We start from the raw sequence: 45,269 nt of genomic DNA, 5'->3' as shown, positions 1-45,269 counted from the left end.
AATAGACGGAAACGCTTTGGTCTAAGAATGAATTTAATTGCTGGAATGGTGAATTGGATGCTCTTAAATTAACTTTCGCAAGAGATCTAATAGTTACTCAGTTTAATTTTACAGGTATTTTTAAGCTCCAAATGTATTTTTCATATAATTCAACAATTTAAAAAATATTTACTCTACAAAATTCTTTATTTAATTGTTTATTGAAATAGTAGAATTAACTTATAGAGGGCTTTTGATAAAAATCTGCATCACTACTTGTGAGTGACTGTTTGGATATATTCCGTTATTGAACAAAATAGTCATTATTAAGTTTTATTTATACAAATCATCATTAAAGCAAAAAAATTAGCTGGGAATTCAAAGGATTGTCACATTTCTTTCATATCATGACATGGTTCAATTATGAACATATTATAATGAAAGGAGTTTAAAATGAATAAGTTAATTTTATCATCCCTACTTTTAGGTTTGTCTGTTCCAGCGCTCGCTGACTTTAATTGTAACGGTGTAATTAAGAATAAAACCATTGATGACAATGTAAAAGTGACACAACCATGTACGCTTGATCAAGTTACAGTCAAAGGCAATGTAATGCTCTATTCAAATGCGCAAGCAACTATTTTAAATAGCACGATTGACGGTAACCTCGAATCTAAAGGAAATTTTGGTCAAGTGACGGCTAAAAACAATAGCATTGACGGCAATATTCAACTTGAAAAAGGTAAAACGATCCAACTGCACAATAACCGTGTAGATGGCAATATTGAACTTAAAGAAAATCGTTCAAGCATTCAGGTTACTGCAAATCAGGTCGATGGTAATTTAAAATGTGAGTCAAATAGCCAAACTCCAAAAGGCGGACAAAACCGCGTTAAGGGGGACAAAGAAGGACAATGTCGTAGCTTGTAATCATTTATTCGATCAGCATCAACTTAAAGATTCATGAACTGAGCTTTAAATTCGAATTTAAAGAAAGCCACCTTAAGGTGGCTTTTTTTTACGCAGTTAAGAAATAACCTGCAATTAAAAATAGGATTTGAAGACTGGCCACAAAAGCGAATAGCTTCCAGCCTTTTTGCCTCAACTCGTGTTTGTTCAGTATCATCATTGTTTTGGTCATATCGTCACCTCATACCTGAGTTAAAAACGAACCGCATTAAATTCTTACTTATTATGGTTAGCTATATGTCCAATAAACACACTTGTCCTAACCTCTATATAAAAGCAAAAACCAAACCAAGTCCAGTGGGAGAAAGATTTTGAAACCAAATCTATAAAAACAAAAAACCACCAAAATGGTGGCTGAATAAGCTCATGTTAGCGAATCTAAATTTATTTTTCCATAAGGTAAATTTAAGATACTATTTAACAATGCTTTTTATTAATAAATTTATTCATTATTTTCTTTTAAGCTCCACGTTGAAAATAAAAAAACTGACATTGTTCCAGCTAAATTGACTGCCAATTCAGCATGACGCGATGCAGGCTTAAAATTCTTTTTGCCCTGACCATGTGCATCCCCTACTTTGTTTCTCAATGATCCTAAGCCTCCAATCACTGAACTACATCCTCCAAGAATCTGTTTAAAAGTTTGTTCTGTGTGTTGAGAAGGTGCTAAATTTAATTCTTTACTGACTAATCTATATAGTTGATTAATATCAGGCGCATTTCCGTAGTCAATTTGATGTTCATCAAGAATATATTTACAAGTCGACTCTAAAAGTGTCCTTGCTAATGTAATAGCACCATCAGGATCAGTTACTCTCCGCTCTAATGCTTTCTGCCATATTTGATGAATATAATCAGAACTTAATTCGTTAATTCTCAACTCCACTACTTGATCTAAGGGAGAAGTATTTCTACTTTCTAAAACATTCAATAACTCTTTAAATTCTGAATAAATATAATTCTCACGTTCCACATAAGATTTAAAATCCCATTTAATTCTCGCTTCAAACTCATCTAAGGTATTTGTATCTTTAACAATAAATGGAATATATCCATAAAGGTTTTTTATCAGCAATTCTTTTCTAAGCTCTTGAAATGCCTCTGAGGTACCTTTTTCATAACTATCTGTAGCCCTAGCTATTAGCAATTCACGCAAGTGTAATACTTTTTAAATTAGACCAGACATTTGAGAACTCTTTATTTTTTTTCAACTCAATTCTACATCTTCAAAACAATAATTTACCTATGAAAAAGCCACCTTATGGTGGCTTTTTCAATCTATTGATTTAATCAACCAATAAACTTACGAGCATTACGGAACATACGTAACCATGCACCATCTTGATCCCAATCTTCAGGTTTCCAAGAGTGCTGAATCGCACGGAAGTTACGCTCTGGATGAGGCATCATAATCGTTGCACGACCATCAGTTGAAGTCACACCTGTAATTGCTTCAGGTGAGCCGTTCGGGTTCAATGGGTAATGTTGAGTTGGATTACCTTGGCTATCAACATAACGTAAAGTCACTTGATTACCCGCATTCAATGCAGCAATAGAGCTGTCCGCTGCAACAACGCGACCTTCACCATGCGCCACAGCAATTGGTAAAATCGAACCTTCCATACCTTCTAACAGTACAGATTTAGATTTTTCAACACAAACGTTTACAGCTCGCGCTTCAAACATTTCTGATACGTTACGATGGAAACGTGGCCAGTTTTCAGCACCTGGAATGAGTGGAGCCAATTGAGACAACATTTGGCAACCGTTACAGATACCGAGTGAGAATGTTTCTTGACGGTTAAAGAATTTCTCAAATTGATCACGAAGTTTAGGATTGAACAATACTGACTTCGCCCAACCACCACCAGCGCCTAAAACGTCACCGTAAGAGAAACCACCACATGCCACTAAACCTTCAAATTCATCAAGGCTTACACGACCAGCGAGTAGGTCACTCATATGGACATCAATCGTATTGAAACCAACTTTGTCGAATGCAGCTGCCATCTCCACATGACCATTTACACCCTGCTCACGCAAGATTGCCATATTCGGACGACGTGTATTGATATACGGTGCTTCAATTTCTTCATTCAAATCGAATGTCGCTTTTGCAATAAGACCTTTATGATCTTTATTCGCAATTAGACTATATTCTTGATCTGCAGTTTCCACGTTGTCACGTAAACGTTGAATCTGATGTGACACTTCAGTCCACGCTTGTTGCAGTTCAACACGATCTAGCGTTAAACCATTGATCGTTAGCGTATCAGTAGTATTCACTGTACCAACGACACTGATCGCATCTTTTAAGCTTGATGCTGAAACTTCAGTCTGTAGTGCATCCCAATCAGCTTTAGCAATTTGTAATACTGCACCAATTTCTTCAGCAAATAAGCTTGCTACAGATTGATCTTCTAAAGCCACACCCAAACGTGAAGCGAACATCATCTCTGCAACAGTTGCGATTAAACCACCATCACCGATATCATGGTAAGCTTTAATTAAGCCACGGTTGTTCCAATCTTGCACCAATGCAAAGAATGCTTTGAAGTCATCGAAGCTATCTACATCTGGTGTAACCGAACCAATTGCTTTATACACTTGCGCAAGGATCGAACCACCAAGACGGAATTGACCTTTAGACAAATCAATACGTACAAGTACTGAATCTAAGTTTTTCAATTCTGGTGTTAATGTCTTACGCACATCAGTCACTGGTGCAAATGCTGTGATCACACCTGACATTGGAGAAGTTACAGACTTATCTTCACCTTCGTCATTCCAAGTCGTACGCATCGATAAAGAATCTTTACCTACAGGAATTGCGATGCCAAGCGCAGGACACATTTCCATACCGATGGCTTTTACACCTTCAAATAATGCTTGGTCTTCGCCTACTTGACCTGCTGCAGCCATCCAATTCGCAGACAATTTAATGTCGCTGATTTTCTCGATTTTTGCAGACATGATGTTGGTGATTGACTCAGCCACTGCTAAACGTGCAGATGCCGCAGGATTTAACAATGCTACAGGTGGACGTTCACCCATTGCCATTGCTTCGCCTGTGTAGCCCACTAAACTTGTTGTTGTTACCGCAGCATCTGCTACAGGCACTTGCCATGGACCAACCATTTGGTCACGTGCAACCATACCTGTAATTGAACGGTCACCAATGGTAATTAAGAATGATTTAGACGCAACTGTTGGGTTCTTAATCACACGGTAAATCGCATCTTTAAGATCAGTCACTTGTGCAGCATCAAAGTCATCACCGTGACGTTCTATACAGTCATACGCGCGGCTCATACGTGGCGTACCACCTAAGATCACTTGCATTGGTACATCAACTGGGTTGTTACCAAACAATGGATCTTCAACCGTTAAATGACGCGCTTCAGTCGCTTCACCTAATACGGCAAACGGACAACGTTCACGCGCACAGATTGATTCAAATAATTCTAATGAAGATGGACGGATCGCCAATACATAACGCTCTTGCGCTTCATTTGACCAAATTTCCATTGGCGCCATACCTGGCTCCAATGATGGTACTTTACGAAGATCAAGTTTTGCACCTAATTCGTGGTCATTTACCAGTTCAGGCATCGCATTTGAAATACCACCTGCACCCACGTCATGTACAGACACGATTGGGTTGTGGTCTTCCATACGCCAGCAGGTATCAATTACTTCTTGGCAACGACGTTCCATTTCTGGGTTTTCACGTTGTACAGAAGCAAAGTCTAAGTTCTCGCCCATTGTACCGCTATCTACAGAAGATGCCGCACCCCCCCCAAGACCGATGAGCATTGCAGGACCACCAAGCACGATCAATAAATCGCCCGGTTGGATCGCATCTTTTTCAACATGGTCAGGACGGATGTTACCGTAACCACCAGCAATCATAATTGGCTTATGGAAACCTTTTACATCTCCATTTACATTTTGCTCGAATGTACGGAAGTAACCATTTAACGCAGGACGACCAAATTCGTTGTTAAAGGCAGCACCACCCAATGGACCTTCAATCATAATTTGAAGTGGAGATGCCATACGAGATGGTTTACCGTAGTTTTCTTCCCATGGCTGTTCGAAGCCTGGAATATTCAAGTTAGATGTAGTGAAACCTGTTAAGCCTGCTTTTGGCTTACCACCACGACCTGTTGCACCTTCATCACGGATTTCACCGCCCGAACCTGTTGCCGCACCTGCAAATGGTGCAATCGCTGTAGGATGATTGTGGGTTTCCACTTTCATTAAGATGTGGGCAGCTTGGCTCTTATATTTATAAACATAATGACCGTTTTCATCTTTTTTCGGATAAAAACGTTGCGTATCAAAACCAACAATCACTGAAGCATTGTCTTTATATGCTGACAATACATCTGTAGGTGATTCTTTATAGGTATTTTTAATCATTTGGAACAATGACAATGGTTGGACTTCACCATCAATTGTCCATTCTGAACCAAAGATTTTATGACGACAATGCTCAGAGTTCGCTTGTGCAAACATCATGAGTTCAATGTCATGCGGATTGCGACCTAACTTGATAAATGCATCAGTCAAGTAATCAATTTCTTCATCCGATAAAGCAAAACCAAATTCAGAGTTTGCTTTAACGAGCGCTTCTTTACCTAGACCTAGAATATCAATCGAGTTCAGCGGTTTTGGCTCAGTTTCAGTGAATAAAGCAGCAGCATCGTCAATTTGATTGAAAACACTTTCTGTCATTCGGTCATGCAGAATTTGCTTAATTTCATTTGAAACGTCTTTTACACCCTTCAAAGTAAACAAAACACCGCGTTCAAGACGATGAACCGGTGTGTTGCAGTTCGCGAAAATATCGGTCGCTTTTGAAGACCACGGCGAAATTGTGCCTACGCGTGGAGTGACTAAGATTTGAATCTCATCTGTGGCTGCTTGGCGTAATTCAAATGACGCACCATCATTTAGAAGCTGTAAAGCGGATTGCTGTTGTTGCTCGTTGAGCGCTTGGTCGAATAAATAAACCCATTGACTTTCTATTGATTGAACCGAACTAATTGACTGTAAACGAGTTAATAGTTGCGTTTGCTTAAAAGAAGAGTGTGCTGGTGCACCGGCCACGATAAACATGCTGATTTTGGCTCCACGGGATGGTCTTTTGAACCATGCCACAATGTGACTTGAAGAGAGCGCATATTCTACTGTGTATTGCAAAATTCAGCTAGATAGCAAAACTGCTTTAAGACATATTTTCGATCGAGTTTACGAATAAATCTTTTTTATTCAGTAAAAAAAATTGAATTGCACCCTATGATGCAATTCAAATGAGATACGCCTAAATAATTCTTCAGTCATCTCAACTATTGAGTGTTGGTGACTTTTAACAGATGTTGAATCGCCTCTAGAGCCATAATCATAGATTTTGGATCAACTAAATCCTTGGTATCACAAGCTTGGTGATAACATGGCGCAAAATCTAAAATTATCTCCCCCTCTTTTGCACCTGGACGTTCTTGTTCATTAAATAAAATGATCGATGTGACCGGCACTTTTCCTAGAAATGGTGATGTGTCGCTTGCTGTTAAAGTGGTGATGTCTTCTTTGATCGTTAAGTTCTTTGCTTTAAAGAATGATTTTAAATGTTCTTCAAGCGCAGTATCTTCTGGATGACTAGGTAAAGACTTTAAGCCATCAATCATTGGTTTATAGTCAGATTCAGATAATCCAGCAGACTTAAATTGGGCTTCTAAATCTTTTAATGAAGATTTATCTACATCAGCAACCAAAATATTCGGATTTTTTGTACCGACCATATCAACATTGATATAAGCCTTTATTCCCTTCAGCTGTTCAGGTGTCATTTTAGCAACAAAATCTTGCGAACCTCCGATACCATCTTCTTCAGAATCCCAAAATGCAAGGTAAATTGTATTTTGAGGATGATTTTCAGATTTTGAATAATGTTGTAATAGCTCTAATAGAACGGCTACACCTGTACCATTATCATTGATCCCAGGCCCTGTGGTCACAGAATCATAATGCGCACCGATTATCGTAGCTAAATCAGGATTTTTACCTTTGATTTCGATAATAATATTCTGACCTACAATCTTATTGCGATTTTCAAACGGCAACATCTGAGCGTGCAAACCAGCTTTTTTTGCCTCTTCAATAATATAGGTTGCAGTTGTCTTACCACCATCCGTTCCAACTGCGCGATTACCGCCATGAGCTGATGCAATATCTTCTAAGGCACTAAGATGACTCATGAGACGTTGTTCGATCAAATTCGAAGTATTGATTTGCGTGGTTACTTGTTGATTTTGATTTGGTGTATGTGAGCAAGCACTCAACATAAAAATACTGGTCATTAATGCTGTTAAACAAAGTATTTTTTTCATTGTCATCTGGATATCAGTTTATTAAGAATTCCATTTTAGGGAATAACCTTATTTCATCCACAGATTTTTGTAATAAAAAAAGAGCCCGAAGACTCTTTTTATTTATGTTTCTAAATTTTTAATTAACCAAATCGACCCGTAATATATGCCTCAGTCAATTGATGATCAGGTTGAGTAAATACTTTTTCTGTCGAATTCACTTCAATCAAATCACCTAAATGGAAATAGGCAGTACGGTCTGATACACGTGCAGCTTGTTGCATTGAGTGCGTAACAATTGCAATAGTATATTGTGTTGAAAGCTCAGCGATTAACTCTTCAACTTTAGCCGTAGCAATTGGGTCAAGTGCTGAACAAGGTTCGTCCATTAAAATCACTTCTGGCGAAACTGCAATAGTTCGAGCAATACATAGACGTTGCTGTTGACCGCCTGATAAACCAGTTCCAGGCTGATTCAAACGATCCTTAACTTCATCCCACAAACCCGCTTTACGTAAACTATTTTCAACGATCTCTTCTAAATCATATTTGTCACGTGCTAAACCATGGAGTTTAGGTCCGTATGCAACGTTTTCAAAAATTGATTTTGGGAATGGGTTTGGCTTTTGGAACACCATACCCACTTGCGCACGAAGTAGTACTACGTCGAGATTAGGATCATAAATGTCTTGATTATCCAACATGACTTTACCCGTTACCCGACAACTATCTATCGTGTCGTTCATACGATTTAAAGTACGTAGGAATGTTGACTTACCACATCCAGATGGACCAATAAAAGCAATCACTTCATTTTGGTAAATATTAAGATCAATGCCTTTAATCGCTTCAGATTCACCATAATAAACATGAACATCAGTTGTACTCAGTTTTACAACATCCGATTTTGCTTCTTTTTTATTTTCGCTTTGCGTGTCAAATTGTGAAACAAACGAAGTTGACGTTTTTTGATTTGCATCTTGAGATGTAAATTGTGTTTGATCTGAATTCACTGATTGATCCTTTTTTAAGGAATTTTGAGTTACTTGCGAAGTTACTGTATTCATATTTTGCTCCGACTACCAACGGACTTCAAATTTCTTACGTAACCAGATCGCTAAACTATTTAAGCTAATCATCATCGCAAGGAGAACAATAATGGCTGCAGCAGTACGACCTTCAAAGAAGTTACGAAGTTCATTACCCTGCCACAAGAAAATCTGTACAGGCAGCGCTGTAGATTGATCGAATGGGCTTGCTGGAACACTGGCTACAAAAGCACTCATACCAATCAACAACAACGGCGCAGTCTCACCCAATGCTTGAGCCACACCAATAATCGCACCTGTTAAAATACCTGGTAATGCCAAAGGCAGGACGTGATGAAAAACAGTTTGCAGTCTTGATGCACCCAATCCCAATGCAGCTTGGCGAATCGAAGGTGGAACGGCTTTTAAAGAAGCTCGTGTCGTAATAATCACCGTTGGCAACGTCATTAAACTTAACACAAGACCACCTACCAAAGGGGCAGATAATGGTAAATGCATCCAACCAATAAAAATTGCAGCACCAAGCAAACCGAATACAATCGATGGAACAGCAGCCAAATTATTGATGTTGACTTCTACAATATCTGTAATCCAGTTCTTTGGTGCGAACTCTTCAAGATAGATCGCAGATGCAACACCGATTGGAATCGAAATAAAGATTACAATCAACATCATGAACAATGAGCCCATGAATGCACCAGCTAAACCAGATGTCGCTGGTGAACTACGAGAGTCAGGACTCGTGAAAATATTCGTGTTAAATGAATTTTCGATAACACCTTTAGCCTTGAGTTCATCGGCAATTTGACGAATCTCAGGACTAAGTTGTTGCTGTTCATCTGGCAAAGAACGATCAATATTACCTGCAAGCCACACATCAATATTTGCATCAGCAAGGACTTTTACATCCACTGTTTTACCAACCAAGCTTGGATCATTCATCACCATATCACGGATACGATATGCTTCAGAGCTCGTATAGATATAGCTTAAATCATCACGTTGGGCTTCAAGTTGAGGGTCTTGTTTGATCATGGCATTGATGATCAATGCATCCCAATCCACCATGCCAACTTCAGTCTGCCACTCAATAAAGCGTTCTTCATACTGAGCTGGATTCTCACCTTCAGCCAGTACAGGCTTTGGACCAACTTCAACAATTTTTGGATCGAAATAGATTGGCAAATTCATGCTACTTTGCCAAAAAGCAGGCAAGCCTTTCGCTAAAATACTACCGAATAGCAATACTACGAAGAATAAGCCAGCAATCACTGCTGAAAAACCGAAGAAACGGAACGTCTTTTCTTTACGATGACGTTTAGCTAAAGAATTCTGAATAGTCTTCTTACGCTTTTCTCTAAGCTGCTCAGCTGTTGCTGAATCAACTGTCTCGAGAGTATTAGGATTAGAAGTACTCATTAGTCGTATTGCTCACGGTATTTACGCACGATGTAAAGTGCAACAATGTTCAAACCTAAAGTAATCACAAACAATGTAAGTCCTAGTGCGAAAGCGACTAATGCTTGCGGACTTGCAAAGTCAGTATCACCTGTTAATTGATTAACAATCGTAATCGTTACGGTCGAAACAGCTTCTAATGGATTTGCGTGTAAAAGAGGACTGTTACCAGCTGCTAGAACTACGATCATAGTTTCGCCAATTGCACGGGAAGCAGCCAATAAAAATGCACCAATAATGCCAGGCAACGCTGCTGGAATGACCACTTTACGAATCGTTTCAGATTTGGTCGCCCCTAATCCTAAAGATCCATCACGTAATGCTCGAGGCACTTGAGTAATAATGTCATCAGATAAAGAAGACACAAAAGGAATGATCATGATTCCCATGACAAAACCTGCAGTGAGCGCACTCGTTGCGTTGATATCAATACCAACCATTGCCCCTACAGTTTTAATAAATGGGCCAATAATCATGAGTGCAAATACACCATAAACGATCGTTGGAATACCAGCTAAAACTTCAATGGTCGGTTTTGCCCAAGAACGGAAGCGAGGAGAAGCATATTCAGCCAAATAAATCGCGATCATTAAACCTACTGGTACAGCAACCAATAGTGCGATCCCACTGACCATGAGCGTACCCCACAACAATGGAAGTAAACCATAGCTTCCTTCTGCACTTCCCGAAGTACTGAAACCCGGGTTCCACTCTGTTCCAAAGAAGAAATCAAAAGGATTAACAAAGCTGAAGAAGCGCATCGCTTCTCCAAACATCGACATTACAATTCCAAGTGTTGTAAGAATTGCGACACCAGAACATAAAGCTAAGCCAACATTGATGACTTTCTCGACCTGATTACGCGCTCTAAAATCTTGGCTAATTCTTTTTTTTGCCCATACTAACCCTGCCAATGCAGCGCAAATGACAACTGCTAATTTTGCAAAAGAGCCAATAGTTGAAAATTTACTCAGTTGCTCTGCAGCTGCAACTTCATAGGACGTTGCTGTATCACTGACACCAAATCCGGATGCAATCGCTTGAACACGGTCAACAACTACGTTTAGGCTTGCTGGATCTAGACTTGCTTTAATATCCTGTGGCAAATGATTAAGCACCACCTGCTCCAAGATCGTTGGCTCAACCAAGTTCCAAACAATCAAAATTAAAAATGCAGGGATACCACACCACAACGCAACTAATGCCCCATAGTAACCAGGACGTGAATGCAAAGCGGCAGAGTTATTTCCCTGACCTGCTAAGTTACGGCTTTTGCGTAATCCGATTTGATAGGCAATGGCGATGATCGCCAGTAACACACCTATAAGTAGCAGATTCATGTATTCTCCACTGTCTTTTCAATTTTCATGGTTTGAAAAAACTTTTTTCAATGAAAAAACCAATGGCAGGATAATTCCTGCCATTAGTTTGTCGTTTGATTACTTAACAGCTTTACCTGCTTTAAAGTTTGCCAAAATTGATGCGCGTTCTTTGTCAGAGAGTGAAATTAAGCCCGCTTTTTCTAACTTAGAACCTTTACCTGAAACACGCTTGTTTAAGAAATACTCAGTAAACTGTGGTAAACCTTTGATTGATTTCAAGTGTTCACCTTTTACATAGAAGAATAATGGGCGTGATACAGGGTAAGAACCATTTAAAATCGTGTTTTCAGACGGTGCCACATTGTTCACAGTTGCAACGCGTAAACGGTCACGGTTTTGATCATAGAAACCTAAACCAAACACACCAACAGCACTTGGAGAAGTTTTTAAGCGTGCAAGTGTTTCTGTATAGTCACCCGCAATTTCCACAACACGACCATCTTTACGGAACGTTGTGCAAGCTTTCTTTTTGGCATCTTTATCTAAAGCTTTAATAGCAGCATACGATTCACAACCAGCGTCCACCATTTTCTCCTGGAAGACTTCACGTGTACCATGATTCGAAGCTGGGATTACAAGCGTGATTGGCTCATTTGGTAATGATTTATCAATTTGATTCCAACGTGTATATGGGTTTTTTACCATTTTACCGTTTGAAGGCAATTCAGCTGCCAAAGCTGCAAATACATGTTGTGGACGTAATTTATAAGCTGCTTTGTTAGCATTTGAAGCAAATACGATACCGTCGTAACCGATTTTAATTTCTAATACTTGGTTAACGCCATTTTTCTTACATTCAGCCAATTCGCTCGATTTAATTGCACGAGATGAGTTAGCAATATCGATCGTATTGTCGCCAACACCATTACAAAATTGTTTTAAACCACCCGACGAACCGCCTGAACCAACTACTGGTGTTTTAAATTGAGGGAAGTTATTACCGAATTCTTCAGCCACAATACTTGCATATGGCAATACTGTAGAAGAACCCGCAATTTGAATTGTGTCACGTGCTGCATTTGCGGTTGTTGCTACAGCTGCCCCAGAAAGTGCTAATGCAATTGCAATATTTGTAAAGCGCATCATGTTATCTCTCAATTTATGCAAATTTGGAGTACGCTACTTTTTATTGAAGTATTGTACTTATTTCGATACATGCATTTTGATTTGATAATATGACAATAAGGTTACAGCTTTATTACGATTTTATTATTTTTATTACACCAACCTGCTTATTTATTTTTTAATTATATTTCAACGATTTATAATAATTACGGTTAAATACTGATATTTTTATTACCTACTTATTCTTTAATAATTATCCCCCTAATTCTGCATAAAGATTTCTTCAATCATGATCTAAAAATATGTCAAAGTTATGAATTTTGAATATCAAAAAAGCGCTCAATTGAGCGCTTTTTTTCAAAAACAATCTATTAATCGATTGGTGGCGTATATGTACCATCAGCAATTGAAGCTTTGATGCGATCAGACTCAGCCAGTACAAGCGCAAGCAAGTTCTTCACATTGTCTAAAGTTGCCACTGGACTTAAAGTTGTCATTTTCAATGATTGAACCTGACCGACTTTAGTCACACCAATATTCGCTTCACCACGTGCAAACAATTCATCCGCAACGTTTTGGTTCAGTGTATCGAGTAATTCTGTTGGGTAACCTTCAGGAATTACACGGAATAAGACTGATGCAAATTGTGGCTCAACCAATAACTCTAAACCATCTGTTGCTTTAATATAATCTGCAACATCACGCGTTAAAGTAACACCATGATCAATCATAGAGCCGTAAAGCTCTTCACCGAGTGCTTCAATCGTCATCCACAATTTCAACGCATCAAAACGACGTGTAGTTTGTAGAGATTTAGAAACAAGGTTTGGTACGCCATGCTCTTCATCATAAGCAGAGTTTAAGTATTCCGCTTCATAATGCATAAAGCAATAGTTCGCTTCATCTTTAAGTAAGAATGCACCACAAGAAATCGTTTGGAAGTAATGCTTATGGAAATCAAGTGTGATTGAATCAGAAAGCTCGATACCATCTAACAAATCACGGTGATTATTAGATAGGATTAAAGCACCGCCCCATGCTGCATCGATATGCATCCACGCGCCGTACTTGTTGGTGATTTCACGGACTTTCTTTAAAGGATCAATTGCACCCGCATCGGTAGTACCTGCAGTTGCAACCACACATGCCACAATTTTGCCTTCATTTTGAAGGTGTGCCATGGTTTTCTCTAGTGCATCCATGTCCATACGCGCATTTTCGTCAACAGGCACAGTCACTACAGATTGGAAGCCCATTCCCATCATCGCCATGTTCTTTTGCACAGAGAAGTGAGCATTTTCAGAACAAATGACTTTAACGTTACGCATCGCTTCCGCAGGTACGCCATCACGCTGAACAGACCACGGATTGCCGTTTTCGTCTTTCCAGTTTTTCGCGATACATGCATCACGTGCAAGCAATACACCCATCAAGTTTGACTGCGTACCGCCAGAGGTGAACACACCTGCTTGACCTGCACCATAACCAACTTTTTGACGAAGCCAATCGATCAACTGAACTTCCATCAATGAACCTGCAGGGCTTTGATCCCATGAGTCCATCGATTGGTTAGTTGCGTTAATGAGTACTTCTGCGATTTGGCTAGTCACCATAGTAGGACAATGCAAATGCGCCAAAGAATGAGGATGATGTACTTTTAAGCTCTTATTAAGGAATAGCTCAACCATACGCTCTAATGACTTTTCCACACCCAATCCTTCTTTAGAAGGATTAAATGCAATTGCACTGCGAAGCTCTTTAATGCTACCGCCTGTGTACATTTTGTCATTTTGTAACCAAGCTGCTACTGCTTGAGTTGCCTGATCCATTGCTGACGTATAGTCAGCAATGGATGCAGCATCATTACAGAGCAAAGCTTTACGGTGTTCTGCAAAATCTACCATGAATTAAGCGCCTCGTACCGCAACTAATGCTTCAGAAATTGCTTTCTTAAAGCGCACAATTACTTCTTCACATTCAGCTTGGTTAATAATTAATGGGCAAAGTAGACGAATCACTGTACCGTTACGTCCACCCTTTTCTAACAACAATTTGTTGTTGAAACACGCTGCTTGGATTGCAGCAGCCAATTGACCATCTGCAGGAAGTGAACCCATATGGTCAGCAGGTTTACGCTCATCAACGATTTCGATACCGATCATTAAACCGCGGCCACGTACATTACCGATACATGGGAATTCTGCAGCTAATTTCTTCAATTCAGCTTGAAGGAAATCACCGCGCTCTTGTGCATTTTGCGCAAGATTTTGTTCTTTAATCGTTTTGATCGTAGCAAGACCAGTACCCATAGCCAATTGGTTACCACGGAAAGTACCCGTGTGACCTGCAGGCTGCCAAGCATCAAACTTACGCTTAATACCAAGTACTGCAAGTGGTAAGCTTCCACCTACTGCTTTCGACATCACTACAACATCAGGTTCGATACCCGCATGTTCAAAGGCAAACATTTTTCCTGAACGCGCGAAACCAGCTTGTACTTCATCAAGAATTAAAACGATATTGTGCTTTTCAGTCACTTCACGAATTTTTTTCAACCATTTCACAGGTGCTGTAACCACACCGCCCTCACCTTGAATCGCTTCAAGGATAACTGCAGCAGGCTTAGTCACACCGCTTTCAACATCTTCGATGAAATTTTCAAAAAAATAAGTAAGCGCGTCAACACCCGCTTCACCACCTAAACCTAGTGGGCAACGGTATTCATGTGGATACGGCATGAATTGAACGCCTGGCATTAAACCATTAACAGCGTTTTTAGCAGACAAATTACCTGTCATTGCTAATGAGCCGTGAGTCATACCATGGTAGCCACCAGAGAAGCTGATCACAGTGCCACGGCCAGTATATGTTTTTGCAAGTTTAATTGCTGCTTCTGTACCATCTGCACCAGATGGACCACAGAACTGTAGGCAGTACTCTTCTTTACCACCCGGTAATTCAGCAAGTAAAGCTTCAGTAAAAGCATCTTTTAAAGGTGTCGTTAAATCCAAAGTATGTAATGGAAGACCACTCGCTAAAGTGTCTTGAATACTTTGAATGACCGCAGGATGATTATGGCCCAAAGCCAATGTTCCTGCCCCAGCTAAACAATCGAGGTACTCTGTACCTTCAACATCAGTAACCCAGCAACCTTGAGCTTTTGCTATCGCTAACGGCAATTTACGTGGATAGCTACGAACATTAGATTCCATCTGACTTTGGCGAGTCAAATAGTATTCGTTAGTAGAATTAGGTGCAGGATTTACAGAAGAAACGCTCATATCGAATTACCATCTCTGATATGGGTTAATAGAAATAAGTCGGGTGACTTGCGGTCCTTTGACTCGGTGCTTTATAGAGTTCTAGTTAGCCTATTGTGTAGAGTTATAACTAGAGGGCGCGATGATAACGAATTTTGAAATAAAATAAATAGATTTCTATCGTTTTCACCAGCAGATTCTAAAATATTAATGTGACAAATTGATAACTTGTATAGATTTCAAACTGTACCACTTCTATTTTAGATAAGTTTGAACTTGAGCTAAAGTAAAACAGTCCAAATTATGCAAAAAATGTTCAATTTTTTTTGCTGATTTGAACTGACTTTTTCAGTATTCCTAAATTCGAGCTTGGGCTAAAGCATAGTTTTGTAACATTATGAATCTTATATATTCATGTAGTTGTACGTGTGTGATTAAAACCACTTTTTTTCACTCATTTTTTTAAGAATAGTTTCAAGAGTTCTCGATTAAAATACATCAGCAACCCCATCATCACAACGACAATCCCCCACAAGGCTTCATTATGAATAATTTCATTATTTAAGGATGCCCCCAAAACTAGGGCGATGACTGGCGTCATGACATTACTCAAAGACACTGTCGACGCTGCTAAGCGGCGGATTAACCAAAAATAGCACAGCATCGCAACAATTGATGACATGATCATTGTAAACAAAAAACCCACCATCGCTTGCGTACTTGGTAGCACAGTTGGGATTTGTTGCCAAATGAATGGAATGATTAAGAGTGATCCTAAAGCTGAAAAGATTAATGAACCTGTCGCCTGACTCATGGGGCTTAAAGGTGCATTAATTTCTTTGACCCAAAAAATCGAACTGATATACGACACCATACTGATCAGCATCAGAACCACACCCCAAGGATTGACTCGCTCATCTGCAGATTCTGCAAAAACAAATGTGAGACCCAATACGGCAATGACCATTCCACTCCATTGTAAAATAGACAACTTATGTGTTTTTAGGATGAGATGTCCAATGAGACCTGCAATTAATGGCGAAAATCCGAAGATCAGTGCCATTAAGCCTGACGTTAAATAATTTGCTGCTAAGTAGATAAATAACTGCGCACCTATTAAATTTAGGCTACCAGCCACATAACTTTTCAGCGATACATGATCAAACGGGAGTGGATCACGCATCATTTTGAGCAACGCCAAAGCAATTATAGATGCACCAAAGTATCGAATGATGAGCACCCACATTGGATGAATTTCTGCAACACTCCATACAATGGCAAGTGGTGTTGCAGCCCATATCAATACCAATAAGGCATATATACTCGCAACAACCATTATATTCGAGGAACTAGAATTCATAATTTGCTCAAAATTAAATCAATATTTTCTTAGGCACATAAAAAACAGACCTAAGTTACCCTAGGTCTGTTGCACAATCTCACCAAGTTTACTTCACAAGTTTACGAAGGTCTTGGCTAAGATCTAAATATTTATCTGCTTCAAATGCAGCTTGTTTGCTAATCAATTTTTTAAGATGACGCATTTCTTTAGCCGCATTTACCGTAATACCACCAACAATAATACCGTCAGTCACACCGAACAATACAAATGAAGATTCTGCACGTAGCTCAGGATTGATTTCACCACGTACTAACCACTCAGCTGCTGCCATATCACCTACGAATTGGTAGTTAATGTCCAACTGATCTGTCCAGAACCATGCTGGATTAGGAGTAGGATGTTCTACACCCATCACATGGCGTGCAAAGATACCTGCTTGAAGATTGGCATTTTCCCAAGTCTCAACACGACGGTGGTTACCACAGTCACGAAGTTGAGTTGCCACATCACCTGCCGCATAAATATCAGCATTCGAGGTTTGGCAATTTTCGTTTACTTTGATCGCGAGATCAACGTCAAGACCAGCATCAACTGCCAACTGTGCATTTGGCACAATACCGATACCGTAAACCACAGCATCCGCACGAAGTTCTTCGCCATCAGCTAAAGTCACCACAATTTCTTCGCCATCAAGCTTGCAATCTGCAATTGAAGTTGAAAGACGAACATCCACACCTGCCAATTTTTGCTGTTCAAGCAAGAATTCACTCAAGATGCGTGGCGATGAACGCCCCATCACCATTGGTCCCATTTCAATGACAGTGACTTCACATTCTTTGAAACGTGCAGATGATGCAAGCTCAAGACCGATTACACCACCACCAATCAGGATGATACGTTGACCTTTTTGTAACACTGGTACAAGGGCTTGTGAATCTTCAAGATTACGCAGCGTGTAAACATGTTTGCCAAGTGCATCGAAGTTTGGAAGACGACGTGCTGCACCGCCAGTTGCAATCAGCAATTTGTCATAAGCAACAACATCACCATTTTGAAGTTCGACAGTTTTGGCTTCAGCGTTGATTTTCACGACACCATTACCGCGAATTGCTGTCACACCAAGATCTGCTAATTTTTCTTCAGATAAAATTTCAATCTTGGTTTCTTCAGGTTTTAAAATCACGTCTTTAGACAGTGGTGGACGCTCATAAGGAAGATGCGTTTCATCACCAATTAATGTGATTTTACCTTCATATTTGTTTGCACGAAGCTCAAGGATCGCACTTGCGCCTGCTTGACCCGCACCAACGATGACGATGTTGTTTACATTGCTCATGGGATTAACCTTTTAATTCCGCAGATACGATACCGAAGCCCGCAATCCACTCACTAATATCTTCATAGCAGTGAGTTGTCATTTCATACTCACCAACTTCGCTCAGTGCAGCAAATGCTGCCATCCAGCAACGCACTTCTTGACCACCACGACCACCTTCGACACGAATTTCTGCCTCAGTCATCGCTTCCATTGCAGCAAAATCTGCTTGTTTAAATTTCTCAAGCAATGCGATATCCCACTCAGGGCTCAGCGGTACTGCAACTGATGTATCTCCAGCAGCAAGTTTCTGACCAACTGCAATAATTTTCGCTTGACGCGCATTACGTGCTTCTTCAGTTGGATTACGGCCAGCAATTAAAAACTCTTCAACTTCTGGTGGCACTGAACCCATTTGAGGTGTTGGTGGATCATGAGACAAACCACCTGTACCCAATACAAGTACACGCTCATTTTCAAGATTAAGTGACTTTATATATTGTCCAACCGCACGACCTAAAGCAATAGTACGCTTTGTGGTTGGCATTGGAGCGGCAGCGCCATTAATAAATATTGGAATCGTTTTATAACGATCAAGTTTTCCATCACAAAGGAAGTGTAATGGTTGAGTCACACCATGGTCAGCCTGCATACGATATGAGTATGCAACATCAACACCCTCATCTAGAACTTGACGCACAAGCGCCAAAGCCTTGTCTTCAGGAACATCGATTTTATTGTCAATTTTACCGTAATCCCAGTCACCAGCAGCCGTAGCACGGATACCGACACAGAAACTTGGCATAAGGTCGTAGAAAAAACCGTTAAAATGGTCTGGACCAAAAGTAATGATCAGTGTTGGATCGTAAGCTTTTACTTCAGCAGATAATTGTTCAAAAGCAGCACGTACTTTTTGCTCTTTTGACTGATCTTGAGGTGAAGCAAATTCCATTAAAGGACTGTGCGAAGCACAAATAAGTTTAACGGCCATGAGAGACTCCTTAAAAGGAAGGCAGCCTTAGAACAGGCTGCCGATAAGTCCATTTTTTAGACTAGATTTTATTCGTCAAAGAAACCAGCACGTGGTTGACGTAGACCACGAATACCCAAACCACATTCTGCATTGATCAGAACACCAGTTAAAGGTCGGTTATTTTGACGAGATGCCAAGAGCACATAAGAACCTGTCATTTCTTCAGGCTCAGGTAAGAAGTTCAACGGCATACCACGCGCGATTTTCTCAGGATCACGCGCATCTAAAAGACCTAGATTTTCTTGGCCTAATGATGCAGCACCTTTAATGTTTACATTCATACCTGACGGCGCAACAGCATTCACACGAACTTTGGGTGCAAGCTCGTACGCCAATTCCTTCATGATGCCTACGCCAGCATGCTTAGATGCTGTGTAAACTGGACCACCACCCGCAGAATATAATGCTGAGTTAGATAGTGTGAAGATTATCGAACCTTCAGATTTTACTAACTCATCAAGTGCAGCTTTAGCACCTAGAATTAATGCTTTCGTATTAATTCCCATGATTTCGTCAAACGCTTTATCAAGTTGCTCACCTGAAGTATTGACGATATCTGCGTAGTGATCCCAGATTCCTGCATTACCAATAAAGCAATCAAGCTTACCAAAACGCTCAACAGTTGCTTTTACAGCACGGACATTGTCTTCATAGTTGGCAACATCACCAGCGATTGCAACAATTTGATCACCAAAGCGTTCTTTTAAAGCATCGACTTTAGATTGTGAACGTTGTAACACACCAACGTGTGCACCTTCTTCAAGGAAGCGTTCAACTAAAGCCCAACCTAAACCAGAACCACCACCTGTGATCAGTGCAACTTCGCCTTTAAGCCAACCCATGATTACTCTCCTGCCATCTCAACGTATAACGCACCATCTTCAACAATCACTGGGAAAGTTTGAATTGGATCTGTCGCTGGTAAACATAATGCTTGACCGGTTTTTAAACAGAAGCGAGCTGAATGCAATGGGCATTCGACAGTGCCATCGTCTTCAAGATAACCTTCTGACATTGAAGCATTACCATGAGAACAACGGTCATTCATTGCGAAGAACTCACCACCATTGTTAAACACTGCAAGCGCATCGATACCGTTAACGCCGCAATCTACTTTCAACGCTTCGCCTTCGTCTAATTCGTCAACTTGGCAAACAAAAATCTTATTCATTAGAAGAATACACTCAGGTTGTGAGAGTTATAGGTAACTTGATCAAGCGTGATCTTACGGTTGAAAATTTGGAAGCCTAAGCCACCTTCAACTTTACGGATCTTGTCATGACGTTTACCACAGTAAATCGTGACATCTTTCTCTTTTTGTGTACGGTACAAAAGATATGTAACGTATACATCGTATTCGCCTTCAACTTCAGTAGCTTCTACGATCACGTTACTCACCATATGAGTTGTACGTGATGGAGGCTCTTCAGCCCACGCCATACCTGTTTCAAGACGAGCAACACGACGCTCTAAAAGATCTTTCGTATCATTGAACACCCAAGTTGTAGGTGGTTCAATTGAACGACGACGGTCACGCGTTTGAGCATTTGGTGTTGTACGTAGCGTGTAAGAAATATCTTCAGCTAACGTATCTAACCAGTCGCGAAATTTCCAATCGTCAAGCAATTTCGCTTCACGATAGAGGAATTGGCTAATTTGATGGTGAAGTTCTAAACTCACTTGACTCATTTCATAAGCTCCTTCTCATATTCGTCAGCTGCTTTCTCAACATCTTCCCATTTTTCATGGATTAGCAAGTCTGCCCAACGACGGTACATGCCGCGTGCCGCAGTTTCTGAGAAAATGTAGTTAGTGATACCAGGGATACCATCTTCACGAATTTTCTCGTTGCCAAGACCCATTTCCATAATGAGTTTGTTTTGACGCGCTTTGTAACCACGTAAGACTTTTTGAATTTCGATCCAGTTTTCAGAGTCATCTTGCTCTAAGAAACCAGCTGGACCAAATGCACGTGTCGCAGAACGTTCAAACGCTTCTTTCACTTCTTGTGACGCTTCAGCATCCGCAATACAGAACGCCCATACTTCAGTTTTGTTTGGACCACGTGGGTGCCATACGCGAAGTGTTGCTGTACCGTTTAACCAAGACAATGTTGGGAACATCGTGTTGTGACCAGCAAGACGTAACGCACGAATTTCACCAAGACGTTCTTTAACTTCTTCGTAAGTTTCGCGGAAATAGTTTGCTACTTCACCATCAACCCATACGTTTGCATCTGGTTTCTCTGTAAAGAAGAAGCCTGAACCGTGACCACGTGAACCATATTGGATCGCGTCTTTCGCAGTTTCCCATACCGGACGTGCAGTTTGCGCAGCACCTAGTTTCTTCGAAGATTCGTCATCAGGTTTAGCACCTAATACTTGAATCGCAGATGCGTGAGAGAACAATGCATGATATTGGTCAGATGCAAACTGTTCAGCCGCAAATTTCCAGTTACATTCGATTTCCCACTTATGAACACCACCGATGATCTCAGTACCACCTGGACGACGATCTAATACACCATCTAAGTACCAAGCGATATCACCCATGTATTCTTCAAGGTCTGGAGTTGTTTCATCCCAGCAACCGAAGATTAAGCCTTTATAAGACTTCACACGGTTTACTTCGATCAAACTCCACTTCTCTTTACATGCGCCTTGAGGGAATGCACGATCTTCAAGAGGAATATCTTTAAGAGAGCCGTCTACGCCATAAGACCAACCATGGTATGGACATGTAAACGCACGAGTGTTACCGCAGTCAGCAAAGCTCACGCGCATTGAACGGTGACGACATTGGTTTAATAATGCTTTGATTGAACCGTCTTTTTGACGTACCACGATGATCGGATCTTCACCCATATAGGTATTGAAGAAATCACCAGCCTTTGGAATTTGGCTTTCATGGCAAAGGAATAACCATGTACGACCGAACACACGTTCAAGTTCTAGTTCATAGATATCTGGATCTGTATAAATAGATGGCGTGATACGTCCATTTTGTGCATCGACTAAAGCATCGATTTCGCGCACATCAATTTTCCCACTCATGAAAAGCTCTCCTGTGACTAAATTAGACACAAACTAATAGACTCAACTTTGCAGAGATAATGAGTTTTGAACGGGTTTTGGGGAAATATTTTTTTTGTTTGAATCAAGATGTTTTATCGATAAATTAATCAATCGCTCAATACGTGAATTTTACCATATTTTAATAATAACGTTGATATTTCAATATGCTCAGCCCCACTTCACCGAATATCCATTTGTGAACTATACTCGCACTTGATCATATTTAGACATTATATGAATCAATCTTTGGATGATTTTTTATGGAACTACGACACCTACGATATTTCATTGCTGTGGCAGAAGAACTCAACTTCACCAAAGCAGCCTTGCGCCTTTATACTGCTCAGCCATCATTGAGCCAGCAGATTAAAGATCTTGAAGATGAAATTGGCGTCCCTTTGCTTTATCGTACAAAACGCAAGGTAGAACTCACTGAGGAGGGTCAAGTCTTCCTTGAACAAGCTCGCCTAACGATAGCCCAAGCAGACAAAGCAGTCGCAATGACTCGTCAGATTGCCAAATCTAAACAGCAATTGTTACGTATTGGCTTTGTTCCTGTCGTTGAAATGAAAATTTTTCCTTACGTTCTCCCTAATCTTCGTGTTCAAAACCGGGATTTAAAGATTGAATTGTTAAGCTTAAACAATTCCGATCAGTCAAAAATGTTAAAAAAAGGCGAAATTGATATCGCTTTTACTCGTCAAAATCTATTTAGTGATGAAATCGAAAGTCAATTTGTTTTACGAGAACCTTTGATTTTCTTACTACCCAAAGATCACCCACTCGCTAAATACGATCGCATTCCAGTAAAAGAGCTCGATGGAATCGATTTCATTATTCCTTCTGAACAGCAATCTCAAACCCTAAATAAGATCATTCTAGATTTTGCAAAATACCATCAAATCAATTTAAATATTGTTCAAACTGCAGACAATATCCTCTTTAACATTAATTCTATTGGCATGAACCTGGGCTGTACTTTTTTACCTGGATATATCGCACCACTGACGATGAACAACACCGTGATTCGCCCGCTAGACGTGGAATTACCTTCAATCGATTTATTTGCAAGCTATAGAAAAAGTACTAACTCAGAAGGCGTCAAAAAATTTATGGACTTACTGAGCTCTGTTTTTTACCTTGATATTAATCGTAATTAATTAATTTTTTTTCAAATTAATGATCACCGCTAAACATAGCGGTGATTTTTATTTTTTATTTCAACCATCAGTCTTAGACTTTAGTCTAATAAAGTTTTACGAATATCATCATAAATTCTATGAATTCAGGCTTTACATTAGACTAATTTTTAAACAACCCATTAACTAACTAGACTTGCTCTACCACTTAAGTCTAATGAATTAAAACAGATCAATGCTCAATATTGATTATCAATATGCAGATTTAAACGTATTGAACACATGTTCTGTATTTTCAGTTTTAAAAAAGAGGATGATTAAATCATCCTCTTTTTTAGTTTTTTAGGATCTTAAATTATTTAACACCATGAACTGCTAGATAATTTTTGATCACCGTATTAAATTCTTCTGCTTTTTCAACTTGCGACCAGTGACCGCACTGACTGAAAATATGTGCATCAGCATTAGGAACGATATTTAAAATGTCCCAAGTACGAGACACAGGAATCACCACATCTTGAGTACCATGAATCAATAATACAGGAACTGTAATATCTTTCATTTTTTCAAAGTCTAATGGGAACTCGAAACGATCACGGTCACGCGCACCCACAACATCCATTAAACGATCAGATGCGTAGTCATTCGCCGCAGAATCAAAACGTACTTTTACCAGCTCATCTGTAATTAAGTCTTTATTTACAACGAACATTGAAAGTGTCTTACGAATACCTTCTTCTGTTAAAACTGGGTTTGCATGCGCTTTTAGGGCTGCAGTTTGTTTTGCACCACCTGTACCCATTGAAACAATACCGAGTACACGCTCTGGATAATCAAGTGCCAATTGGAATGCTAACCAACCACCTAGAGAATTACCTACTAACCATGTTTTTTCAATACCAAGTGCATCAAGAGTACGAATTGCATGATCAACCCATGCACGGATACCGTATTGAGTTCCTGGTGCAACGACAGTTTGACCATAACCAATGGTATCAATTGCGATACAACGCGCTTGCTCACCAATTGCAGGTAAATTCAACCACCAGTTAGCAGCTGCTGATACACCAGTACCAGAACCATGAAGGAATAAAATAGGCGTGCCTTCACCAATTTCATGATAATGGGTTAACTCACCTTCAGCAGTTTCGATCCATTTATCTTCTAAACCAAAGAATGAATCCGTTTTATATTCTGGAATTTGAACAGTGCTCATCATAGTCCTCTAACTGTCTATAACTGATCATATATTTGTGAAACAATCATCAGTTGATGTTTACAAATGATAGTTTTACAGGCTTATATTAACTGCTCTGTACCTTTCAACTGATACAAATTTACGATTGCATCCTTCTTTTTACCAATTAAATAAATTACTGTTTTTACTTATTTTTTTTAAAATCAATATTCACCCTCTGAATATGACTTGATAAGATCTCGATATGATCCTTGCTCATCATATCGAGATCAATTTCATTTTTTAGAATTTATAACTATAACTTAACGCCACACGATGCTCTTCTAAATCACTCAAGGTGCCTGGAACATTGATGTTGTTATAATTAGTATCAATAAACATATAGTTGAAACCAAGACCTTTATACTTACCTTCTGGCACAACATAGTTCACGATGATGTTATTTTCATTCTCGCGACCTCGACCTGGTGTTGCCGTATCAATATTCCAACCTTGGAAATGACGTACAGTTGCAGATAATCCTGGTACACCCATTTCTTCAAAATTATAGGTATAACCTACGCTCCAAGATTTCTCATCCTTACGGATAAAACTCGCGACCGACCAGTTATCTAAATAAGGTTGTGGCACCCAACCACCCAATGTTGGGAATAGTGTCGCTTTATCTCCATGCTCGCCAAACATCTCTTGATAACCCAATTGAACAGTATGCATACCATGGTTGACTTTCGCCCCCATAGAAATTGCTTGGCTATCAATTTCACCAAAAAGTTTATCGCCAGTTTCACTGTTATCGAAGTAACGAATATGTGCATCTAAATTCGTTTTTTCATCAAGTTTAGTTTTATAGCTTGCAGCAACATAATGTTGCTTGAAGATGTCAGTTAAATCAGCGAACCAATAACTACCACCAATCTTTGATGTAAACTGGTGATCAACACCAACAATATACATTCCATCATCAGTTGTGAGACCTTGAGCTTCTGCCTTCGCAAAATCATTGTTTGGGAATAAGGTCAAATCTTGATACTGATTATCGTAACGCGCATTAATACCATCGATATATGCCAAGGTTAATTTAGTATCCTGAATATCTTTCGACTCTAACCATGCACCACTATAAGTAGTTAATAATTGGCGTGATGGATCGAAGAAAATAACTGGTGACATCGGCAATAAATCACCTACTTTAAGTTCAGTTTCAGAAACTTTAACTTTTAAAGTCGCACCAATTTTAGCATTATCACGTTCTGTAAGACCTTGACTGTTATCATATGGCATATGAATGTCATTTACAGAATCACGCGATTTCAATCCAATTGCATATTGAGCCAAGAAATCTGCACCAACTTGAATGCCTGCACCAATATCGTGATAACCCGATTTAGCATCTAAAGTAATTGCTTGCGTCCAGTTACCATAATCTAGATTTGGTGCTGTATCGTAATTACGTTCTAAATAGAAATTTTTAAATTTAAGCTGAACATTTGAATCAGCCACAAAATTCGCGTGAGCAGAAGTTGTCCCTAGAGTTGTTGCAGCAATCATTGCTAGCCATAATTTTTGATGACGCATGGCTTCATCCTATACTCAAATCAGCGTTGATGAGCATATTGCTAAATTGTGCACTCTGAAGAAATCAGACTAGAGTCTAAAAAAAATTTAGACTTTTCCGATGAAAAACAATACTTTAAAAACTCTAATTGTTATAAACAATTAATAATAGCTCAGTAACTAAGCAAATTAACTTTTACGATGGATAATTTATTATATTTTAATATCTTACAAATTAACCCAAAAGCATTTTGCCATTTTATTTAATCGTTTTTAAGTTTAACAAATACGATACGCTCTACACCAAATCACCCAATATAAGCACCCAAACATCTCACGCAATTGTTTTTTTATATGTATCTTTTCTAAATTCATAAAAAAAGCACTCCTAAGAGTGCTTTTTCAAATCACTTTTAAATTATGCGTTAAGTTCTTTTGCTTTAGCCATAGTCAAAGCTAGATCTTCAATCATGTCTTCCTGACCACCAACAGTACCACGGCGACCAAGCTCCATTAAGATTTCACGCGCAGATACGCCATATTTCGCTTCAGCACGTTTAGCAAACAATAGGAATGAAGAGTAAACACCCGCATAACCCAAAGTTGCCGCATCACGGTCTGCACGAATTGGGTTGTGCATCATTGGAATCACGAGATCTTCAGCAACGTCTTGTACTTTGAACAAGTCAACGCCAGTGTCCATACCCATACGGTTAGCAACAGCAATAAACAATTCAAGTGGTGTATTACCCGCACCAGCACCAAGACCAGCAGATGCTAAATCCACACGTACTGCACCTGCTTCAACCGCAGCAACAGTATTTGATACACCCATACCTAAGTTGTGGTGACCGTGGAAACCTAACTCAATGCTTGGGTCCAAGTGTTGACGTAAGTGACCAACGCGATCGATTACATCTTGAGGAAGCATATAACCTGCTGAGTCTGTAACATAAATACAGTTTGCACCGTAAGACACCATCTTCTTCGCTTCTTCTAAAAGACGCTCAGGAGTTGCCATGTGAGCCAACATTAAGAAGCCCACTGTGTCCATTTCTAATTTACGCGCAGCGGTGATGTGCTGTTCAGAACAGTCAGCTTCAGTACAGTGAGTTGCAACACGAATCGTTGATACACCGATTTCATGCGCCATTTTTAAATGGTCAACTGTACCGATACCAGGAAGAAGTAATGCAGAAACTTTTGCATTCTTCATACGAGGTACAACAGCAGATAAGTATTCTTCGTCAGTCGCAGCAGCAAAACCGTAGTTTACTGATGAACCACCAAGACCGTCACCGTGAGTGACTTCAATTAATGGTACGCCTGCATCATCAAGTGCCGTTGAAATTGCAATCATTTGCTCAACAGTCGTTTGATGGCGCTGCGGATGCATACCATCACGTAAAGTCATATCATGAACAATAATCTTAGACATGCGGTTGCTCCTTAAGCTTCTTCTTTGTTGAATACGTGTTCAGCAAACATTTCTGCTGTACGAGCAGCTGCAGCTGTCATAATGTCGAGGTTACCTGCATATTTCGGCAAGAAATCACCCAAACCTTCTACTTCCAAGAAGATAGAAACACGGTTACCATCAAAAATTGGACCATTTACAAGTTTGTAACCTGGTACATATTTTTGCACTTCTTTAATCATCGCGTGAACTGATTCAGTGATCGCAGCTTGATCTGGCTCACCTTCAACAAGACAGTGTACTGTGTCACGCATCATAAGTGGTGGCTCAGCAGGGTTAATGATGATGATCGCTTTACCTTTTTTCGCACCACCAACTTTCTCAATAGCACCCGCAGTTGTACGTGTGAATTCGTCGATGTTTTTACGTGTACCAGGACCTACAGATTTTGTAGACACAGTCGCGATGATCTCACCATATTCAACAGGTTGAACACGTGAAACTGCTGCAACCATAGGAATTGTTGCCTGACCCCCACACGTTACCATATTCACGTTAGGCACTTCGCCAGCTGCAAGTAAAGCTTCTAAGTTTACTGGTGGTACGCAGAATGGACCAATTGCAGCAGGTGTTAAGTCAATCATCAGTACACCAAGTTCATTTAACTTGCGGCTGTTTTCAGCATGTACATATGCAGACGTTGCATCAAAAGCAATTTTGATATCATCTTCAATGACGTGAGGAAGAAGACCATCAACCCCTTCTGCAGTGGTTTTTAAACCCATTTTCGCAGCACGAGCAAGACCTTCAGAAGTAGGATCGATACCCACCATCCAAACTGGCTCTAACCATTCGCTACGTTGAAGTTTGTAAAGCAAATCAGTACCAATGTTACCTGGTCCGATCATTGCACATTTAATCTTTTTCATTAACGTACTCTCTCAAAATTCCGACTTATTCAGCAGCGAAAGCAGCAGTCACTGAACCAAAGCCTTCAATCTCAACTTTGAATTCATCACCTGGGTTTGCTACAACCATAGGGCCTAATGCACCTGTTAAAATAATGTCACCAGCTAACAATGGACGACCACGACGTACCATTTCATCAGCAAGCCAGACAGCTGCATTTAAAGGGTTTGCTAAGCAAGCCTTACCAACACCTTGAGACACGACTTCTTCACCACGTGTCATGATCATTTTACAATTCACTAGATCAAGGTTATCGAGTTTTACAGGACGTGAACCCAATACAAATGCAGCTGAAGATGCATTATCTGCGACAGTGTCAATCAAACTGATCTTCCAGTTTTCAATACGGCTATCTACAATTTCAATTGCAGGAAGCGCATACTCAGTCGCACTGATAATGTCAGCATAGGTGTGTTTTTCTTTGGTTAAATCTTGATTGATCACCAAAGCGATTTCCGCTTCTACTTTAGGTTGGATCAATAGACCTGCAGGAATCGCTTCTCCATCACCATAAGCCATGTCTGCAAACAGCATACCGAAGTCAGGTTGATCTACACCGAGTTGTACTTGAACCACTTTTGATGTCAAACCGATTTTACGCCCAACTAAACGACGACCTTCTGATAAGGCACGCGCTGTATTTACTTCTTGTACAGCGTAAGCGATATCTACATCAGCAGCTTCACCACCCAATGTTGGGCGAATTGGTGCGATTGCACTTTGTGATAATTCAGCAGTTCGTAACGCTTGTGCTACTGATTCAACTACAGCAGAATTAGACATCAAGACTTCCTTCAACTTCATTCGATGATCTATTTGACCTTAGGAACATTGCTTGAAAACAACCTTCTGAGGGACAAATTCTTTTAGAGAGATACCTGCATCTCTGATGAGAGCTAGAATGGAAAAATCTTGACCTATATGCCAATACTTATTTTCTTTATGACAATAGTTTCAGGCTATAAATAATTTATTAAATGAAGGCTCTATCTTATTGTTTTACATGTTTTTAAAATTTTATTATCTAAATATACAGAATGTTTAATCTATTTCTAATACTACTTATTAGACCATTGATGATAGAATTATCTGTGAATTACAAATTATTAATGCACCAATCCAAAGACAAGTTATATTCTTTTATTGTTCAACTACAATTCAATTAAAATACATTTTAAAAGCCTTGTTAAGGCGACTTAAGTCGTAAAATCGGTGTTGAATATTACAATTGCTACTATCTAATCACCAAATAATCACATTTTCTCTCCATCAAAAAAGATTAGAATATTCATCAGGTGAAGATACAGAGATAACAATGAAATTATTAAAACTGCCACTATTGATCTTAGCTACTGGCATTAGCTTTTCGGTACTTGCTGACACAGAACCTAAAACTAATATTATTAATCTTCAAGCAGATGCTTCTAAACAAGTCTCTAATGATGAAATGCACGCCATTTTATTTATTGAAAAAAGTAATAAGCAGCCTGCACAACTTTCAACACAAATGACCCAATTGATGAATCAGGCCATCAGCATCAGTAAAAAATACCCCCAAGTAAAGGTCGAAACGGGTTCTCAGACCACTTATCCTGTCTATGACAACAACAATTCAACAAAACTCAAGGAATGGCGTGGCCGTGCTGAAGTAAACATTGAGAGCAAAGATTTTAAAGCAGCGAGCCAGTTAATTAGCGAGTTACAACAAGATTTTCAAACACAATCGATTAATTTCACTGTTTCCACTGAAAAACGAAAGCAGGTTGAAAATGAGTTATTGACTGAAGCCACGCAAAATTTCCAACAGCGCGCTCAGGTTCTCACTAAAGCCTGGAATCGTTCTAGTTATAACTTGGTTAACTTGAATATGAACACCAATAATTATTCACCAAGACCATTAGCCATGGCACGTGCCGCAATGGTTGTAGAGAGTGCACCCGTTGCAGACTCACAGAATATGGCTGCTGGAGAATCAACAATCACAGTCAATGCAAATGGATCAATTCAATTAAAATAGTTTGCTATTAAAATTCAAAAAGCCACTCAATTAGTGGCTTTTTTTGTTTCTTACTTTTTAAATGGGAAAGCATATTTCACAATACGTCCCAAAACCTGACCATATTGTTTAAATAAACTCGCATTATTGTAATTCAAGCCGTATTTTTCACACACCGCTTTCACTTTAGGCCCCATTTGACGGTAACGTCGAGCAGGAATATCTGGATAAAGATGATGCTCAATCTGATGACTCAAATGCCCCGTCAAAATATGGAATCCTTCAGAACCTGTGAGGTTAGAAGACCCACGAATTTGACGCATATACCAATGGCCACGGCTTTCATTTTCTAAAACTGACTTCGGGAAAACTTCCACATCTTTGGTGAAATGACCGCAGAAAATAATACTGAATGTCCAAATATTACGAATACCATTAGCGACTAAATTACCTGTGAAAACGGGTAATGCTGCAGGACCTGCAATGAGTGGGAAGAAAACATAATCTTTAAATAACTGTTTACCCATTTTCTTTTTCATCGGGTTCAAACGTTGTTGAAATTCTTCTTTGGTCATGCGCCCTTTTAAGCGCTTACCAATTTCTAAGTTCTGAATCGCTACACCCCACTGGAATAACAAACAGAATGGAATACTGTAAAGTGGTTGTAATAAATATCCTTTTTTCCAGCGTTGCTCTGGGAACAAACGAAGAATTCCATAACCAATATCATCATCCATACCTTTAATATTGGTATAGGTATGGTGTTTGTAGTTGTGGGTTTGACGCCAATCATCAGATGTGCCTACGATATCCCATTCGTAAGTAGTCCCTTTAAATTTAGGGTCGTTCATCCAATCATATTGACCATGCATCACATTATGGCCCAACTCCATGTTTTCCATGATTTTGGCAAAACCTAGTAAGCCTGTGCCTAAAAGCCATGCTGGAGGAAACCAGCCAGCAAATAAGCATGCACGTCCAAGGATTGAACTGTAGCGAATCGCTGCATACACTCGTTTAATATACTTTTCGTCTTTTTCACCTAAATCATCAAGAACTTCTTGCTTAATGGCATCAAGTTCACGTGCGAGTTCATCAAGTTGTGCATCAGTGAGTTCACGATTTTTTGGGTTTTTGAAATATTGTGCTTGAACTGGCATATTCATGATTATTCTCGCTTATAGGTCGATAGTGAGATCAGACTGAGCTGAATTGATACAGATTTTGAGCAAATTTCCAGGCTCAGTATTTTCTGCACCATTGACGAGGTTTTTAGTTGCACCTTGCGCTTTATGGCATGCACATTTATTACATACCCCCATGCGGCAACCGTGCTGTGGGCGAATATTTTGTTGCTCTAAACTTGCAAGGATTGATTGCCCCTTTGGAATCGTGACGACCTTATTTGATTTCGTAAGTGTGACCTGAACAAAACCAGTTTCATCACTAATGAATGGTTCAACACTAAATGCTTCACCTTTAAATTTATGAACACGAGTATCAGTTAGTTGTTCAGCAAGTTGCACAAATCCTGCTGGACCGCATGCATAAACCGTATATTGATCTAAGGATTCGATAGCCGTTAAATGAGAATCCTCTAAACGGGAATCAGCCTCTTCATCTTGAGTAGTAAAAAATTCAACATTAAAGTTTGAGTGTTGATTCGCCAAAGTAACCAACTCTGTTTGAAATGCAAAATCTTCTGTTTTTTTAGCCCAGTACATCAATTTAACTGGATGAACTATTTTTTTTTCTTGCTGCAATAATGCCTTGATCAAGCTGTACATTGGAGTAATACCACTCCCTGCAGCCAGCATTAACAGAGGCGTATTTACACTTTCAAGTGTCATATCACCATAGGGTGCACTAAACTCAACGATATCCCCTACCTGAGCTATATCGTTAATCCATGAACTGACTACCCCCTGATCGACTTTCTTAGCAGTCAACAATACATGTTGAGTGTCGATTTTGGTCAAACTATAGGTACGTTCAAAACAACGACCTTGTGTCGTGACAATAACTGGATGATGTTGCCCTGCTTCACCAAACTGAAATTTACGATTAACCGCAATTTTTAAGCTGACCATATCATTTGCAACTTGTGTACGTTCAACAATTTTGCCTAATGATTGATTCACCGACCAAGTTGGATCGATCTTTTGCAACCAAAAATTGGCAGCATTCGGATCAAATACAGCATTTACTGCGGATCTAATCAAATTTTTAGGTTGCTTAACTGCTTGCATCATGGGCTCATCATAGTGGGTTTAGAATTATTATACACATGTATATATATTTGTATAGACACTTATATATCATCTATTGATTTCCATATCCTGACACAGAGCGATATAATGCAACTCTAACTGTAAACTTCTGATATTTATGAGCAGCTCTACGATTACTCTTTCTCCTCTACATGCCAGTGAATCCGCATCCATTTTGGAGCATCCAACTGCACGTACAGTCGGAAGAAAAGCCACAATCACGAAAGAAGAATTATTCCAAGCTGCTCTCAACCTTATCGGACCTCAAAAAAGCATCGCATCTTTAAGCTTGCGCGAAGTTGCCCGTGAAGCAGGAATTGCGCCAAACAGTTTTTATAGACATTTTAAAGATATCGACGAACTTGCCATTGAATTGATTGATCGCTCAGGTATTGTTTTACGTCAAATCTTGCATCAAGCTCGCTTAAAAGCAGTTCGAAATTCAAGTATTGTGCGTAGTTCAGTTGAAGTATTTATTGAACAGTTAGATGCTGACGAAGGTAATCTGAGCCTGTTGTTACGTGAAGGTTATACTGGTTCTGCCTCTTATAAAGAGGCGGTTGAAAAACAGCTCAATTACTTTCAGCAAGAACTCATGGATGATCTTGTTCGTCTTGAGCAAAATAACCCTCATAAAATCAAGCATCCAGAATTGGCTGCAAAAGCGATTACCCAATTGGTATTCACTATGGGTGCTAAATTAATCAACATGCCACACGATGAAAGAAAAGTTGTAGCTGAACAAACGATGACGATGATCCGAATGATTTTAGAAGGCGCACGTCATCTGAAAGAATGAATATTGAGTGTAAAAAAGCCCTTCAGTTGAAGGGCTTTTTTTTATTACTTTTCCCAAATTACTTCTTTATTTTGAGCAACCCAAGTTGGAATAAGAGCTTCGTACTTCGCCTCAATTTTATTACGCTTAATCTTCATAGTCGGCGTCAACATATCATTATCCATCGTCCACAAATCCATGATGACCACAAAGAATGAAATTTTTTCATGCGGTTCAAGCTTTTCATTAATTTCATTCTTCAACTCAATTAATTTTGCTTCGATATCATCACGTTTATTATCTTGCTGTAATTTATTGCGAATTTCTTCTGCCAACATCACAAAAGCGATCGGCTGTTTATGGCTTGCACCACCAACACAGACAGATTCAATCATTTGGTTATTACCAATCTTTTGTTCAATTGGTACAGGCATTACATACTTACCTTTCTGAGTTTTAAAGATGTCCTTTACACGTCCAGTAATTTTTAGACGGCCAGTCGCATCAATTTCACCCATGTCACCTGTTCTTAAATAACCATCCTCAGTCAAATCTTCAGCTGTTTTTTCTGGATTTTTGTAATAACCCAACATTGTTCCTGGGCTTCTGACTAAAATCTCACCATTCTCATCAATCTTGCAGTCTACTCGTGCTTGAACATGTCCGACATATCCACTCATATATTCACCCATACGTGTGATATGCGAGTATCCACAGTTTTCAGTCATTCCATAAACTTCAAGCAACTCTAAGCCCAAATTACGATACCATTTAATAATATCTACGGGTAAAGGTGCAGAACCCGTTAAAGCATAACGAACATGATTCAAACCCAATTTTGCCAAGAGTTTTTGCTTAATCTTATTGCCCAAGAATGGGATTCTAAACAACACGTTTTGTACATTAAGTGGAATTTTTTCATTAATCCCCAAATAAAATTTAGTCCATAAACGTGGCACAGAAAAGAAGATCGTTGGTTTTGCACGATTAAGATCTTCAATAAATGTATCTAATGAATTGGCAAAATAAACGGTAAAACCACAAATCATCACGGATGATTGAATAAATACACGCTCTGCAACATGAGCTAGCGGCAAGTAAGATAAAGCACGATCTTTTTCTGAAACACCAAACGTCGATTTCAGCTCACTGGCAGGTGAGAGCAAGGTCTTATAACTTTGCATAACGCCCTTAGGTAGACCTGTACTACCCGAGGTATAAATAATGGTCGCAAGCTCATCCTCGTTTGGAAAATAAGGCTCATTGGTTGGGGCTGTTTTCGCAGTGATTTCATCCCATGTTGGCGCATTATAGTCAGGTGCCAATGGCAATTTAATACAATGCATATCTTGAGGGATGATTTGTTTCACATCGTTCCAACTGTCTCCAATACCATCCAATTTACCGATAAACAGAGCCTTAGTTTCACTATGATCTAGAACATATTTGGTTCCTTCACCATTGAGAGTCGTATATAAAGGAACCGACACATGACCTGCCATCCAAATTGCAAGATCTGCCATAATCCAATGCGCACTATTTTTACCAAAAATTGCAATCTGAGAACGACCAGGCAAATTCAAAGATTGTAAATAAGCAGCCATTTTTTTGACTTGACTGGCCACTTCTCCCCAAGTGTATTTAATCACCTGACCATTTGGTAAAGGCTGAACCAAGAAATCTTGGTTTGGCGATTTCTTTTCCCAATACATTAAATAGTGAATATGAGTCGGTAAAAACTCAAATTGGTTGTTGTGCTGATTTACTTCCATGTGTAATGACTCCCAATAACGCATCATTGTTGTTATGTAATGACTCACAACCGAAAGCTGATTTAATCGTTTTAGACTCGTCCTGAGTTCCTGATCGCCGAGCGAAAACTACAGCTTTACGATTTAAAATTTCGAATTATTTTCTATTTTCTATCATGAAATCTGATCAAAATCCAACCATTATTTTGCTCAGTTTAATTGCGCTATATTTTTGATAAAATTGTAATTTAAGACCAATGTGTTGATGATTATCGCCAATGTACTTGGACAGTGATTATCCTATAACTAAATCAAACTCATGGATAGAGATTGATCGTTATGGCTCAGATTGCCACTATTTTACGTGCAAAAACTCAACTCTTGGCTGTAAAAGCCCTCACTCTTGCAATCCCAGTATCACATCCTCTCGTATTTGCGGGTGAAGATTCATCAATGCAATTGTGTGGCAATATTGCTCAGCTCGGCATGAAAAAAATTTTGATTGTGACTGATACAGTATTGGTCAAATTAGGTGTCATACAACCCATTCAAGATCAATTACAGCACAATGGGATTGAAGTTGTTATTTTCTCAGATGTAAAACCCGATCCAACTTGCGAAATTGTAGAAAAGTCTTTAGCACTTTTTAAAAGTACCGCATGCGATAGTGTATTGGGTATAGGGGGTGGTTCGACGATTGATACGGCAAAAGTATTAGCGCTCGCAGCCGCAAACAATAAATCCCCTAAACAACTTTTTGGAATTTTAAAAAGCCGTAAACCTGCATATCCATTGTTCGTGATTCCGACCACCGCAGGTACAGGTTCTGAAGTTACCATTGCCGCTGTTATTTCAGACAGTGAAACTCATATTAAAGGTTTAGTTATTGATCCAAAAGTCGTTCCATTAGCAACTGCTTTAGATCCCGTCATCATGAAAGGCATGCCGCCTGCTATCACTGCTGACACTGGTATTGATGCCCTTACTCATGCAATTGAATCTTGGGTAAGCGGATTCGCCAACAAACAATCAGATTATTACGCCAGTGCAGCCATGAAATTAATCATGGAGAACTTAAAAACTGCATTTGAAGATGGTCAGAATATTGCAGCCCGTGAAGCAATGGCTCTCGGTTCTCATTATGCTGGTTTGGCAATGAATAGCGCTGGCATTGGCTATGTACATGCTTTGGCGCATCAATTGGGGACTCAATATCAAATCCCACACGGACGCGCTAATGCCATTATTTTGCCTCATGTCCTAGAATTTAATCGTAAAGCGTCAGAAAAACGCTTAGCACTAGCAGCGAAGAAGATCGGTTTAAGCTCGTCACACACTTCTGATGAACAAGCCGCAAATATATTCATTCAAAGCGTCAAGCAATTGCTCAAAGATTTGAAAATCAATACTGAGATTCCGAACTTAAAAAAACAAGATTTCCCAGAGATGATTAAATCTGCTTTTACTGAAGCCCATGGAATTTATGCCGTACCCAAATACATGAATTATTCAGATGCTGAGCAAATTTTAAATCGACTTTAATGCCAACAAGGCACGAATGAAAGCTCAGTATACCATTGTGTCTACTGAGCTTTTTTAATTTGCGACGAGGAATGCCGCTATGTTAAAAAATTTAGATCCACTGAACCCTTTTATTCATATCACGATCGAGCAAAGAATTCTGACAATCAAAATTGATCGCCCCGAGCAAAAAAATGCCTTGAACGGAGAAATGTACACTGACATTGCAAGAATATTGGATGAGGCAGATCAATCTCATCAAGTGAATGTTGTGATTTTACAGGGTAATGAACAGGATTTTACCGCAGGAAATGACATGAAATATTTCATGTCTGCCGCTCAAAAATATGTTGGTTTAGCCGCTGATGCTACTCCACCGTTTGTCTTCTTAAAAGCCATTGCAAGATTTTCTAAACCTATTATTGCTGTTGTACGAGGCTGCACTATAGGCGTTGGCGTTACACTGCTATTTCACTGCGACATGGTATACGCCCACCCTGATACAGAATTTCAAATCCCATTTGTAAGTTTGGGATTATCTGTAGAAGGCGGCACCAGCCTTCTTTTCACCGAATTGGCTGGTTATCATATGGCTGCCGAATTATTGCTCACTGGTCGTAAATTTTCAGCAGAAGAAGCTTTAAAATGTCGAATTATCAATCAAATTTGCGAGCAACCTGAACAATTAGCTTTACAGCGGGCCCAACAGATGACTCATCTACCAATGACCACGCTAAAAATTATTAAAAAACAAATTCGACCCGAGCAAGAGAAAATTCAGAATTGTATAGTTCAGGAGGCTGAGATTGTTGCTGAACGTTTAACATCACCTGAAATGATTGAAGCCGTAATGGCTTTTTTACAAAAAAGAAAACCAGACTTTAATCAATTTCTACAGTCCTAAAAAAAGCACCCTAGGGTGCTTTTTTTATTTTATGGCTTTACTACCACCAAGACCCGAATCGCTTCAGGCGTTACAGCTAAACCTTCTAAAAGGCTTAAACCTTCTTTTTGAAGCTTCTGTAAACGTGCAATTTCATCTTCGCGAATACTTGGGTTAAATTGTTTCAAATAACTTAAACGATCAATTTCATATTGCCATTTATTGCTATAGATTTCTTTAGCTTGCTGTTTTAATTCAGGTAAAGCACCTTTTGCAATGTCTAAAGCTTGTGCATAACGTTGTTCAACGACATCACGACGTGCTTTCACCACTTGGCGACAACTATTACCGTCAAGATGATGTAAGTAAGGTTTCAAAATATCTGGTGCAATTTTAGCTGATAAATCTTGACCTTTTTCACTTAATAACACACGAATCAATTGTGTTGGTAAACTCGCTGGCAGGTTCAATGCTTTCGGTGCAATCACATCCACTTTGAACCACACCTCAACTAAAACTGAACCTTGTGGTAAAGCTGCAGACTTCAATAACGCCACATTGGTACTACCGAACGATTGCGTATTGATCATTTCCATGACACTTTCAGTGAAAGGATGCTCAAGCGTTATGTATTGCGCATCTTCACGGATTTGAGCCTGATCACGATAGAACGTCACGGTCATGCCTTCCTCATCCAAAGTCAGACCTTGGACTTGCATTTGATCAGTAGGCTTGATAATCACCGTGCCATTACTTTGCTCATCAAAATCAATATTGGTTGATGCCATGAAGCGTTTCATAAACATTGGCAAAGTCGTATTATCATCATACTCTTCAAGTGCTTGCACAATTTCTTGAGCAACCATTGGACGACAAGAATTGTATTCCAATAAACGATCACGTCCTGCTTGTAGCTCTTGCTCTAAAGCTTCACGTTGCACACTTACAGCTTCAAGCAGATCTTCAAACGTTTGACCTTTATCAGCCAACAAGCAATCTTTAAGATCAATAATAAAGTTTTCTTGTAAGGTTTGTGCGGTCGGAGAAATATTGCTGAAAATATTTAATGCTTCATTGTACCAACGGAACATACGCTCTTGTGCAGTGCCCACCAAATATGGCACATGAATCTGAATACGGTTTTCTTGACCAATACGATCCAGTCGACCGATACGCTGTTCAAGCACATCAGGGTTTGCTGGCAAATCAAATAGGATTAAATCTGAAGCAAACTGGAAGTTACGACCTTCTGAACCAATTTCTGAACACAATAAAATCTGAGCACCATAGGAATCTTCTGCAAAATAAGCAGCTGCTTGGTCACGCTCTAATAGACTCATGCCTTCATGGAACATTGCTGTACGAATCCCTGCATGGATACGTAATGCATTTTCTAAAGCTTCAACTACAGGCCCACTACGCGCAATGAGTAAGACTTTTTTATGCTTTAACTGAGTACGGAGCATTTCCATAATCCACGTTACACGCGGATCAGTTTCCATCCAAGCCCCGTCCAATTGCGCTTCTTCTGGCCACATTTGTTCACGAAGTTTACCATCCATCGACCATCCTTCTGGCGCAGGTAATGGTGCAGGCTGACAATCGCGACCAGGGAAGCCTTGAATCGCTTCACGTGTATTACGGAATAGTACACGTCCCGTACCGTGACGATCTAACAATTCATGAATTGCACGGAAACGCTGTTCTGGCTCATCTTCAATCTTGTGACCCAGTAACTGCTCAATTGCTTGGAAATGATCAGCTTCAAGGGGTTGATCCGACATCAGCACTTCCGCAATTTGAGCAGTTTGCTGATATTTTTCTTCTTCATCTAAGAAACGATCAAGTGAACTGAAACGTTGCGGATCGAGCAAACGTAAACGAGCAAAATGGGACTCGACCCCTAACTGTTCAGGCGTTGCAGTCAGTAAAAGTACCCCTGCTGTTTTTTCAGCAAATTCTTCAACAAGGTCATAGCGGTCATTACCACCTTCTTCTTCTGACCACATCAAGTGATGTGCTTCATCCACCACAAGCAAATCAAAACCGGCTTCGAGCGCTTGCTCACGTAAATCTTCATGGTCGATCATGAGATCAACAGATGCAATGATGCACTGTTCAGTTAAGAATGGATTCAATTCTGGATCATGTTCTTTGATCGAAGCAGTACGCGTTAAATCAAATAGCGAGAAATTCAAATTGAAACGGCGACGCATTTCAATCATCCACTGATATTGCAGCGAATCAGGAACTAAAACGAGGATGCGTTCAGAACGTCCTGTTTTAAGTTGCTGGTGTATGATTAAACCTGCTTCAATAGTTTTACCTAGACCAACTTCATCCGCCAATAAGACACGTGGAGCAAAGCGCTTACCTACTTCATGCGCGATATAGAATTGGTGAGGAATCAATCCAACACGAGCACCCACCATGCCACGTAATGGACTATTTTGCATATTAGCTTGCATTTGTAATGCTTCAATACGCAGGTCATACCATTCTTTATAATCAATTTGGCTTGCCAGTAAACGATCAAGTGGTTTAGACAATTGAATCGTTGCACCAACACGAGTTTCATTTAATGATTTACGTTCATTAGTACCATCTTGTAACTGACGAATTACGTTGTAACGAATAACGCCACCACGCTCTTCTAATGATTCGACTTTCCAGACGATGCCCTCTTGGTCTTGAAGCTCATCATTCACATTGAACACAATTCGAGATAAAGGTGCGTTACTACGTGCATAGACACGGGTTTCGTCACTTTTAGGAAAGAGGATACTAATTGATCGTTCATTTACATCAATCAAAACCCCTAAACCTAACTCTGTCTCTGTGTCTGATAACCAACGTTGACCAATAGCAAACTGCTGCAATTTTTCCACCTTATCTCAAGTTAGGACTGAAAACTTATGCTCAAACAGGAGATGATATGAGCAAAATTTAACGTCTATAAGCAATATATTTTGACATAAAGCCCACCAAAAAGTGAGCAATATTTAGCAACGATATACTTAATTGATCATAACCAAAATTTCATCATGATCAGATCATAAAAATATTCGTATGCTGATTTTAAAATGTGTATTTAGAACGGCACTGGACAATGAAAGTTCATTCGTTCACCGGTAACAGGATGATTGAAACTTAACTGCTCTGCATGCAAACAGAGTCGATCTTTCAAAGCTTGTTGCGCTGGTGTTGCATACAAAGTATCCCCTACGATGGGATGCCCTAAATGCTGCATGTGAACGCGAAGTTGATGTGCTCGACCTGTGATTGGCGTTAATTTTACGCGTGTCACCCACTGATCTTGAATTTGAAATTGTTCAACTGCTTCCCAATGCGTTAACGCTGCTTTATTGTGATGCGCATCTACGATATGCAATGGCGGACGCGATGGGTCGTAAATCACGGGAATATCTACAGTTCCTTGACCTTTTACACATCCCACGACTAGTGCTTGATAAGTTTTATCCGTTTCACGTTCTTGAAATTGGCGCGAGATCGATTTTTGACCTGTTTTACTGAGCCCAAACACCAATAAGCCTGATGTATCACGATCTAAACGATGAATCAGAAGCGTACGTGGTTCTTCTTGAAGAAGACGATTGATAACGCAATCTTGAAGATCAGGCGTTTTGCCCGGAACAGAAAGTAATCCAGCTGGTTTGTGAATCACCATAAAATCTTGATCACGATGAATGAGATGTTCCTGAAGAAAATGACTCAAATTTCTATTCCTAGCAGATCGTGAAAACAAGGCGGCAATAATAGAAAGCTTAGCGATAAATTACAATCTTGAAATGGACAAACAGTGATGATTTTTCCGATATCTGATAGAAATTAAATCAATCTAACGATTCAAATGAATTAAGTTTTATTTTTGACATCTAGCAGTCTTTTCTCAGGATAGGAAGCAATTGAGAAAGTGTGCAATTTTGCACAAATGATTCAAAATCTATATGTGCGCCATTGGCTCTCCACAAGCCAATCAAACTCACCATTGCGACTGAATCTAAGCCATAGTTCCGTAAATCTTGAAATGGATCAATTTCTAAAATATCGAATTCGAGGTATTCAGCAATAGACAGTAATATGCCCTTTTCAGAAAGAATAAATGAAGTCGGCGCACTTAATTCCAGCATTCGAATCATGGCAGAGGTATTCATATGATGAATACCTTGTTCTACATAGTTCTCAATCCACTGTAAATGTTGGCTCTTCGTTTCTAGATGAACAGCATCGTTCACCACACAAATTTGAGGAGTAATCGAAATGATATGCTGTAAAAGTTGTTTTATAGGTGAATTGATCATGCCAGACACAATCAGTTGTTTTTTTTCTGCCAGTAATTCACCCAACTGCGCTACTTTAGAAAATGATTGCTGCTCTTCAATTTCAATCACTTCAATATCTAAAGCCTGAGCTTTTTTAATTAAGCGATTTAAATGAATTAATAATTCTTGATGTTGGTCATTGCTATATTCAGCTAAACGTTGAAATCCAAAAACCACCAAGACGCATTGTTCAGCTTGAATGGACCACTTTGCCAAACTCGCGCTGAGTTCAATTTTTTTGGGTGGTGTATAAAAATATGACATTGCCACTTTAATCAGCTAAAGCCAAGAAAACTTCAATGGCATGCAGCGCAATTTCAGCATCTTCAAAAGATTTAGCACCTGAAACTCCCACGGCTCCCACCAATTGCCCTTGATAAATAATGGGTTCCGCACCTTCTAACATTCCCGACAATGAGTGAACAGTCAGAAAACCCAATTGCCCATCTTTGATCAGCTCTTCAAAAATTTGAGATGGGTGGCGGCTCAAAGCTGAACATTTTGCTTTTTCAGCTGACAAATTCGCAGTCATCGGAGATGCACCATCCATGCGTTTCATTGCAAGTACACTTCCAGTTTCATCTACAACAGAAATACTGACATTCAACTTTTTATCAATCGCATATTGTTGCGCACGCGTCAGTAAGAACTCCGCGTCTTCTAAAGTTAAATAATGTTTTAATTTCATTTCTATTTTAAGTCCGTGAATTTTATACGTGCAAAAAAAGCCTACAGTATTTACACTGTAGGCTTATGTTAATAGATTTTCAAAAAAATTCTATTTTAAACGCGCAAATACATTCTTAGCTGCTTGAATAGTGAACGCAATATCTTCATCGGAATGCGCACTTGAGATAAAGCCGGCTTCAAAAGCAGAAGGCGCTAAATTTACACCTTCATCCAACATGCCATGGAAGAATTTACGGAACATTTCAACATCGCATTTCAACATTGAATCAAAGCTTGTGATGTCTTCTTGATCAGTGAAATACAATCCAAACATACCTCCAACCTGTTGAGTCTTAAATGGTATACCTGCTTCATCTGCGGCAGTCTGTAAACCAGTCAATAACTTCTCTAGCTGTGCAGTAAGATTTTCATAAAAGCCTGGTTGTCGAAGATGTTTAAACATCTCAATCCCAGCTCTCATTGCCAGCGGATTACCTGACAAAGTTCCCGCTTGATAAACTTTACCTAGAGGTGCAATACATTCCATCACTTCGCGCTTACCACCAAATGCGCCTACAGGAAGACCTGCACCAATAATTTTACCTAGCGTAGTTAAATCAGGTGTAACGCCGTAGTGTGCTTGAGCTCCACCTAATCCCACACGGAATCCAGTCATCACTTCATCAATAATGAATACTGAACCATGCTCATCACACACATCTCGAATGGCTTGCAAGAATCCATCAATTGGTTTAACCAAGTTCATGTTACCTGCAACAGGTTCAACAATAACACCCGCAATTTCGGAACCAAACTTAGCAAAGCATTCTTTTAAAGTCGCAATATCATTGTATGGAAGCGTCAAAGTATGTTTTGCAAAATCAGCAGGAACACCCGCTGATGTCGCCTCGCCTTCACCACTTGTGAGTAGACCAGAACCTGCTTTCACTAAAAGTGAGTCTGAGTGACCATGGTAACAGCCCTCAAACTTAACAATCTTGTCACGGCCTGTATACCCACGTGCAAGACGAATCGCAGTCATTGTTGCTTCTGTTCCTGAATTGGTCATACGTACCAATTCAATCGACGGCATAATTTCACAGATAATATCTGCCAATGTCGTTTCATGCACTGTAGGTGCACCAAAACTTAGACCATCAACAGCGGCGTCTTGAACAGCTTTAATGATCGCAGGGTGTGCATGTCCTAAAATCATTGGTCCCCATGAACCAACATAATCTACATAGCGTTTGCCATCTACATCGTACAGGTAGGCACCTTGAGCTTTTTCAATAAATACTGGCGTACCACCTACACCATTGAAGGCACGTACTGGTGAATTCACACCACCAGGAATATGTTTGCTGGCTTGTTTAAATAATTGTTCTTGCTTAGGAGATAAACTCATGAAAATCACTCAACTCAAAAAAGTAAAAAATTTAAGCTTGTTTAGTAAATAGCTCTGACCAATCGTAAACACGTTGACCAACGGTTGACATAGAACGACCCAATACATCGCTAATGACAGCACAAAGATCTGCTCCGGCAGCAATCACTTCAGCACCATTTTCAACCGTCAAACCACCAATCGCGCAAATAGGTACATTTAATTTTGCTTTTGCAGCTTTTAACGTTTCTAAACCAATATTGCCTGCTTCAGGTTTGGTTTCTGTCGCATAAATTGCGCCAAATGCTACATAATTTGCGCCGTCTACGATCGCTTGCTCAGCTAGTTCAATAGAATTATTACAACTACGTCCAATTAAGACATTTTTTGGCAATCGTTCCACAGCCTCATGGATTGAACCATCATCTTGACCAAGATGTACACCCACGCCATATTTGACTGCAGCCTCTAAATCATCATTGATGACAAAAGGAACCTTATATTGATTACACAAATTCTTCATGTATTCAATTTCATAAGCTTGATCTTCTTTCGCAACGTTTTTACGACGATACTGAAGTACTGCAACTTCATAAGTTGCCATCGCTCCTTCAAGCTTTGCTAATAGAAGTTCAATAGGATCATCGTTGGTGATTAAATACAAACCGCGCATAAAGAATAACTCTAGGCAAATACTAAAAATTTAAAACATTATAGGACAAAGCCTTGGAAGAACACATTGATAAAATGTAGAAATTAACAGGCTCTATTGTTGACTAAGCGTGTTAAAGATATTGATTGAAATGAATTTGTGAAATTTAATCCAAGAAAATTTGACTAATCATTCGAAGCTAATTGCTGGATAGACTTTTTGGCAAAATATGACAAAAATTGATCAAAATCGAAATTTCATCTATTTTATATTTTTTCAAGCTCAAATTCATCTACAAGTTCTGTGGCCAACTCTTGGGATAAATATTGAGGTATAATTGAATATATTTAAAATAGACCTCTTGCGAAAGTAAAAAATTGTTTATACTCGTCCCATGAAATATGAAAATTTAACTAGATTTAATGATGGGGAATTTAAACGA

Annotated in this window: 37 protein-coding genes; 6 read left to right on the top strand and 31 right to left on the bottom strand. The window is 39.5% G+C overall.

What is annotated here, in order from left to right:
• The first annotated feature begins 432 nt into the window (after window positions 1-432).
• Window positions 433-909, top strand: coding sequence for a hypothetical protein (locus AC1M9D_RS10660; RefSeq protein WP_481589013.1), 477 nt, complete (start codon window positions 433-435; stop codon window positions 907-909).
• Between the two features lie 88 nt (window positions 910-997).
• Here the strand turns inward: AC1M9D_RS10660 and AC1M9D_RS10655 are convergent, their stop codons facing one another.
• The 17 genes from AC1M9D_RS10655 to hcaE form a co-directional block, all read right to left on the bottom strand.
• Window positions 998-1,105, bottom strand: a complete 108-nt coding sequence (locus AC1M9D_RS10655; RefSeq protein WP_373687177.1) for a KGW motif small protein — start codon at window positions 1,103-1,105, stop codon at window positions 998-1,000.
• Window positions 1,106-1,390: 285 nt separating this feature from the next.
• Window positions 1,391-2,104 carry an abortive infection family protein gene (locus AC1M9D_RS10650; RefSeq protein ID WP_481612148.1) on the bottom strand — a complete coding sequence of 238 codons (714 nt, stop codon included), beginning with the start codon at window positions 2,102-2,104 and terminating at the stop codon, window positions 1,391-1,393.
• A 134-nt stretch (window positions 2,105-2,238) separates the two neighbouring features.
• Complete coding sequence (purL, locus tag AC1M9D_RS10645; protein WP_481612147.1) at window positions 2,239-6,072, bottom strand: phosphoribosylformylglycinamidine synthase; 3,834 nt, start codon at window positions 6,070-6,072, stop codon at window positions 2,239-2,241.
• Between the two features lie 230 nt (window positions 6,073-6,302).
• A complete protein-coding gene (locus tag AC1M9D_RS10640) occupies window positions 6,303-7,349 on the bottom strand; it encodes a M20/M25/M40 family metallo-hydrolase (protein ID WP_481612146.1) in 1,047 nt (348 codons plus the stop codon).
• Window positions 7,350-7,465: 116 nt separating this feature from the next.
• Window positions 7,466-8,389 (bottom strand): phosphate ABC transporter ATP-binding protein PstB, encoded by a 924-nt coding sequence (gene pstB, locus AC1M9D_RS10635; RefSeq protein ID WP_035267112.1) that lies wholly within the window; start codon window positions 8,387-8,389, stop codon window positions 7,466-7,468.
• Window positions 8,390-8,401: 12 nt separating this feature from the next.
• Window positions 8,402-9,790 carry a phosphate ABC transporter permease PstA gene (pstA, locus tag AC1M9D_RS10630; RefSeq protein WP_092767090.1) on the bottom strand — a complete coding sequence of 463 codons (1,389 nt, stop codon included), beginning with the start codon at window positions 9,788-9,790 and terminating at the stop codon, window positions 8,402-8,404.
• Window positions 9,790-11,169, bottom strand: a complete 1,380-nt coding sequence (pstC, locus tag AC1M9D_RS10625; protein WP_092767091.1) for a phosphate ABC transporter permease subunit PstC — start codon at window positions 11,167-11,169, stop codon at window positions 9,790-9,792. Before pstC ends, pstA begins: the two co-directional genes overlap by 1 nt.
• Before the next feature lie 99 nt (window positions 11,170-11,268).
• Window positions 11,269-12,294 carry a substrate-binding domain-containing protein gene (locus AC1M9D_RS10620; RefSeq protein WP_179997953.1) on the bottom strand — a complete coding sequence of 342 codons (1,026 nt, stop codon included), beginning with the start codon at window positions 12,292-12,294 and terminating at the stop codon, window positions 11,269-11,271.
• Between the two features lie 353 nt (window positions 12,295-12,647).
• Window positions 12,648-14,180 carry a pyridoxal phosphate-dependent decarboxylase family protein gene (locus AC1M9D_RS10615; protein WP_481612145.1) on the bottom strand — a complete coding sequence of 511 codons (1,533 nt, stop codon included), beginning with the start codon at window positions 14,178-14,180 and terminating at the stop codon, window positions 12,648-12,650.
• Between the two features lie 3 nt (window positions 14,181-14,183).
• Window positions 14,184-15,557, bottom strand: coding sequence for a diaminobutyrate--2-oxoglutarate transaminase (locus tag AC1M9D_RS10610; RefSeq protein WP_035267118.1), 1,374 nt, complete (start codon window positions 15,555-15,557; stop codon window positions 14,184-14,186).
• 433 nt (window positions 15,558-15,990) lie between these two features.
• A complete protein-coding gene (locus AC1M9D_RS10605) occupies window positions 15,991-16,896 on the bottom strand; it encodes a DMT family transporter (RefSeq protein ID WP_481612144.1) in 906 nt (301 codons plus the stop codon).
• Window positions 16,897-16,984: 88 nt separating this feature from the next.
• Window positions 16,985-18,214 carry a 3-phenylpropionate/cinnamic acid dioxygenase ferredoxin--NAD(+) reductase subunit gene (hcaD, locus tag AC1M9D_RS10600; RefSeq protein ID WP_092767094.1) on the bottom strand — a complete coding sequence of 410 codons (1,230 nt, stop codon included), beginning with the start codon at window positions 18,212-18,214 and terminating at the stop codon, window positions 16,985-16,987.
• 4 nt (window positions 18,215-18,218) lie between these two features.
• The gene (locus tag AC1M9D_RS10595) at window positions 18,219-19,184 is read right to left on the bottom strand and encodes a 3-carboxyethylcatechol 2,3-dioxygenase (protein ID WP_481591390.1); all 966 of its coding nucleotides are present in this window, start codon (window positions 19,182-19,184) and stop codon (window positions 18,219-18,221) included.
• Between the two features lie 68 nt (window positions 19,185-19,252).
• A complete protein-coding gene (hcaB, locus tag AC1M9D_RS10590; RefSeq protein WP_035267124.1) occupies window positions 19,253-20,068 on the bottom strand; it encodes a 3-phenylpropionate-dihydrodiol/cinnamic acid-dihydrodiol dehydrogenase in 816 nt (271 codons plus the stop codon).
• Between the two features lie 2 nt (window positions 20,069-20,070).
• Entirely contained in the window at window positions 20,071-20,397 is a 327-nt protein-coding gene (gene hcaC, locus AC1M9D_RS10585) for a 3-phenylpropionate/cinnamic acid dioxygenase ferredoxin subunit (RefSeq protein ID WP_005181999.1), read from the bottom strand.
• Window positions 20,397-20,915, bottom strand: coding sequence for a 3-phenylpropionate/cinnamic acid dioxygenase subunit beta (gene hcaF / locus AC1M9D_RS10580; protein WP_035267127.1), 519 nt, complete (start codon window positions 20,913-20,915; stop codon window positions 20,397-20,399). Before hcaF ends, hcaC begins: the two co-directional genes overlap by 1 nt.
• A complete protein-coding gene (hcaE, locus tag AC1M9D_RS10575) occupies window positions 20,912-22,279 on the bottom strand; it encodes a 3-phenylpropionate/cinnamic acid dioxygenase subunit alpha (protein ID WP_035267128.1) in 1,368 nt (455 codons plus the stop codon). Before hcaE ends, hcaF begins: the two co-directional genes overlap by 4 nt.
• 281 nt (window positions 22,280-22,560) lie before the next feature.
• Here hcaE and hcaR point away from each other — a divergent pair, with 281 nt between their 5' ends.
• A complete protein-coding gene (hcaR, locus tag AC1M9D_RS10570) occupies window positions 22,561-23,460 on the top strand; it encodes a DNA-binding transcriptional regulator HcaR (protein ID WP_035267131.1) in 900 nt (299 codons plus the stop codon).
• 334 nt (window positions 23,461-23,794) lie between these two features.
• Here hcaR and AC1M9D_RS10565 read toward each other — a convergent pair whose 3' ends face one another.
• From AC1M9D_RS10565 to mhpD, 5 genes are all read right to left on the bottom strand, one after another.
• Window positions 23,795-24,655, bottom strand: a complete 861-nt coding sequence (locus AC1M9D_RS10565; protein ID WP_035267132.1) for an alpha/beta fold hydrolase — start codon at window positions 24,653-24,655, stop codon at window positions 23,795-23,797.
• 264 nt (window positions 24,656-24,919) lie between these two features.
• Window positions 24,920-26,212 carry an OprD family outer membrane porin gene (locus tag AC1M9D_RS10560; RefSeq protein ID WP_481612143.1) on the bottom strand — a complete coding sequence of 431 codons (1,293 nt, stop codon included), beginning with the start codon at window positions 26,210-26,212 and terminating at the stop codon, window positions 24,920-24,922.
• Between the two features lie 397 nt (window positions 26,213-26,609).
• Window positions 26,610-27,629, bottom strand: a complete 1,020-nt coding sequence (dmpG, locus tag AC1M9D_RS10555; RefSeq protein ID WP_035267135.1) for a 4-hydroxy-2-oxovalerate aldolase — start codon at window positions 27,627-27,629, stop codon at window positions 26,610-26,612.
• Window positions 27,630-27,640: 11 nt separating this feature from the next.
• Window positions 27,641-28,537 carry an acetaldehyde dehydrogenase (acetylating) gene (locus AC1M9D_RS10550; RefSeq protein WP_481612142.1) on the bottom strand — a complete coding sequence of 299 codons (897 nt, stop codon included), beginning with the start codon at window positions 28,535-28,537 and terminating at the stop codon, window positions 27,641-27,643.
• A 25-nt stretch (window positions 28,538-28,562) separates the two neighbouring features.
• The gene (mhpD, locus tag AC1M9D_RS10545) at window positions 28,563-29,360 is read right to left on the bottom strand and encodes a 2-keto-4-pentenoate hydratase (RefSeq protein ID WP_481612141.1); all 798 of its coding nucleotides are present in this window, start codon (window positions 29,358-29,360) and stop codon (window positions 28,563-28,565) included.
• Window positions 29,361-29,892: 532 nt separating this feature from the next.
• Between mhpD and AC1M9D_RS10540 the strand changes: the two genes are divergently transcribed.
• Window positions 29,893-30,594 (top strand): SIMPL domain-containing protein, encoded by a 702-nt coding sequence (locus AC1M9D_RS10540; RefSeq protein WP_035267142.1) that lies wholly within the window; start codon window positions 29,893-29,895, stop codon window positions 30,592-30,594.
• Between the two features lie 50 nt (window positions 30,595-30,644).
• On the opposite strand, the gene AC1M9D_RS10535 is transcribed toward AC1M9D_RS10540, so the two are convergent.
• Both AC1M9D_RS10535 and AC1M9D_RS10530 read right to left on the bottom strand, forming a co-directional pair.
• Entirely contained in the window at window positions 30,645-31,739 is a 1,095-nt protein-coding gene (locus AC1M9D_RS10535) for a fatty acid desaturase family protein (RefSeq protein ID WP_035267144.1), read from the bottom strand.
• Window positions 31,740-31,751: 12 nt separating this feature from the next.
• Window positions 31,752-32,822 (bottom strand): flavin reductase family protein, encoded by a 1,071-nt coding sequence (locus AC1M9D_RS10530; RefSeq protein WP_481612140.1) that lies wholly within the window; start codon window positions 32,820-32,822, stop codon window positions 31,752-31,754.
• A gap of 139 nt (window positions 32,823-32,961) precedes the next feature.
• Between AC1M9D_RS10530 and fabR the strand changes: the two genes are divergently transcribed.
• A complete protein-coding gene (gene fabR, locus AC1M9D_RS10525) occupies window positions 32,962-33,642 on the top strand; it encodes an HTH-type transcriptional repressor FabR (protein WP_035267148.1) in 681 nt (226 codons plus the stop codon).
• Between the two features lie 44 nt (window positions 33,643-33,686).
• Here fabR and AC1M9D_RS10520 read toward each other — a convergent pair whose 3' ends face one another.
• Window positions 33,687-35,393 (bottom strand): AMP-binding protein, encoded by a 1,707-nt coding sequence (locus tag AC1M9D_RS10520; protein ID WP_481612139.1) that lies wholly within the window; start codon window positions 35,391-35,393, stop codon window positions 33,687-33,689.
• Window positions 35,394-35,711: 318 nt separating this feature from the next.
• Here AC1M9D_RS10520 and AC1M9D_RS10515 point away from each other — a divergent pair, with 318 nt between their 5' ends.
• Complete coding sequence (locus AC1M9D_RS10515) at window positions 35,712-36,914, top strand: iron-containing alcohol dehydrogenase (RefSeq protein ID WP_481612138.1); 1,203 nt, start codon at window positions 35,712-35,714, stop codon at window positions 36,912-36,914.
• 79 nt (window positions 36,915-36,993) lie between these two features.
• Window positions 36,994-37,797, top strand: a complete 804-nt coding sequence (locus tag AC1M9D_RS10510; protein ID WP_481612137.1) for an enoyl-CoA hydratase-related protein — start codon at window positions 36,994-36,996, stop codon at window positions 37,795-37,797.
• Between the two features lie 29 nt (window positions 37,798-37,826).
• On the opposite strand, the gene rapA is transcribed toward AC1M9D_RS10510, so the two are convergent.
• From rapA to thiE, 6 genes are all read right to left on the bottom strand, one after another.
• A complete protein-coding gene (rapA, locus tag AC1M9D_RS10505) occupies window positions 37,827-40,664 on the bottom strand; it encodes an RNA polymerase-associated protein RapA (RefSeq protein WP_481612136.1) in 2,838 nt (945 codons plus the stop codon).
• A 203-nt stretch (window positions 40,665-40,867) separates the two neighbouring features.
• A complete protein-coding gene (locus AC1M9D_RS10500) occupies window positions 40,868-41,512 on the bottom strand; it encodes an RluA family pseudouridine synthase (protein WP_481612135.1) in 645 nt (214 codons plus the stop codon).
• Window positions 41,513-41,672: 160 nt separating this feature from the next.
• Window positions 41,673-42,383, bottom strand: coding sequence for a phosphopantetheine-binding protein (locus tag AC1M9D_RS10495; protein ID WP_481607698.1), 711 nt, complete (start codon window positions 42,381-42,383; stop codon window positions 41,673-41,675).
• A gap of 7 nt (window positions 42,384-42,390) precedes the next feature.
• Window positions 42,391-42,807, bottom strand: coding sequence for a GlcG/HbpS family heme-binding protein (locus AC1M9D_RS10490; protein WP_481612134.1), 417 nt, complete (start codon window positions 42,805-42,807; stop codon window positions 42,391-42,393).
• A 90-nt stretch (window positions 42,808-42,897) separates the two neighbouring features.
• Window positions 42,898-44,196 carry a glutamate-1-semialdehyde 2,1-aminomutase gene (gene hemL, locus AC1M9D_RS10485; protein ID WP_481586402.1) on the bottom strand — a complete coding sequence of 433 codons (1,299 nt, stop codon included), beginning with the start codon at window positions 44,194-44,196 and terminating at the stop codon, window positions 42,898-42,900.
• A gap of 31 nt (window positions 44,197-44,227) precedes the next feature.
• On the bottom strand, window positions 44,228-44,848 hold the full coding sequence (gene thiE / locus AC1M9D_RS10480; protein WP_481612133.1) for a thiamine phosphate synthase: 621 nt from the start codon (window positions 44,846-44,848) through the stop codon (window positions 44,228-44,230).
• Between the last annotated feature and the right edge of the window lie 421 nt (window positions 44,849-45,269).

It is taken from the genome of Acinetobacter sp. ANC_7682 (genome assembly GCF_056779795.1).
This window is presented reverse-complemented; position numbering and strand designations above follow the sequence as displayed.

Excerpts from the sequence above, each read along its gene's own strand:
- AC1M9D_RS10640 (WP_481612146.1), bottom strand. The coding sequence starts at position 7,349 with ATGACAATGAAAAAAATACTTTGTTTAACAGCATTAATGACCAGTATT.
- dmpG (WP_035267135.1), bottom strand. The coding sequence starts at position 27,629 with ATGTCTAAGATTATTGTTCATGATATGACTTTACGTGATGGTATGCAT.
- AC1M9D_RS10515 (WP_481612138.1), top strand. The coding sequence starts at position 35,712 with ATGGCTCAGATTGCCACTATTTTACGTGCAAAAACTCAACTCTTGGCT.
- AC1M9D_RS10530 (WP_481612140.1), bottom strand. The coding sequence starts at position 32,822 with ATGCAAGCAGTTAAGCAACCTAAAAATTTGATTAGATCCGCAGTAAAT.
- hcaF (WP_035267127.1), bottom strand. The coding sequence starts at position 20,915 with ATGAGTCAAGTGAGTTTAGAACTTCACCATCAAATTAGCCAATTCCTC.
- pstA (WP_092767090.1), bottom strand. The coding sequence starts at position 9,790 with ATGAGTACTTCTAATCCTAATACTCTCGAGACAGTTGATTCAGCAACA.
- AC1M9D_RS10655 (WP_373687177.1), bottom strand. The coding sequence starts at position 1,105 with ATGATACTGAACAAACACGAGTTGAGGCAAAAAGGCTGGAAGCTATTC.
- AC1M9D_RS10560 (WP_481612143.1), bottom strand. The coding sequence starts at position 26,212 with ATGCGTCATCAAAAATTATGGCTAGCAATGATTGCTGCAACAACTCTA.
- AC1M9D_RS10540 (WP_035267142.1), top strand. The coding sequence starts at position 29,893 with ATGAAATTATTAAAACTGCCACTATTGATCTTAGCTACTGGCATTAGC.
- hemL (WP_481586402.1), bottom strand. The coding sequence starts at position 44,196 with ATGAGTTTATCTCCTAAGCAAGAACAATTATTTAAACAAGCCAGCAAA.
- AC1M9D_RS10605 (WP_481612144.1), bottom strand. The coding sequence starts at position 16,896 with ATGAATTCTAGTTCCTCGAATATAATGGTTGTTGCGAGTATATATGCC.
- AC1M9D_RS10615 (WP_481612145.1), bottom strand. The coding sequence starts at position 14,180 with ATGGTAGATTTTGCAGAACACCGTAAAGCTTTGCTCTGTAATGATGCT.
- AC1M9D_RS10660 (WP_481589013.1), top strand. The coding sequence starts at position 433 with ATGAATAAGTTAATTTTATCATCCCTACTTTTAGGTTTGTCTGTTCCA.
- AC1M9D_RS10620 (WP_179997953.1), bottom strand. The coding sequence starts at position 12,294 with ATGCGCTTTACAAATATTGCAATTGCATTAGCACTTTCTGGGGCAGCT.
- AC1M9D_RS10510 (WP_481612137.1), top strand. The coding sequence starts at position 36,994 with ATGTTAAAAAATTTAGATCCACTGAACCCTTTTATTCATATCACGATC.
- pstC (WP_092767091.1), bottom strand. The coding sequence starts at position 11,169 with ATGAATCTGCTACTTATAGGTGTGTTACTGGCGATCATCGCCATTGCC.
- fabR (WP_035267148.1), top strand. The coding sequence starts at position 32,962 with ATGAGCAGCTCTACGATTACTCTTTCTCCTCTACATGCCAGTGAATCC.
- thiE (WP_481612133.1), bottom strand. The coding sequence starts at position 44,848 with ATGCGCGGTTTGTATTTAATCACCAACGATGATCCTATTGAACTTCTA.
- AC1M9D_RS10495 (WP_481607698.1), bottom strand. The coding sequence starts at position 42,383 with ATGTCATATTTTTATACACCACCCAAAAAAATTGAACTCAGCGCGAGT.
- hcaR (WP_035267131.1), top strand. The coding sequence starts at position 22,561 with ATGGAACTACGACACCTACGATATTTCATTGCTGTGGCAGAAGAACTC.
- AC1M9D_RS10490 (WP_481612134.1), bottom strand. The coding sequence starts at position 42,807 with ATGAAATTAAAACATTATTTAACTTTAGAAGACGCGGAGTTCTTACTG.
- pstB (WP_035267112.1), bottom strand. The coding sequence starts at position 8,389 with ATGAATACAGTAACTTCGCAAGTAACTCAAAATTCCTTAAAAAAGGAT.
- mhpD (WP_481612141.1), bottom strand. The coding sequence starts at position 29,360 with ATGTCTAATTCTGCTGTAGTTGAATCAGTAGCACAAGCGTTACGAACT.
- AC1M9D_RS10550 (WP_481612142.1), bottom strand. The coding sequence starts at position 28,537 with ATGAAAAAGATTAAATGTGCAATGATCGGACCAGGTAACATTGGTACT.
- purL (WP_481612147.1), bottom strand. The coding sequence starts at position 6,072 with ATGTTTATCGTGGCCGGTGCACCAGCACACTCTTCTTTTAAGCAAACG.
- AC1M9D_RS10595 (WP_481591390.1), bottom strand. The coding sequence starts at position 19,184 with ATGGCCGTTAAACTTATTTGTGCTTCGCACAGTCCTTTAATGGAATTT.
- hcaE (WP_035267128.1), bottom strand. The coding sequence starts at position 22,279 with ATGAGTGGGAAAATTGATGTGCGCGAAATCGATGCTTTAGTCGATGCA.
- AC1M9D_RS10520 (WP_481612139.1), bottom strand. The coding sequence starts at position 35,393 with ATGGAAGTAAATCAGCACAACAACCAATTTGAGTTTTTACCGACTCAT.
- hcaD (WP_092767094.1), bottom strand. The coding sequence starts at position 18,214 with ATGAGCAATGTAAACAACATCGTCATCGTTGGTGCGGGTCAAGCAGGC.
- hcaC (WP_005181999.1), bottom strand. The coding sequence starts at position 20,397 with ATGAATAAGATTTTTGTTTGCCAAGTTGACGAATTAGACGAAGGCGAA.
- AC1M9D_RS10610 (WP_035267118.1), bottom strand. The coding sequence starts at position 15,557 with ATGAGCGTTTCTTCTGTAAATCCTGCACCTAATTCTACTAACGAATAC.
- hcaB (WP_035267124.1), bottom strand. The coding sequence starts at position 20,068 with ATGGGTTGGCTTAAAGGCGAAGTTGCACTGATCACAGGTGGTGGTTCT.
- AC1M9D_RS10565 (WP_035267132.1), bottom strand. The coding sequence starts at position 24,655 with ATGAGCACTGTTCAAATTCCAGAATATAAAACGGATTCATTCTTTGGT.
- AC1M9D_RS10535 (WP_035267144.1), bottom strand. The coding sequence starts at position 31,739 with ATGAATATGCCAGTTCAAGCACAATATTTCAAAAACCCAAAAAATCGT.